Genomic DNA, 54968 nt, shown 5'->3' with positions numbered 1-54968 from the left:
CGACTGCGCGGTTTCACCGCCGAGGCCGTCTTCGTCGGACGGAGCCTGCGTCATTCCGTCCGCGACGGTGAATCGCTGCTGATGGCGATCATGCTGCCCGTGATGCTCATGCTCATGTTCACGTGGGTCTTCGGCGGCGCCATCGACCCGTCGGGCGCCTACGTCGACTACGTTGTGCCGGGCATCATCCTGACCTGCGCCGGCTTCGGAGCATCGTCCACCGCCGTGTATGTCGCGAACGACATGCGCACCGGCATCATCGACCGCATCCGCACCATGCCGCTGAGAGCGGGCGCCGTGCTGACCGGGCACGTCGTCGCCAGTGTGCTGCGGAACCTGATCGCCACCGCGATCGTGATCGGCGTCGGCGTACTGGTCGGGTTCCGGCCGACCGCGAACCTCGGGGAGTGGATCGCGCTGGCGGGCCTCATCACCCTGTACATCCTCGCGATCACGTACCTGTTCGCAGCCATCGGTCTCGCCGCAGGAAGCCCGGAGGGCGCGAACGGATACGGTTTCGTGCTGCTGTTCCTGCCCTATCTCTCCAGCGCGTTCGTGCCCGTCGCGAGCATGCCGGAGTGGCTCCAGCCGATCGCGGCGAACCAGCCGATCACTCCCATCGTCGAGACGATCCGATCCCTGCTGATGGATACGCCGCTGCAGAGCGAGGCATGGTGGGCGATCGGATGGTGCCTGGTCATCCTGCTGATCGCGGTGACGTGGGGCGCGTGGCTCTTCCGCCGCAAGGCGGGCCGCCGGTGATTGCCTTCCGCCACGGCTCGGATCCCAGCTGAGCCATAGGCGCTCCGTGCCGTTCGCTCAGACGAGACTGCAATGGTCGGTACAGGACTCGCACCGACCCCGCCGAGTCCACGCGGGTCTGGGGACCTGCGGATCGCCCCTGACGACTTGCCCCCCGGTCGTCAGGGGCGAGGCGTTCCCCCGGGACTCATTCCGGTCAGGGCGAGGGGTCAGGCTCCGAGGCGCTTGAGTGCGTTGGCGACGACATGCTTCGCGGAAGCCGCGGCGCGACCGACGACCTCGGCGGCGTGCGCGGCACTGTCCGGCACGGGGTAGTCGATGTCGGGAGCTTCGTCGCCGTATGCGTCGACGAGGAACGGCACCAGCCAGTCGTCGACGACCTCGAGCGGCTCGACCGCGAGACTGTAGAAACGACGCTGGCCGTCTTCGCGCACGGAGACCAGCTCGGCGTCGCGCAGCACCTTCAGATGCTTCGACACGGTGGGCTGGCTGATGCCGAGATCGGCGACGATCTGGCTGACGCTGGTGCCCGTCTCCCCTTCGGTCGTACGTCGCAGCAGGAGCTGGAGGATGTCTCGCCTCGTACCGTCTGCGATCACGTCGAAGATGTCCGTCATGTGATCAGGGTAGTCGGCTCCGGCACGGAGTACCATGACGAAGGCTCGGCGACTGGCGCCGTGTGTCCGCGGTGTGCGGACGAGAGAGAATCACGAGGGGGCAGCGATGTCGGGCATCGTTTCGGCGTCGTCCCCACGACAGGCCCTCAGAGGTGCCGCCGGACGGGTGAAGCACCTCGTCACGTCGTCGCCGTCCCGCTTCGCGATCGTCGTGTTCGCGCTGCTGATCCTGGTCTTCACGGTGCTGCTGTCACTGCCGATCGCGTCCGCGAGCGGCACCGTCACACCGCTGAGTGATGCGCTCTTCACGGCCGTCTCGACCATCTGCGTCACCGGCCTCGCCACAGTCGACATGGCCAACCACTGGTCACCGTTCGGCCACGTCCTGATCTTCCTCGGGGTGAACATCGGCGCGCTCGGCGTCCTCACGCTCGCGTCTCTCATGGGCATGCTGATCTCGAAGCGGCTCGGACTGCGGGCCAAGCTGTTGGCGGCGGGCGACACCAACCCCCTCCGCGCACACGGCGGCGTGGTCAACGAGAGCCAGACCGTGCGGCTCGGCGAGGTCGGCCAGCTGCTGACCACGGTCGCGGTGTCAGCTCTCATCATCGAAGCATCGTTGGCGGCGCTGCTCTACCCGGCGCTCGTGATGGCGAAGGTCGACCCCATCGCCGCGCTGTGGGAGGCCCCCTACTTCGCGGCGATGGCGTTCACGAACACCGGATTCGCCCCGAACGACGGCGGCGTGGCGGTCTTCGCGGACGACTATCTGGTGCTGTTCCTCCTCATGGTGGGTGTCTTCCTCGGCAGCATCGGCTTCCCCGTGATCTACACCCTCGCCAAGCACGTCTGGCACGTGAAGCGGTGGTCGCTGCACAGCAAGTTGACGCTCGTCACCACCGTGCTGCTGTTCGTGCTCGGGGCCGCGGCGTTCCTCATCCTCGAGTACGACAACCCGAAGACCTTCGGGTCGATGGATGCGGCCGATACGACGTTCCAGGCGTTCTTCCTCTCCGCCATGACCAGGTCCGGTGGCTTCAACGTCATCGAGATGGACGACCTGAACGGCTCGTCCCTGCTCGCCGCCAGCATGCTCATGTTCGTCGGCGGCGGCTCCGCATCGACCGCCGGCGGCATCAAGGTCACCACTCTCGCCGTGCTCGCGATCGCCGTCTGGTCCGAGGCCAAGGGCCGCCAGTCGGTCGAGGCCTTCGGCCGGCGCATCCCCAGCGACGTGCAGCGCGTGGCGCTCAGCGTCGTCGCCTGGGGAGCGACGATCGTCGCCCTGTCCACCATCGTGATCGCACAGATCACGAAGGCCGACATCAGTCACGTGCTCTTCGACGTGATCTCGGCGTTCGCGACCGTCGGCCTGTCGACGGGTCTCACCGCCGAACTGCCGGACTCCGGCTCCTACGTGCTGGCCGCGACCATCTTCATGGGCCGCGTTGGTACAGTGACACTCGCCGCGGCGGTCGCCGCGACATCGCGAACGCAGTACTACTCACTGCCCGTGGAAAGGCCGATCGTTGGTTGAAGTCCTCCGGGGCGACGCTCCCGTCCTCGTCATCGGTCTCGGTCGGTTCGGCGCCGCGTGCGCCGGAGAGCTCGACCGCCTCGACCGCGAGGTGCTCGCGATCGACGACAACCTCGAGCTCGTGCAGAAGTGGTCCGACCGGGTCACCCACACGGTGCAGGCCGACGCGAAGAACATCGACGCCCTCCGCCAGATCGGCGCCCAGGACTTCCAGGTCGCCGTCGTCGCCGTCGGCTCGTCGATCGAGGCGTCCGTGCTGATCACCGCGAACCTCGTCGACCTGAAGGTGCCGCAGATCTGGGCCAAGGCCGTCTCGCAGTCGCACGGCAAGATCCTCGCTCGCGTCGGCGCGAACCACGTCATCTACCCGGAGCGCGAGGCCGGTGAGCGCGTGGCGCACCTCGTGAGCGGGCGGATGCTCGACTTCATCCGCTTCGACGACGACTTCGTCCTGGCCAAGATGTACCCGCCGAAGTTCATCCGCGGCGTCGGCCTGAACGAGTCCGGCGTGCGCTCGAAGTACAAGGTCACGGTCGTGGGTGTGAAGAGCCCCGGCAAGCCGTTCCGCTACGCCGAGGCGAACACCATCGTCACGAACCACGACCTCATCATCGTCTCGGGCACCAACAGCGACATCGAGCGCTTCGCCGGCCTCGACCGCTGACGCCCGGATACATCCGATAGCTCGACTCCCCCTCGCGGCGGATGCCCCGTCATGCGTCCCCGTGATGGGATGGGACGCATGACCGACAACGCAGCGGCCCCTCCCGTCCTCGCCCTCCGTGGGCTCCGCAAGCAGTTCGGGCAGAAGATCGCGGTCGACGACCTCTCCCTCGACGTGCCTGCCGGGTCCATGCTCGGACTCCTCGGCCCGAACGGTGCGGGCAAGACCACGACCCTCGCCATGACCACGGGCCTGCTGCGACCGGATGCCGGTGCCGCGTGGGTGCTCGGTGCGGACGTGTGGCAGAACCCCGCCGACGCGAAGGCGCGGATGGGTGTGCTGCCCGACGGCATCCGCATGCTCGACCGCCTCACCGGCGCCGAGCTGCTGCGCTACACCGGGCTGCTCCGCGGCATGCCCGAAGCCGAGGTCGTCTCGCGCAGTGACGAACTCCTGGCCGCGCTCGGCCTCACGGACGCCCGGGACCGGCTCGTCGTCGACTACTCGGCGGGCATGCGCAAGAAGATCGGCCTGGCCTGCGCACTGATCCATGCGCCCCGCCTGCTGATCCTCGACGAACCGCTGGAAGCCGTCGACCCGGTGTCCGGCGAGACGATCCGGCAGATCCTGCGGGCGTTCGTGGACGGCGGTGGCACCGTGGTGCTGTCGAGCCACGTGATGGAGCTCGTCGAGTCGATGTGCGACCGGGTCGCGATCGTCGCGGAGGGCCGCCTTCTCGCGCACGGAACTCTGGATGAGGTGCGCGCCGGACTGTCGCTGCAGCAGCGGTTCCTCGCCCTTGTGGGTGCACACGACCTGGGGACGGAGACGCTCGCATGGTTGCGCTCCTCGTAAGCCTGCGCTGGCGGCAGCTGCGCCATCAGCTGTCGCGGAATCCGTGGATGATCGTCACCCTGGTCATCACGGGGTTGATCGCCCTCGGCTTCCTCGCCGGCCTCGCCGCAGGATTGGTGGCGCTGCGGATCGCCGCTCCCGACGCCGCCGTCACGGTGATCGTCCTGGCGGGGGCGGTCATCGTCCTCGGCTGGTGGATCGGGTCGATCCTGGTCAGCGCCGACGACTCGCTCGCACCCGAACGATTCGCGCTGCTCCCCCTGACGGCACGCTCCCTGCTGCCGGGCTTCGTGGTGGCGGGGGCGACGACGGTGGGCGGCATCGGCACCACTGTCGCTCTGCTCCTCATGCTTCTCGGCTGGTCGGTGAGCCTGCCCGCGCTGCTGACCGCGCTCATCATGATCCCCGTCGCCGTCGCCACGTGCGTGCTGGGCGCCCGCGTGGTGAGCGGTGTGCTGGCCGGCTGGCTCGCCCGACGCAGCGCCCGCGACCTGGTCGTGATCGTCGGCGTGGTGCTCCTCTCCTCGTCCGGCGTCCTGCTCAATGTGGGGATCGGCGCGCTGGTCCGGGTGAACGACGTCGGCGGAGCGTTCACCACCATCGCCGACATCGCTGCCTGGACGCCGGTCGGTGCTGTCTTCGGGGTGTCCGGAGCCGTGGCTCAGGGCGACTTCCCGGCTGCGGCACTCCGCCTGGTCATCGCCCTCGCGACGGTCGCCCTGCTGTGGTTCGCGGCACAGGGACTGCTCGCTGCACGGCTGGTCGCCCCCATCCAGGACACCGGCGGCGGACGGGTGCGCTCGGTCGGGCTGCTGGATCGGGTGCTGCCGGCCAGTCCGGCCGGGGCGATCGCCGCCCGCACGCTGCGGTACTTCCGGCGCGATCCCCGGCAGATCGTCAACATCGTGATGCTCCTGCTGCTGCCCGCGATCTTCATCGGCCTGTCCCTGATGAACGGGCTGCAGGACGAGTCCATCGGATTCGGCCCCGCGATCACCCTCATCCCGACGATCAACGCCCTTCTCACCGGCACGGTCGTGCAGATGGCGATCGCCTACGACAACGACGCGGTCGCCGCGCACATCCTGAGCGGCGTCAGCGGCGCGGCCGACCGGGCAGGACGACTGCTCGGATTCGGGCTGATCTCGATTCCCGTGACGCTACTTCTGTGCGTGGCCACCTGCCTGATCGCGGGTCGGATGGACCTGCTCCCGGGCAGCATCGGATCCGCCCTCGGCCTGACGGCGATCTCGGCAGGCGCCGGGGCGTGGGTCGGCAGCTTCCTTCCCGGTCGTGCGCCCGCCCCCGAGGCGAACCCCCTCGGCCGCGGCTCGTCCGGTGGCGTGCAGTCGCTGCTGGCGATGATCATCATCGGACCGATCACGCTCGTGCTCGGGGCACCGGCGTTCGGTTTCGCGATCGCGGGCATCTGGACTCCCGCGTTCGGCTGGGTGAGTCTCGTCTGCGGCGTCGTGCTCGGCGCTGTGGCCCTCTGGGGCGGGACGATGCTGGGCGGCAGCATCCTGAACCGGCGCTGGCCGGAGGTGCTCGCCGAGGTGTCGAGCGAGAGTTGACCGGACGCGAGGGCGCGGGGGGTCAGGCGTCGATGTCGAGGACGAGCTCGACCACGTCATCGACGCCCAGGCCCTCGCGGTCTTGGAGCGCCTTCTTGATCGGCACGATGTAGCCGCCGTCCTTCGGCCAGAGAGCCGTCGTCACGGTCGTGGAGCCGATGGTGACGGACGCGGGGATCATCCCCCACCCGTACGTGACGATCGACGCGATGTCGTGGATCATCTCGCTCTCCGCAGCCGGGACGGAGACGAAGTGGAACGGCGCAGGTCCCCGCCAGTACCAGATGGGTCCCCCGATCCGCAGCTGCATGGCTCAGGCCCCGGCGGCGAGTTCCTTCGCCCGCGCGAGGGCCGCGTCGGCGGCATCCGCGAAGGTCCGGTCGAGATGCGCGTCCTGCAGCACGGCGACCGCGCGCTCGGTGGTTCCCTTGGGGCTCGTGACACGACGGCGCAGCTCGGCGGGGTCCTCCCCCGAGGCGTCGAGCAGGGCGGTCGCGCCGATGAAGGTCTGCTCCACCATCAGCCGGGCATCCGACTCGGCGAAGCCCATGCCGACGGCTGCCTTCGTGAATTCCTCGATCAGCAGGTACACGTACGCGGGCCCGGAGCCCGAGATCGTGGACAGTGCATCGATCTGCGACTCCGGAACCTCGACGACGGCACCGACGGTCTCGAACAGTCGACGGACGAGGGCGAGATCCTCGGGCGTGGCGGCGGAACCCGCGGCGAGCCCGGTGACGCCCTTGCGCACGGTCGACGGCGTGTTCGGCATCGAGCGGATGACGCGGGCGTCGGCACCGAGCACGTCGGCGAAGGTGTCGAGCGTGACGCCGGCGGCGACGCTCACCACGATCGCGTCGGGCGCGAGGTGCGGAGCGATCTCGCGGAGCAGGTCGGGAACCATCGCGGGCTTGACGCCGACGAGAACGATCCGTGCCTGGGCGGCGGCCTCGGCATTGCCGTCCGGCCGCTCGGCGAGCGCGACACTGGTCACCCCGTCGAGGCCGGTGAACGCCTCGGCCTTCTCCGCCGTGCGGTTCGTCGCGGTGATCCCGCCGTCGATCCGGATGCCGGAGGCGACCACTCCGCGAAGGATCGCACCGCCCATCGAGCCGGCACCCAGGAAAGCGAGAGAAGGAAGCGAATCAGCCATGTCGTCATCCTACGGCGGGCACTCCCGCAACCTCGCGCGGGCGGTTCTAGACTCGTCCCATGAGTGCATCCGGAGGCAACAAGGCCATCGTCGCGGCGTTCCTGGCGAACCTGGGCATCGCCCTCGCGAAGTTCCTCGCCTGGGCCCTCTCCGGCTCCGCCTCGATGCTCGCGGAGGCGATCCACTCCGTCGCCGACTCGGGCAACCAGCTGCTGCTCATGCTCGGCGGACGCAAAGCGCGACGCGAGGCCGACCGCGCCCACCCGTTCGGCTACGGCCGCGAGCGCTACGTGTACGCGTTCGTCGTCTCGATCATCCTCTTCTCGGTGGGCGGTCTCTTCGCGATCTACGAGGGTGTCGAGAAGCTGACCAACCCGCACGAGCTCGACAAGACGTGGTGGTGGCTGCCCCTGGTCGTGCTCGTCGTCGCGATCGGGCTGGAGTCGTTCTCGCTGCGCACGGCCGTCCGCGAGAGCAACCTCGTGCGGGAGAAGGGACAGTCGTGGGTGTCGTTCGTGCGCCGCTCGAAGGCGCCCGAACTGCCGGTCGTACTGCTCGAGGACGTGGGCGCGCTGACCGGTCTCACGTTCGCCCTGCTCGGCGTCGGCCTCACGCTGCTCACCGGGAACCCCGTGTTCGACGCACTCGGCACCGTGATGATCGGCGTGCTGCTGGTGCTGATCGCGATCGTGCTGGGCATCGAGACCAAGAGCCTCCTCGTCGGCGAGGGCGCGACCCAGGCCGACCACGATCGGATCGTGGACGCCATCAACGCGGGCGACGAGATCGAGAAGATCATCCACATGAAGACCCTCTACCTCGGCCCGGACGAGCTGATGGTCGCCGCGAAGATCGCCCTCAACGCCGACAAGCCGCTGCGTGAAGCCGCCGATGACATCAACGCGATCGAGGCCCGCATCCGCGAGGCCGTGCCGGTCGCTCGCATCGTGTACATCGAGCCGGACGTGTACCGCCCGGCGATCGACCCCGAGCCGTCGACCGACGTCTTCGTGCTGAAGTCGTCGGACTGAGGCCCGGGCTCCATGAATCGCGCGAAGCTGGTCCTGGCCGTCGGCGCCGCGGCCGCACTCACCGTCGGCCTCTCGGCCTGCTCGATGGACACCGTGATCTGGGGAGCCGACGGCGCCGCGGTGATCCAGTCCACCGAAGACCTGATCGATGCGGCGGCCTCCGGCGACGCCGACGTGTACGTCTGTGAGGGTCACGATCCGGAGCTGCGGGAACCGGCTGACTGGGAAGGCCTGTCGGCAGAGGAGCCGGAGCGCTTCGTCGCCGAGTACTGGCCGGACCAGGCCGTGCTGGATCCGGAGTGGAGCATCAACCTCTCGCTCCCCGAAGAGCGCGTGGCCGGAGGCGAAGAGTTCCCCGGCGACATCTTCTACCGCGAGGCGGATGACGGGCTCTGCCTCGTCGACGTCGCCTGGTCGACGGTCGAGGTCGAGGGCTGACGCTCTGCGGACCACCGAGTTCCGGGGCTCAGCGCCGCTGCTCGAAGAACGTCCGCAGCAGTGCCGTCGCCGCGTCCGCTTCGATGCCGCCGATCACCTCGGCCCGGTAGGGCAGCCGCCGGTCGCGCAGCACGTCGTACATCGAGCCCGCCGCCCCCGCCTTGTCATCCCAGGCGCCGAAGACCACCCGACCGACGCGGGCCTGAAGAATCGCACCGGCGCACATGATGCACGGCTCGAGGGTCACGACCAGCGTGTGCCCCTCGAGGTTCCAGGAGCCGACGGATGTCGCCGCCCGACGGAGCGCCTCGACCTCGGCGTGCCCGGTCGGATCGTTCGTGGCCTCGCGGGTGTTGCGGCCCTCGGCGATGATCCGTCCGGCGGGGTCCAGCACCACGGCGCCGACGGGGATCTCCGACGCCGCAGCAGCCTCGGCCGCGAGCTCGAGCGCCCGCCGCATCGCGAGGTCGTCGGCAGCGGTCATGCGTCGAGCCTACGACAGCCGCCGATCGTGGCCGGAGACAGCAGCCGACGGCCTCGATGTCGTCGTGGGAGGCGCGGCGCATTACCCTGTATCCATGCGCGTTCACGTGGCCGACCACCCTCTCATCACTCACAAGCTCTCGGTGCTGCGCGACGCGCGTACCCCCTCGCCGGTGTTCCGGCAGTTGACGGAAGAGCTCGTCACGCTGCTCGCGTACGAGGCGACCCGCAACGTGAAGGTGAGCCCGATCGAGATCACCACGCCGGTCACGACGACCACGGGGGTCAAGATCTCGGAGCCGCGCCCGATCGTTGTGCCGATCCTGCGCGCCGGCCTCGGCATGCTCGAGGGCCTCGTCAAGCTGCTTCCGACCGCCGAAGTCGGATTCCTCGGCATGGTCCGCGATGAGACGACATTCGAGCCCACGACGTACGCCGAGCGCCTCCCCGACGACCTGAGCGACCGGCAGTGCTTCGCGATCGACCCGATGCTCGCCACCGGCGGCTCGCTCGCCGCGGCGATCCAGTTCCTGTTCGACCGCGGCGCGAAGGACGTCACCGCGATCTGCCTGCTGGGCACGCCCGAGGGCGTCGCCGCGATCGAGGCCATGGCCGGCGACCGCGATGTGACCCTTGTGCTCGGCGCACTCGACGAGCGTCTCGACGAGAAGGGCTACATCGTTCCCGGGCTCGGCGACGCGGGCGATCGCCTCTACGGCACGGTCTGACCCGACGCTGTCCCTCGCGCGGTCATGGGCTGCGCGGCCATCGGCTGCGCGGTCATCGGCTGCGCGGTCATCGGCTGCGCGGTCATCGGCTGCGCGGTCATCGGCTGCGCGGTCATCGGCTGCGCGGTCATGGCCGCAGAGGCCGCCGGACCGCGCAGTGCTCAGTCCGCTGCTCCGACCAGACGTGCGAAGGCGCTGAGGCGAGCGACCCCCTCCGGCGTATACGGAAGATCGTCGAGCAGCGCCGGCGAATGGATCAGGTAGGCGACCGCCTGAGCCCGCGAGATCGCCACGTTCAGTCGATTCTGCAGCAGGAGGAACTCCGGGCCGCGAGGTGCGTCCCGCCCGCTGGAGGCCGCGAGCGACGTGATCGAGACGACCGCCTCCTTGCCTTGGAAGTTGTCTACCGTGCCGACCGGGACATCGTGGTAGCCCGCCTCCGCGAGGGCATCGAGCACCAGCTGACGCTGCGCGTTGTACGGCGTGACCACGATGATGTCGGCGGGCACCAGCGGTCTGGCCGACCGGGACGCGTCGTTGTCGGTGAAGGTGCGCCCGACCAGGTCGCGGACCAGCCGGACGACCTCGGCCGCCTCCTCGGGAGACTGCGTCGAGTTGCCACGGTGCCGCAGCGGGATCACGTGCAGGCCGGCGTCGATCCCCCCGACGGATCGCAGCTCGGTGCCGGGGGCTGATGCCAGCTGCCCGGCGTAGGCGAGCTTCGATACCGGGGCCGCGACGAACGGATGCATCCGCCAGGAGCGCGCCAGGAAATAGCCGTACTCCGGCCGCACGACCGGGTCGCCGTCCATCACCCACCCGAGCGCGGAGGCGTCGACCGGTTCGGGGTGGGCGCCCTGGCTCACCTGTGGAAGCTGCTGCGGATCTCCGAGCAGCAGGAGCCTCTTCGCGCCGGCAGCGACCGCGATGGTCGAGGCGAGCGAGAACTGACCGGCCTCGTCGATCACGAGCAGGTCGAGTCCGCCGCGGTCGACGCGCTGGGTGTTGCTGAAGTCCCAGGCCGTCCCGCCCACGACGGCACCCTCGTCCGCGTGCTCGGAGAGGAAGGTCGCCATCCCGGTCTTCGGGATCGTCGTGTAGGAGTGCTCCCCGTTCGGGTCTTTCGGGGCCTTGGCGACCTGAGCCGGTGCGACCCCGTCGGCCACGACCCGCTCGAGAAGCGTCTCGATGATCGCGTGGGATTGCGCGACGACGCCGACCTTGAAGCCGTGCTCGTTCACGAGTCGCGCGATGACCCGGGATCCCGTGTAGGTCTTCCCGGTTCCCGGAGGGCCCTGCACCGCGAGATAGCTGTCGTCGAGGTCGAGCACCCCGGACACGATCGCGTCGACCGTGTCGTCGCCCGCAGCGGGCAGCGGATTCCCCGACACGGTGCGCGGCGGAATCCGACGGAGGATGTCGGTCGCGGCATCGTGCGGGAACCCCGGAGCTGCGGCGTGCACCGCATCGGCCCACTCGTCGATCGCGCCCTGAAGAGACACGACACGCGGCGGCGCGGCTGGAGTGAGGGCGAGCGGCAGTTCGTCCCACGTCTGCCCCTGGACCGCCGATTCGGTGATGAGGTAACCGTCGTCGAGCACCTCCGCCACGGTGACGGTGTGCGGCACATGCACCGCGCGCGAGGGGACCTCGGTGTCGAACGGCGCCGGGACACCGTACAGCGCGAACGGCTGCGACCCGGCACCGAGAGTGGTGCCCGGTGAAACCTCGCCGCGGATCTCGACGTCGCGGGACATCACCCGGCGCCCCTCTCCGATGCTCCAGTCGCGACGGACCGTCGAGGAGGGACGGTCGACCCGCACCACGTCGCGCGTGCCGTCCCACATGGTCACCGGCTCGCGCAGTCGCTGGAAATGCGACACCCAGAAGCTCTTCGCCTCGCGCGGGAAGTAGTCGATCGCGGCGGCGGCGAGCCGATGCACGAGCCCATCGTCGCCCGCTTCGACGGCACGCTCCGCATCGGCGAGGAGCGCGACCGAGCGCGGCGACGGCTCGTAGATGACCTCGTCGGCCTCGTCCGGCGGCGCCGGGGTGACGCCCTCTTTGCGTGCGATGTCGATCAGCCAGTTGCGCAGGCGCCTGGTCGACACGCAGTCGTAGCGGTTGTAGTCGGCGAGGTCTGCCAGCACCGCCTCGGCGCCGGCCCGCTCCCCCGCCGCCGCGAGCTCTCGAGCCGCGACGTACTGCACGATCGAGTCGTCGCCCTTCTGCACGTCGCTGGTCCGCACGTCTTCGCCCATGTACAGCGGCTCGAGCTTCTTGATCGAGTACGAACGCGAACCGACGCGCACCGTCCGCAGTACGAGCGGATACAGGTCGACGAACACACCCTCGCGCAGCAGCCGATCCACCTCGCCCTCGCGCACACCATGCCGTGCCGCCATCGCCACGAGGTGGGAGGTCTCATAGGGCGCGTAGTGGTAGATGTGCATGCCGGGGTGGGCGACCCGGCGCGCATTCACGAAGTCGAGGAACGTCTCGAGCGCCCGCTTCTCGTCGGCGAAGGTGTGCGCCCAGAGGGCCGAGTACTGGTCGGCGTTGTCGACCCAGCCGAAGAGGTAGTCGATGCCCCAGTGCCCTTCCCCGTCGGCGGCGGGCTCGGTGTAGAGCGGGTCACCTTCGAAGTCGAAGAAGATGTCGCCGTGACTGGGAAGCGGGAGGGTGTGGATCGCCGGGGCGTAGTGCACGTCGTAGGTGGGCCGCCCCTCGGCATCGGCGAGCAGCTGCAGCCGCGCCTGGGCACGAAGCGTCTCGAACGTGTCGATGTTCATGCCGACCGGCGCCGCGGAAGCCTCGGCCAGGGCATCGATCGTCTCGATGCCGGATGCCCGCAGCCGGGCGCGCTGCACGGGGCGCATCCGCGCGACCATCAGGAGATCCCGATGCGCGAGCACCTGCTCCTCGCAGGTCGCGCAGCGCCCGCAGGCCACGACTTGCAGATCGCCCCGATCGTCGCCCCAGGCGAGCGGCTCGCCGGTAGCACCGTCGGCGATACGACGGTCGGCGATGAGTGCCCGCAGCCGGGCCCGCCGCACCTGGAACAACGGAAGGAGGTCATCCACCTGATGGGTGCTGAGCGTGCCGTCGCCGAGGATGAGGTCGACCTCGTCGGACCGCGGGATGCCGAGCCGGTCGAGCTGGTCGACGTATGCCGCGAGCTGCATGAGGGCGGTGACGCGAGCTTTGCGCGCCAGCTTGGAGTCCTGGACGCGCCACCGGCCGTCGTCGTCCTTGCGGAGGAAGTCGGCGAAACCGACGAACTCGTCGGTGGCGAAGGCCGCCTGGAACACCACGAGCGCGTCGGAGCGCAGCGCCCTGACCGTCTCGTCGATCGCGGCCGCCAGCGCCTCGGCATCGACCGACGACACCTTCTCGATGCGGTGCACGCGCGCATCACCGAGGTCGTGGATGTACCGGGCCAGCACATTCTGCTCGTGCACGTCGCCGAGTTCTGCGGCACGCTTCAGGGTCGCGTCTTCCGGCTCCTCGACGGCGGGCACCCGCCCCAGCTTCGCGTCGATGGCCCGACACCACGCGAACTCGCATTCGGCGGCCGCCTTGAGGTCGCTCGCGCTCCAGATGACGCGCTGCGCCTGAGTGTCGATCCGCACGATGCTCCCGTTCTGTCGGATGCTTCGACACTATCCGCGACATCAGACACGACGCGAAGCGGAGCACTCCCGCAGAGGCGAGCGGGCGGTCAGCGCCACCAGCTGTCGTCCGGGGTCACCGGGAGGTGTCGCTTGTGCTGCGTGGCGAGGTATCGCGCCTCGATGCGACCGGCGACCTCGGGGTCGACCGAACGCCCCTCGAGGAAGTCGTCGATCTGCTCGTAGGTGAGACCGAGTTCGTCCTCGTCGGCTCGACCGGGCTGGCCGTCGAGCAGGTCGGCGGTCGGCACCTTGAACGCGAGCCGATCCGGGGCGTCGAGGAACTGCAGAAGCGAGCGTCCCTGGCGCTTGGTGAGGCCGGACAGCGGGAGGATGTCGGCCGCGCCGTCGCCGAACTTCGTGTAGAAGCCCGTCACCGCCTCGGCGGCGTGGTCCGTGCCGATCACGAGAAGCCCGTCGTGGCCTGCGAGCGCGTACTGCGTGACCATGCGGACCCGCGCCTTGATGTTGCCGCGGTTGAAGTCGCTGATGTCGCTCGTGACCGCGAACTCGATGTCCTCCTCGACACCGTCGACGCCGTTCTGGATGTTGACCTCGACGGAGGCGTCCGGGGCGATGAAGGCGAGCGCGGCCTGAGCATCGTCGGCATCGTGCTGCACGCGGTACGGCAGACGCACGGCGAGGAACTTCGCCTCGCCGCCCTCGGCCCGCACCCGCTCGACGGCGAGCTGGGCCAGGCGACCGGCCAGCGTCGAGTCCTGCCCGCCGGAGATGCCGAGCACGTAGCCCTTCGCTCCGGTCGTGCGCAGGTAGTCGGCGAGGAAACCGATGCGACGCTCGGTCTCGGCTTCGGGGTCGATCTCGGCCCTGACGCCGAGGTCCTCAGAGATCTGCTGCTGCAACGACATGTGATCCTCCGCTCGTTTCCTGGACCCAGTATCTCCCTTCCGTGTTACGTCAGGGTGACGCCGCGGCGCTCGCATGCTCCTGTCAGTCTCGACCTGAGAGAATGTGGCAGTGAAACTTCTCGTCGCCGCGCTCGCATCCGAACTGTCCGCTTTCCCGGAGGAGCTCGACGGCTTCGACCGACTCGTGACCGGCCCCGGCAAGCTTCAGGCGACGTACGCCCTCACGCGTGCTCTCGACGCCAAGGTCTATGACGAGGTCGTGGTCGTCGGCACCGCGGGCGCGATCGATCCCGATCTCGAGGCGACCGTCCACGAGGTCGGCACCGCGTTCCAGCACGACGTCACCGACCTCGACGGCGTCGCCGGTCAGCATGTCTCGCTGCCGGCGCGCGTCACCACCGGGCGCGACGGCGTCCTGATCGCCACCGGTGACCACTTCGTCGAGGACGCCGAAGTCACCGCCGTGATCCGCCCATCGGGAGCGGCGCTGGTCGACATGGAGACCTACGCCTACATCTGGGTCGCAGGCCAGTTCGGCGTGCCCATCCGCGTGTTCCGCGCCGTGTCCGACCAGGCCGAAGACGGCGCGTTGACCGACTGGCGCGAGGCCGTCGCCCGTTGCAGCGTGCAGCTGCGCGATTTCATCCGCGCCGAGTACGGCGTCTGAGACCGCGGACGCCTTCGGCTCCGCCTCGGCTCAGGGCGCCTCGACTCAGCGCGCCTCGATGATGCTCGGACCGTTCGGCAGCGCCCGGACCGTGAGCTGCGCCGGGATCTGCTCCTGCATGGCCTCGACGTGACTGATGACTCCGACCGTCCTGCCGCCCTGGCGCAGTTCGTCGAGCGTGCGCATGGCCACATCGAGCGTGTCACCGTCGAGCGATCCGAATCCCTCGTCGATGAAGAGCGTGTCGAGACGGATGCCGCCCGCCCGGGCCGTGACCACCTCGGCGAGGCCGAGTGCGAGCGCGAGCGACGTGAGGAACGTCTCGCCGCCGGACAGTGACTGCGGCGGCCGCGTCTGACCCGTGAAGGCGTCGGAGACCACGATGCCGAGCCCGGATGCGGCCCCTCGAGCGGCGAGCGCATCGGAGTGCTGCAGCTGGTAGCGGCCGGTCGACATGTCGTGCAGCCGCCGGTTCGCCGCTTCGACGATCTCTTCCAGCTCGGCTGCGAGGACGAATGTCTCGAGGGTCATCTTGCGGGTGTTGGCGCCCCGTCCGGCGATCGTGTCGGCGAGGTTCTGCAGGACCTCGAACGCGGCCGCATCCTCGGCGGTGCGTGCGTGCTCGGCGGCAGCCGACTCGATCAGGCTCCCGAGGCGTTCGGCGGTACCCGCAGCTCGGGCCGCCGCGTCGACCGCGTCGGTCCAGGTCGTGCGGGCTGCCACCGAAGTCTCCTCGACGGGAGTGACGTCGATCGGCTCTTCGGGGAGCGTCCGCAACTCCAGGTCGAAGAGGATCGCTCGCTCCTTCTCCCGCTGCACGGCATGCTCGCCGATCCGCTGGTCGAGAGCCTCCTGCGCCGTTACCGGCCGAAGAGCGTGCTCGGCGGCAGTCGCATCGTCGAACGGCGAGTCGGCGAGCGCGGCGTCCCGCTCGGCCTCCGCTTCGGCGAGCGCCTGCGCCCTCCGCAGCCGTTCGGCGGTCGCCTGGGCGACCGCCCGGGCAGCAGAGATCCGTGCGCCCATGTCGGCAAGGCGCTCGGCGACCGTGTCGAACGTGCCTCGTGCCTCGGTGATCAGCTCGCGGGCCTCCGCGCTCCGCTGCCGCAGCAGAGCGTGCTGCTCCCGCGCATGAGCGAGGGCCGCCACGCTCTCGGTCTTCTCGGCGTCGAGCTGTGCGACCCGGTCGACGAGCTCACTCAGTCGCGTGTCGAGCGCCTTCTGTTCGTCGGCGGCGGCGAGGCTCCGCGCGTGCGCCGCCGCAGCCGCTTCATACTCCGTGTCGGCCTGCTCGATGTTCCGCTCATCGGCGCGCGCGGTGGCGGCCGCCAGCTCGGCGCGCAGGGTCGACGACACCGAGGAGAGTTCACGCTCCCGCTGCGCCGCGACGTCTCGGGCATTCTCCGCTTCGGCGATGTCTTCGGGTGAGATGGGATCGGCGTGCGTGGCTGGAGCCGGATGCTCGAGTGAGCCGCAGACAGGACACGGCTGGTCGGCACGCAGGCTCGACGCGAGTTCACCGGACATCCCGTCGATCCGACGCTGGCGCAGCTGTGCGAGGTTCGTCTGCGCGGTGGCGTGCACGGCGGTGGCGTCGGCGAGCTCGACCTCGGTCGAGGCCAGCGACGTCTGCAGCCGCTGCGCCTCGCGGGCAGCCGTCCGTCGCGCGTCCGCTTCCTCCTGGGCCGCTCGGGCATCGCCCGCCCGGTCGGCCAGGCGGCGCTTCTCATCGCGTTCCGCCGTCAGCGCGGTGATCGCGGGGGGGAGGTCTGTGCGCTCCGCCTCTCCGGCCTCGAGACGCGCGGTCGCCGCGGCTACGGCCTCCTCGGCGGACAGCAGCTCGGCCTCGAGCGCCGGCACCTGCCCCTCGAGCTCGCGCGCCCGCTCCCAGGATCCGCTCTCCCTGGTACGGTCGGCCACCCAGGTCTCGAGGTCGCCGTCGACAGAGACCTCGTACGCCTCCCACACCTCTCGTGCCCGCTGCTCGTCTTCGGACGCGCGGGCGAGCGCCGTCTGCGCGCGGGCCGCGGCAGTGATCGTCGACCGCACCGCCTCAGCGGCGCGCGCGGCCGCGAGCTCGGCACGGGCAGCATCGATCGACGGCGCCTCGGCATCCAGCCGCTCGAGCGCTGCCCGGGCGCGATCGCGTTCCCGCTGGGCGTGCTGCTCTTCTCGCACCGTGGCGAGCGCCGCGTCGGCATCAGCCGCACGCTTCTCCGCCTCCGCCCGTTCCGAGGCTCGACGCTCCGCCCGATAGTCGGCACGCGCCCTCGCGCGCCGGAGGGCTTCGAGGCGATCGTCGACCGGCAGGGGTCCGGACGCCGCCCTGTCGTCGGCCGGCGCTGTCCCGTCGTCGGAGTCGCCGAAGAGCCCGCTCGCCACCACGAGCTGCTCAGCCTCGTCGATACGCGCATTCACCGTCGCGAGCCGGGCACCGAGTGTCTGTTCCGCCTCCCGGCGACGCTCGTCGAACCGCGCCTGCACGTCTTCGAACCGCTGTGTGCCGAACAGTCGCCGCAACAGTGCCTGGCGGTCTCTGCTGCCCGCGAGCAGGAACTCGGAGAATCGGTTCTGCGCGAGCAGGATCACCTGGAGGAACTGCTCGCGACTGAGCTGCAGGATCTCGTCGAGCTCGTTCCCCACATCGACCGCCCGGGCGGCACGACCGATCCAACCGGCGTCGGTCCACTCGTCGAGGGCGACGGCCGATGCCTGCTTGGTCATGCCGCCACCGCGTTTGGCAGGACGCAGGTACTCCGGCGAGCGTGTCACGCGGAAGCGGCCCGCCGGAGTGCTGAACTCGACCACCACCTCCGACGGATCATCGGGCTCGCAGTGATCGCTGCGCAGCCGCTTCTCGCCGCCGTCGTAGCGAGGCACGCCGCCGTAGAGCCCGAAGCACACGGCGTCGAGGATGCTCGATTTGCCCGCCCCCGTGCGGCCGGCGATCAGGAAGATGCCGTCGTCGGCGAAGGCATCGAAGTCGACGACCTGCCGCGAACGGAAGGGACCGAAGCCCTCGACCTCCAGGCGATGGAGACGCATCTAGACGAGTGCCTCCGCGCGCACGCGCTCATCGAGCACCGCGCGGATCAGTTCGTGCTCGACTGCGGTGGGCCCACGACCTGCCCGCACGTGCTCGAGGAACGCCTCGATACGGTCGGCGTCGGTGACGGCGGTGCGCAGCCGCTGCACGTACGACTTCTCTTCCACCTCGGCGACAGCCGCCGGCTGATGCTGCACCATCGCGCAGTGGGGATAGCTCTCCCGCAGACGCCGCATCGGCTCCGACTGCGGCACCGCATCCGTGTAGACGGCGCAGACCCAGTCGTCGGCGTGCTCGGCGACCATGTCGGCTGCGAGGATCTCTTCGAGCGAGCCCGTGAGCGTGACGAGTCGACGCGGGACGGGCAGCTCGAGCCACTCGACTGCGGCGAGTCCCTCGGCATCGAGCTCGACCAGCCAGGATCCGCGGGGCTTGTGCTGCTCGCCGAAACTGTAGTGCAGCGGAGCGCCGGCGTACCGGACGCGCTCGCTGATCTGCTGCCGCCCGTGGATGTGTCCGAGCGCGACGTAGTCGGGGCCGTCGAAGACGCTCAGCGGCACGACGTCGAGTCCGCCCTGGCGCACCTCGCGCTCGAGGCCGGCGGTCGCGTCGACACCCGCCGCGAAGCAGTGCGCGATCGCCACCGAACGCCCCTCGTGCTCGCGCATACCGGCGCGGACCAGATCCATCGCGTGAGCCATGGTCTGCGCCTGCGTACGCAGCTGCCGCCCCGAGCTGTCGCCCTCGGGCCAGTGCTGACGGACGATCGCCGGTTCGAGATAGGGGATGCCGAAGAAGTGCACCGGCCCCTCGGCGTCGGTGATGGTGACCGGCAGACCGACCGCGAGCGGATCGGTGAGCACGTGGATGCCCTCGCGGAGCAGACGGGCCTGGAAGCCGAGCCGCGCAGCGGAGTCGTGGTTGCCGCTCGTGACGATGACGCGGGCACCCGTCTCGTGCAGTGACACCAGAGCATCGCCGAGCAGCGTGTAGGCGGCGCCCGAGGGCGTCGCGGAGTCGAAGACATCGCCCGCGACGACGACCACGTCGACCTCGTTCTCGCGAACCTGCTCCGTGAGCGCCCCGAGCACCTCGGCGAGCGCGTCCATGGTCGAGTTGCCATGGAACGTCCGGCCGATGTGCCAGTCGGAGGTGTGCAGGATTCGCATACTCACACGGTACGAACACCCTCGGACATTACGTCCGAGGCGTGCCGCGGCATCCGTTCCCCGGGGCGGGAATCAGGCGATCTGCGCCCGGACGGATGCCGCGGCCACGGCTCAGTGCGCGGCGAGGGACCGCTCGCCCTGCATCGGCATCAGCTCCTCCTTGGTGCCTCGCACCAGGAACACCGCGATCACGGAGGCTGCGACCATGAAGACCGCCGCGGCGATGAACGTCCACCCGTACGCATCGGTGAGCTGCGACGGCGCCAGCTCACCCTGGGCGTGTCCGCCCACGGAGGCGGCGTACACGGCGGTGAACACCGAGAGTCCGATCGACCCTCCGATCTGCATCGCCGAGTTCGCCATGGCGGACGCGACGCCGGCATCGTGCGGAGCCACCCCCGACAGCGCCAGGTTCTGCAGCGGGATGAAGATGAACGCCATCCCGACGCCGAGCGCCACCAGCGCAGGGGCGACCTGCACGAGGTACGCGCCGTCCGGGGTGATGCCGGAGAGGTACACCATCCCCGCGGCGGCGAGCAGCGGGCCGACGATCAGCATCGGTCGCGGCCCGATCACCGGAAGCAGCCGGGTCGCGATCGGCGCGATGATCATGGTCGCGATCGGCAGGGGCAGCGTGGCGAGCCCCGCCGGGAACGCGCCCATGCCGAGCACGAACTGCAGGTGGAACGTGAGGTACATCGTGGCGCCGATCATGATCGCCCCGGCGACGCCCTGGATGAGGAACGCCCCACCGCGGACGCGGTCGGCGACGATCCGCAACGGCAGCAGCGGCTGTGCGACCCGGCTCTCGATCCAGACGAAGAGCGCGAGCAGGACGACCCCGAGCACCAGGAACGAGATCGTCAGCGGATCACCCCATCCGTGCTCGGCGAGACTGAACCCGTAGACGAGCGCCCCGAGCCCGAGGGTCACCGTGATGGTGCCCCAGACGTCGTACCGGTTCTCACCCTCGGCCTTGCTCTCGGTGAGGAAGAGGGCACCGCCGATGAGACCGACCACCACGAAGAAGACGTTCACGAAGAGACACCAGCGCCAGTCGGCGAACTCGGTGAGCAGTCCTCCGAGCAGGAGGCCGACCGCGGCTCCCGTTCCGGCGACGGTCCCGAACACGGCGAAGGCGGTGTTCCGGTCGCGGCCGGAGGGGAACGTCACCGTCAGCAGAGCCAGCGCCGCCGGGGCGAGCAGCGCGGCGAAGACCCCCTGGAGCCCGCGCGCGAGGATGAGCTCCCACCCCTGCTGTGCGAATCCGCCGTACAGCGACGCCGCCCCGAATCCGATCATGCCGATCATGAAGATGCGCTTGCGCCCGATGTAGTCGGCGAGGCGTCCGCCGAAGAGCAGGAGCGCGCCGAACGCCAGCGCGTAGGCGGTGACGACCCACTGCCGCTGCCCGTCGGTGAGGCCGAGAGCGGCCTGGGCCCGCGGAAGCGCGATGCTCACGATGGTGCCGTCGAGCACCACGACGAGCTGAGTGAGGGAGATGACGATGAGTGCCCACCACCGGGAATGTGGATGGGCGCGCAGGGACGAAGACATGGAAAAACCTCCGGTGTCTGATGAGGATGCCGGAGGTTTCGAGCCTCGGATCAGCGCGTACCTGGACGCCTGACCACCTCAGCCAACGGGGCTGAGCAGAACTCCATTCTATCGCATGATGTTCGAGGAGGAAGCGGAAGGTCCCCTGACCCACCCTCGTCGCGACGATCGACACGCGGTGATGCGAGATGCGCTGTGCACCATCACCTGTGCGGCGTGCGGGGCTGCGCGATGCGATATCAGGGCTGCCCTCCGCCCAACAGGTGCCGGCTTGCCCCGCCGGCTGAGGGTTGTGCCCGCTTCGTCGCGACTACCGACTTCCGCTCTCCTCCTCGAGGTCGTTCGCCCAGTTCGCCTGCTGGATCCGGTTGTCGAGCTCGCGCAGCTCCTGTGCGACGGCGTCGGCCCTCGATCGCAGCTGCGCGACCGGCAGCGCCGAGACCTGCCGCAGCTCAGACCTCATCTGGCGCAGGTACTGGTCGTTCGAGCCGGATGCCGCGGCCGCCGCGTCCGTCAGCACGGAGTGGCGCAGACGCAGCACATCGCGGGCGGCGAGCGCATCCGTCATCGTGCCGTCGGCACCGAGGTCGAGCCGCGCGTTGGTCGCGTTGATGCGACGGATCAGGTCGCGCAGCTGGGTCAGCGCGGCGTCCGCTTCGACGATGAGCGCCGCGGCTTCCTCGGCCGGCTCCTCACCCTCCTGGTAGCGGGCGTTCGCGACGATGCGGGCGCGCAGCTGCTCGATGCGGCGCTGCAGATCGGCGCGTGCGGTGAGGGCCTCAGCGAGTTTCATGGGCCCATCCTCGCAGCAGCGGGCCGTAACACGGCGTCACAATGCACGCGAGTCAGCGCGAGCGCAGCAGCGGGGCGTGCTCGGGGTGCGCTGCGAACCAGTCGGCGACGTACCAGCAGACGGCGTCGATCTTGCGGTCGCCGCGCTCCTCGATGTCGGCGACGGCCCCCTCGACGACCTTCCCGGCATAGCCGTGGCCGCGGAAAGTCGGGACGGTGAAGGCCCTGGTGAGGGCGATCGTGTGTCCGTCGTCGCGGTAGTCGAGAACGCTCACGAGCTTTCCGTCGCGCATGAGCGTGTAGCGCGACGCGTCCTTCTCGTCGGTCAGGATGAAGCCGCCGACGGTGTGCGAGATCGTCATCCGAGCAACGTTACGCCCGCTCGCGGTCGCCCGGGCGTTTTGACACAGGCGGTCACGATCGGACATAATCCACCCATGACCACCAACGCAAGCCCTTTGTCCGCCCAGGAGGCGAACAGGACTGCCGGGATGATGATGCCCGGTCGCGTTGGCATGTGTTGCCGAATGTGTCGCTGAACGAACAGCCACCCCGCCTGACCTGACGCCTCGCCATCTGCGAGGGCAGAGTCACCGAGCATCCACCCTTTGCTCGCTTCCCGGCTCCGCCGGTCATTCATGCAACGCATCAGAGCCCCGCTCGATCCGGGCTCACGTCCTGAGGACTCATCATCATGTCGAACACCGCACTTCTCGAGCGTCCCGCCACCACCGCCGCGATCCGCACGCAGCCCGAGACCGCTGCCCCCCTGGCCGCCGCCGGCGCCGATCTGCCCGCCGTCCGCTCGCCCCGCGGCTTCGCCCTCTATGTCGGACTCGACGAGATCAAGGCAGCCGAAGCCGGAGTGAGCCTCCCCCTCCTCGTCGACGCACTGCGCCGCACTCTCGCCGAGCTCGCACCGGGCGCCGAGACGCACGCCACGGTCGCCCTCGCCCCGCACGGCTCCGGAGGCCGCGACCTCGACGTCGTCCGCCTCGCCCTCCAGGAGCCGGGTGCGATCGCCCGCACCAAGGCCGCCGCCGAAGAGGACGTCGTGGAAGAGGAGACCGGCGTGACCGTCGACATCTCCCGCAAGCGCGTGCTCATCGACGGAGAGTCCGCGGCCTTCACCTACAAGGAGTTCGAGCTGCTGCAGTACCTGGTGCTCCGCGAGGGACGCACCATCGAGCGCAGCGAGCTGGTCTCGGCGCTCTGGCAGGCGCAGGACGACGAGACGCCCGGCGAGCGCACGATCGACGTGCACGTCCGCCGCCTTCGCGCCAAGCTCGGCCGCTACGAGGACATCGTCCGTACCGTGCGCGGCATCGGGTACCGGTTCGACCGCCACGCCGACGTCGTCATCCGCTACGGCCACGGCACCCCCTCGCCCGACCGCTTCTGAGAACCCTCGGGTCCGTGTCAGGGCCGGCGCGTAGGGTGGGCGCATGACCCTGATCGAGCATCCTGCGACGACCGACGCCGCGTCCGCGGATGGTCGCAGTGAGACCGTTTACCGGCCTCCGCACCCGCTCGATCTCCGACGCACGGTCGGCATGCTCCGACGTGGTGGCACCGACCCGACGATGGTCATCGACGGCCCCGTCATCTGGCGCGCCATGCGCACGCCGCTCGGCCCCGCGACACTCGCCCTGCGCATGTCGGGCGACGAGGTCAGGGCCGCAGCCTGGGGCCCCGGAGCCGAACATGCGCTCTCACTCGTGCCCGCGCTGTGCGGTGCCCACGACGATGCCGGGGACTTCGATGCGTCGCGGCATCCGCTCGTCGCCGATTCCGCCCGACGCCATCCCGGCCTGCGCCTGACACGCACCGACGAGGTGTTCGACGCTCTCGCGTGCGCGATCATCGAGCAGAAGGTCACCGGCATGCAGGCCTTCGGCGCCTGGCGCTGGCTGGTGTCGCGCTTCGGCGAGCGCGCACCCGGTCCGACGCCGCGACCGATGTTCGCTGCTCCCGCACCCGAGCAGTGGTACCGCATCCCGTCCTGGGCCTGGCACCACGCCGGGGTCGAACCGCCGCAGTCCCGCACCATCGTGCGCGCGGCCGAGCGCGGCGACCGCATCGCCCGCGCTGTGCACGCGGCTGCTCCCACGGGCGCTGACCGCGACCGTGTGCTCACCAGCCTGCCGGGTGTCGGCGTCTGGACGGCAGCGGAGACCCGTATCCGCGCCCTCGGCGATCCCGATGCGGTCAGCGTCGGCGACTATCACCTCGCCCACGAGGTCGGCTATGCGCTGACGGGCAAACGCACCGACGACGAGGGGATGCTCGAGCTCCTCGCACCTTGGGCGGGTCAACGGCAGCGCGTCGTGCGCCTCATCGTCGCCAGCGGTGTTCAGGAGCCGCGCCGGGGGCCCCGTCTCGCGCCCGAAGACCATCGCCACCGCTGACGCCGCCACCTATGCTGGTGCCATGTCCCGTTCTGCGCTGCGCATCTCCATCACCGTCGGCCTGCTCATCGTCGGCGTCGTGGTCGGGCTGATCTTCCAGAACGTCTGGCTCGGCGTGCTGCTGGCTGCCATCGTCTGGCTGGGATGGTTCCTCGGATACGAGTCGCGCCGAGGCAACAACGCCGGCGTCAACGACGAGGACCACGGCATCGAGCTCTGAGAGCAGCCTCGCGCACCGCATCCGTCCCTCAGTAGTAGACGGCGAGTGGTCCCGAGGGCCCGTCGACGACGCGGACCGGGGTGTCGAACACGCGCGTGAGCACGTCGTCGGTCATGATCTCGGCCGGTGAGCCGAACTCCACCACCGCCCCGTCCTTCATGGCACAGATGTGGTCGGAGTAGTGCCCGGCGAAGTTGATGTCATGCAGCACGATGACGATCGTGCGTCCGAGCTCTTCCGCGGCCCGGCGCAGGTGCTTCATCATCTGCACCGCATGCCGCATGTCGAGGTTGTTCAGCGGTTCGTCCAGCAGCACGAACTCGGTGTCCTGCGCCAGGACCATCGCGACATAGGCGCGCTGGCGCTGCCCACCGGAGAGCTCGTCGAGATAGCGGCCCTCGAGCGGTCCGAGGTCGAGGAAGTCGATCGCCTGGCTGATGATCTCCTCGTCCGCCCTGGTCAATCGCCCCTTCGAGTGCGGGAAGCGACCGAAGCCGACCAGCTGACGCACGGTGAGCCGGGTGACGAAGTGATTCTCCTGCCGCAGGATCGACACGACCTTCGCCAGGTCCTTCGACTTCGTCGAGGCGACATCGAGTCCGGCGATCTCGATCGCGCCGGCGTCCATACCGTTCAGTCGGCCGATCATCGTCAGCAGGGTCGACTTGCCGGCGCCGTTCGGTCCGATGAGCGCGGTGATGCCCCCGGAGGGGATCTCGAGGTCGACGGGGCCGATCGCGACCTCGCTGCTGTAGTCACGGCGGACGCCGTCGAGTGAGATCACAGTCGGCCCTTTCTGAGGATGACGATGAGGAACACGGTGCCGCCGACGAGCTCGATCAGGATCGACACCATCCCCTGCGCGTAGAAGACGTTCTTCATCACGAAGTACGCGCCCGCGAGGATGGTGAACGCCGTGAGCACCGCGACGGGGAAGATGAGCCGATGGTCGTGCGTGTCGGCGAACTGATACGCGAGGGTCGCCACCAGGAAGCCGAGGAACGTCATCGGTCCGACGAGCGCGGTCGAGGTCGCCATCAGCACGGCGACAAGGAAGAGCACGATGAAGAGCTCGCGTCGATGGTCGACCCCGAGGGAGCGGGCGGCATCCGGGCCCAGAGCCATCAGGTTCAGCCGCCGGGATCGCAGCCACAGCAGTGCGGAGGCCGCGACGACGAGGGGAACCGCCAACGGGAGGTAGGAGGGATCGGCGTTGGACACGTTGCCGAACAGCCGGGCGGCCAGCACGTCGAACTCGCTGGGAGTGAGCAGGCGCTGCATGAACGTGGCGATCGCGCCCAGTCCCCCGCCGATCACGATGCCCACCAGGAGCATGATCTGCAGGTTGCCGTATCGCCCGGACAGCAGCCAGCCGTAGAGCGCGACGGCGAGCCCGACCATGATCGCGACCTGGATCGCGAACTGGCCGACGCCCTGGATCGCCACGAGCCCTGCCACCCCGAACAGGTACACCGTCGAGGTCTGCACCACACGGTAGAGCGACTCGAACCCCATGATCGACGGGGTGATGATGCGGTTGTTCGTGACCGTCTGGAAACTCACCGTGGCGATGGCCTGCGCGATCGCGACGAGCGCCATGACCGTCACATCGATCCCCCGGTGCTGGGCGATGCGCCAGAACCCCGTCGAGCCGACCGGCATGGGGTTCCCCCAGGCGAGCAGGCCGAAGCCGGAGCCCGCGGCCAGGACGACGAGGAGGCCGAGCACGATGAGGTACCGACGGCGCGCACGAGGGGTCGTGAACGAGCCCGACGATCGCGGCACCGGAACCGGAACCGCCGCCACCTGCTCTCCCACCCCGCTAGCCACGTCGACGCTGCCTGAGCAGGAGGAGCACGAACACCACGGCGCCGACGACACCGAGGATCAGCGACACCGGGACCTCGAACGGCATGATGATCGTGCGTCCGATGATGTCGCACACCGTGACGATCGCGATGCCGAGCAGACACACCCACGGCAGGTTGCTGCGGAGGTCGTCGCCGCGCACCATCGAGACGATGTTCGGCACGATCAGTCCGAGGAAGGGCAGGTTGCCGACGACGACCGTGACCACACCCGTGGTGATCGCGATGAGGACCGTGCCGAGCAGGATGACCCGGTTGTAGTTCACCCCGACGTTCGTGGCCACTTCCTCGCCGAGACCGGCGATGGTCAGCCGATCGGCCACGAAGAACACGATCACCCCGATGATCGCCACGATCCACAGCATCTCGTACTGGCCGCGCATCACCGAGGTGAAGCTGCCGGCGAACCACACGCCCAGGATCTGCAGGGAGTTCGTGGCGAGCGCGAGATAGGTCGATAGGGCGCCGACGACCGCGCCGAGCATGATGCCGACGATCGGGACGATGAGCGACGACTTGAGCGCGACGCGGCGCAGGAAGGCGAAGAAGACCATCGTGCCGATGAACGCCGCGAGCACAGCGCCCGCCATCCGCAGCGGGAGCGACGGCTGCGGGACGAGGATCATGACCGTCAGGAGCCCGAGTCCCGCCCACTCGGTGGTTCCGGTCGTCGTCGGCTCGACGAAGCGGTTCTGAGTGAGCAGCTGCATCACGAGGCCCGCCATCGCCATCGCCGCGCCCGAGAGGACGAGGGCGATCGTCCGGGGCACGCGCGTGATCTGGAACATCTCCGCGCCGTCGTCGGCGCCGGCGATGTCGTACACACCGGTGAGGAGCGAGACGACGAGGAGCACGACGACGACGAGCACGCCGATGAGCAGCTTGCCGTCGAAGAGCCGCCCGGCGTACCGGGGCGACGGGGTGGTTTCTGTGGGGGTCATGATGACGGTGCGGCGGCACCCGAGTCATCCGGACGCCGCCGCCGTACCTTAGTTCTTCGCTGCCTCGAGGGCGTCGGCGAAGTCCTCGAGGAACGTCGTGTACGTCTGGATGCCCTCGTTCAGGTAGGTGTCGGTGGGCATGTAGACGATCTGCTCGTCCTTCACCGCCGTGACGCCGGCGAGCGCCTCGGAGCTCTCCAGGATCTCGGCCGCCTGCACGTAGTCCGGGGTCTCCGCGGCGAACACGGCGTCGCGGTCGAGTACGAGGATCCAGTCAGGGTTCGACGCCGCGATCGCCTCGACCGAGATCTCGTCGCCCTGGTGGTCGTCGGTCGCATCGTCGACCTCGAGCGCGGGAGTCAGGCCGAGGATGTCGTAGATCGGCCCGAGCGAGCGGCCGACGGTCGGGGCGAGGTATCCGATCTCGCCACCCGAGGTGTTCACGGCCATGACGGTGTCGGCGTCCTCGTAGGCGTCTTTGGCACGCTCGACCGCGGCATCGAAGTCGTCCACCAGCTTCTTCGCCTCGTCCTGCTTGCCGAAGATCTCGCCGAGCACGGTGACCTGGCGCTTGAGCTCCTCGTCGAAGGGCTCGCCCTCGCGCGGCTCGAGATCGATGATCGTGGCCTCGGGCACGAGATCGGCGATGGCCGCGTTGTGCTGCGTGAAGCGCTGGCCGCTGATGATCAGGTCGGGCTCGACCGCGACGACGGCCTCGAGGTCGGGCTCGCTGTGCAGTCCGATGTCGACGATGCCGTCGTCCTTCACGTACGACACGGTCTCGGGCATGAGCGCCACGGCACCCGCCGAGAGCTCGACTCCCCAGTCGGACAGCGTCTGGAAGGTGCGGTTGTCGAGGGCGACGACGGAGGCCGGAGGAGTCGCGATCTCGTGCGTGCCGGTGTTGTCCTCGATCGTGACGGATGCTGCCGCCGGTTCGGTCTTCGCCGGTTCGGCCGTCTCGCCGGTAGCGCAGCCGGCGAGGACGAGCAGGCCGACGAGGGCGGTGCTCGTGGCGGTGAGGGTTCTGGGCACGGACATGGAGAGACTCCTGTTCTGCGGGATCTGTGCGCACACGAAGGCGCCGGGACGACGAGGTTAGGGTGACCTTCCCTCGACGTATTTAGGTTAGCCTTACTTCATGAGCGATACGAAATCCGGCTTCTCGATCGAGCGTCGCGGCCTCGAGCTGCGCTTCCGCACCGTGACTCTGAGTGCCCGTGAATGGTTGGCTCCGGACTTCGTGCGGGTGCGGCTGACCGGTTCCGACCTCGCCGGCTTCGAGTCGCGGGGTTCCGACGACCACATGCGGCTGTTCTTCCCGGCCGGGCCGGTCGGCTCCGTGGAGGAGCTGCGCGCTTCGCCCAGCCGCGAATACACACCGCTCGCCTGGGGCGAGGACTGGCTCGACGTCGAGTTCGCCGTGCACGGCGACCAAGGCGTCGCGGCGCCGTGGGCGGCGACGGCACCGCTCGGTTCCTCGATCGGCGTCGGCGGACCTCGCGGCTCGGCCGTGATCGAGGGCACCCCCGGCTCCTGGCTGCTCGTGGGCGACGAGACCGCGATCCCCGCCATCCGGCGGTTCGCCGCGCTGATCCCCGCGGGAGCCCCGGCACGCATCGTCGTGGAGACGGTGAACCAAGGGCGCGAGTTCGAGATCGAGGCGCCGGTCGAGATCGAGTGGCTGCACCGCGGGGATGCTCCGTCGGGTTCAGCCCTCATCGCCTTCCTCGAGGCGCTCACCGCAGAAGACGCCGTCGGGTCCGACCCGTTCGTCTTCATCGCAGCCGAGCAGTCGATCGTCAAGCCGGGCCGGGCACTGCTCGAGCGCTGGGGAGTCGACACCGCGAACGCCGTCGTGAAGGGCTACTGGAAGCGTGGCGAAGCCGAGTACCACGCTCCGCACTGACCCTGTCCCTCCGGCTCCGCCGTTGTCGGTGGAGGTGAGTACCGTGGTGCACACCGCGGTTCTCGCTGTCTCGAGGTTGGAGTGCTCATGAAAAGTGACCGCCTGCAGCAGTGCGCGCGAGACCGCGCGGAGGAGCTCCCCGGATCTCGTCTCGAGCATCCCTTCGGTCCGGAATGGGACGTGTTCAAGGTGCGTGACAAGGTGTTCATGCTGCTCACCGCGGTCATCGGAGCGGAGATCGTGACCCTCAAGGCGGCGCCCGAAGACGGGGACGCGCTTCGCCGGCAGTTCGATGACATCATCCCCGGCTATCACATGAACAAGAAGCACTGGATCACACTCCGCCCGGGTGGGAAGCTGCCGGAAGACCTCGTCCGGGAGCTGGTGACCGAGTCGTATCTTCTCGTCGTGGAGAACCTCCCCCGGCGTCAGCGGCCCGTCGACCCCGCCACATTCGGGAGGATCGCTCCCTGACCCTGTCGGACCCTTCTGCAACACTGGGGGCATGGCTCTTCTGGATCATCTGGGCATCACCGTCGACGACCTCGAGCGCGGCCGCGCGCAGTTCCATCCGGTCCTCACCGCTCTGGGCTACCGGAGCGGCGGCGAAGACGACCACTCGGTCTCCTGGAACAACGGCGACGAGACCGAGATCATCCTGTACACCTGGGATGAAGACTCCGCCCCGCACCGGCACGGCAAGATCGGCTGGCAGCACATCGCCTTCGCGGTACCGACGCGCGAGGAGGTCGAGCGCCTGCATGCGATCGCCGTCGAAGCCGGGTGGACGGCGGTCCGCGAGCCCAAGGAGTACCCGCGCTATTCGGAGCGCTACTACGCCTCGTTCGTGGAGGACGCCGACGGCATTCGCATCGAGTTCATGTACAACCCGCCGCGCGAGACGGCTTGACGCCCGGGCGTGTCGCCCCCTATTCTCGGAAAGCTGTGCCGATCGGCGCAGCACGCCAGCCGAGGAGTCGACGGATGACCGCCCAGCGGAACCTTCCCATCGGAGCGGTGTTGCAGCTTCAGCCGAAGTTCAATGACCGCTACGAGTCGTACCCTCCGGCGCGCGCCGTGTGACAGCATCCGCTCTCGCAACGCCCCGCACCGTCAGGTCCGGGGCGTTTTCCGTGTGGAGAGCAGCACCCTGACCTGTGGCTGGACACCACCACAAGGAAAGGAATCATGGAGAGGCTCTCCACACGGCTGTTGTCGTGGGCATCGCTGATCGACGAGACGACACTCGCGCAGGCGCACACCACGGCCCGCATGCCGTTCATCCACCCGCACCTGGCGCTGATGCCGGATGCGCACCTCGGCAAGGGGGCGACGGTCGGCTCGGTCATCCCGACGCTCGGCGCGATCATCCCCGCGGCCGTCGGCGTCGACATCGGCTGCGGCATGATCGCCGTCCGCACCCAGTTCACGAGAAGCGACCTGGGAGGCCGCGACCTCGCAGAACTTCGGGAGCAGATCGAGCGCGCCATTCCGCTGTCGGCCGGCCGGTACAACCGCAAGGTCGTCGCGACGGCCGAGCCGCGCATCGCCGAGCTCGAGGAGCTCGCCGAGAAGAACGGCTTCGACCCCGCACAGTATGCCGGGAACTGGCGGCTGCAGCTGGGCACGCTCGGCTCCGGCAACCACTTCATCGAGGTGTCGGTCGACGAGCTCGACCGGGTGTGGCTGTTCCTGCACTCGGGCTCCCGGGGTGTCGGCAACAAGATCGCCGGGCACCACATCGGTGTCGCGCAGCGGCTATGCAAGCAGTGGTGGATCGACCTCCCCGACCCCGACCTGGCCTACCTCGTCGAGGGCACGCCGGAGTTCACGCAGTACATCCGGGAGCTGCGGTGGGCTCAGCACTTCGCCCTGTTGAACCGGGAGGAGATGATGGACCGGGTCATCCGCCAGGTGTCGGGGTTCCTCGACACCGCGGTGGACGAGCACGAGCGCATCAACTGCCACCACAACTTCACCGAATCGGAGAAGCACTACGGCAAGCAGGTGTGGGTGTCGCGGAAGGGTGCGATCCAGGCCGACGCCGGTCGTCCGGGGCTCATCCCCGGGTCGATGGGCACCGCGTCGTACGTGGTCGAAGGGCTCGGCGACCCGCAGTCACTGAACTCCTCACCTCACGGCGCGGGGCGGGAGTACTCCCGGTCGGCCGCGAGGCGGGCGTTCACGCACGACCAGCTGCGGGAGGCGATGACGGGCATCGAGTTCCGTGACACCGACGCCTTCATCGACGAGATCCCGCAGGCGTACAAGCCGATCGACCAGGTGATGGCGGATGCCGCGAGCCTGGTGTCGATCCGGCACACGCTGCGGCAGCTCGTCAACATGAAGGGCGACTGAGCAGGACCGGGCGGTGGGACTCCCACCGCCCGGTTCGCGTGCCGTCCACGTGGAGGCGGATCGACTGCTCCTCCCCCGGACCGCTCGAGAACGACTTGTCCCCCATTCCCGGGGCACCGATATCTTCGCTGCTCCCGCCCTGGCAGGCTTGCAGAATCGATGCGACGATGACGGAGTGGAATTCATGAATGACGCGCAGATCTGGACCATGATCGGAGCGTTCAGCGCGCTGATGTTCAGCACGTTGACCGTGGTCTCCACGCTGTTCATCCACGTCGTCCGCAGTGAGATCGGCGGACTCCGCAACGAGATGAACGCGCGGTTCGACGCCGTGGACACGCGGTTCGATGCGGTGAACACACGCATCGACGGGCTCGACGGCGACGTGCAGGCCATCGTGAAGCGCACCTTCGGCTTCGATCGCGACTGATCCGGCCGGCGTCAGACGACCGGGGCGACCTCCGCATCGACCGAGCGATCGGTGAACGCGGTCTTCGGCACGAACACGAGGATGACCGCCGCGGCGAGCGCGGTGACACCGCAGACGATCCAGACGGTGAAGTACCCCGCGAGCGAACCTGCGGTCCCCTCGGTCGCACCGGCAGTGGTGGCGACACCGTGCAGCAGCGCGATGCCGAACACGCACGAGGCGATCGCCCCACCCACGGTCTTCACCGAGTTCGTGAGCCCCGTCGCGACACCGGTCTGCGTGGCAGGAGCAGCCGAGGCGGCGGCAGCGGGCAGAGCGGCGACCAGCGCGCCGGAGCCGAGACCCACGACGACCATGTTCGTGATGACCTGACCGTACGTGTCATGGAACGGCAGGAAGAGCAGGAAGCCGAGGCCCACCAGGACAGACGCGCCCATCAGGGTGACCCGCGGAGTGGCCCAGCGCGCGATCGTCGGGAACAGCAGCGCACCCGCGATCATCGCCACGAGGTACACGCCGATGATCAGCGAGGTCGCGAAACCGCTCGTGCCGAGACCGTAGCCGTAGACAGACGGATCGGTGCGCGCGAACGTCGACAGCGGCGCCTGTGCACCGAGCACGCTGACCCCGAAGAGGCCCGCGGTGAGGAACACCGGACCGAGTAGGGGCGAACGGAACATGCGCACGTCGATCAGCGGGTCGTCGCAACGCAGCTCCCAGAGCACGAACGGGATCACCAGCAGCACGCCGAAGACGACCACGGCCCAGGACCACGGATTCACCAGACCGCCCTCGAGGCGGAGCAGGCTGAGACCACCCGTGAAGCAGACGAGGGCGAGGGAGATCAGCACGAGGCCGACCGTGTCGAAGATGCCGCCGGTGGGCTCCGGCGACTCCTTCACCCCGAGCAGGATCACGAAGAAGCACACCACGATGAGCACGGCCGGGACGAGGAGGACGACGGTGAGCGGCAGCACGTCGATCAGCGCACCGCCGACGAGCGCGCCGATGATCGCCCCGCCTTCGAGCGCGGCGACCAGGAGACCCGCGGCCTTGGCCGTGATCGACGAGCGCCCTTCCATTCGCCGTGACCGGGACCAGATCAGCGCGATCTCGAGCGGGAGCCAGACCACGTAGAAGCCCATGAGCGCCCAGGCCGCGAGGAACACGCCGAAGGAGTCCGTGAACGGCAACACCAGCGCCGCCGCCGCGGTGACCGCGGTGGAGATCAGCAGCATCCGCTTGTGCCCGACCATGTCGCCGAGCTTCGCGAAGGCCGGGACGACGAGCGCCGACAGCATCAGCTGGGCGCCCTCGAGCCAGTTCACGTCGGCGTCGTGGATGCCGAGGTGGCGGGCGATGTCGCTGAGCATCGGCGTGTAATAGCCCTGCAGCACACCACTCGTGAACTCCACGAACGCGAGGAAGCCGACGACGACGGCGAGGGTGCCCAGAGTGCGGGTGCGCGTCATCGCGTCTCCTGCTTCTTGTTCGGGTGCTCCCGCGCGAGGCGGGAGGAGGGTGAGATCACCCTAGCCGTTCGAGGAGTGCGCGATGGAATCGCTCTCCGCGCTCCAGCGCCGCGATCTCCACGCTCTCATCGACCCCGTGGATCGAAGCCCGCTGCGCGTTCGACATGTCCAGCGGAGCGAAGCGGTAGACCGCCGGCGAGAAGCGGTGGAAGTGCCGGGAGTCGGTGGCGGCCATCATCACGTAGGGCACCGCCGGAACCCCGGGATGAGAGACCTCGAGTGCCGACGCGAGCAGGGCGAACTGCGCGTTGTCGGTGGGCGACTCGGGCGACGGCTCGCTGGCCTCGACCACCTCGACGGACACGAGCGGATCGCGGATGCGGCGGCGCACGCGGTACACGGTCTGCTGCGTCGTCTCCCCCAGCGCGATGCGGAGATTCACGGTCGCGGACGCCTGGGAGGGCAGCACATTCGCCGCCGTCCCGCCCGACTGCATCGTCGGGGCGACCGTCGTGCGCACGAGCGCCGCCGGTTCGCCGCCGAGCGCCGCGAACACCTGACCGGTCACGAGCGGCGCCGCTCCGAGGAACCGCAGCAGGTGGCGCGCCGGCCCCGGCGTCTGCGCGGCCAGCTGCGACAGCATCCGCAGGACCGCCTTCGAGGCGCGAGGACGGAAGGTCGCGGGTCCGAGACGGTCGACGGCTCGGGCGATCCGCCGCACAGCGGTGAGCGACGGCGGGGCGGATGCATGCCCGCCGTCGCCGCGCGCCGACAGCCGCAGCGTCATCACGCCCTTCTCGCCGACGCCGATCATCGCCGCCCGACCGGGGACGAACGGCAGCGGCGCATCGACGACCGCTCCGCCCTCGTCGACCACCAGCCAGGGCACGATGCCCCGTGCACGCAGTACACGGGCGATCTCCTCGGCCGCCTTCCCGTAGGTCTCCTCGTTGCCGCCGAACGAGAGGTAGACGTCGCGGGGCGGGACGAACCCGTCTGCGAGCAGATTCTCGACCGCTTCGAGCACGACGATGAGCGGACCCTTGTCGTCCAGCGCGCCGCGCCCGAACACCGAGCCGTCGGCGATCACGCCGTCGAAGGGCGGATGGGTCCACGCGTCGCTCTCGTCGACCGGGACGACGTCGTAGTGCGCCATCAGCACGGCGGGGCCACCCGGCGCCGAGCCGCTGCCCTCCCAGTGGAACAGCAGCCCGAAGTCGGTGTGCCGTTCGAGTCGCAGCTTCTCGTGCGTCAGCGGATAGAGCTCGGCGATCAACGCGACGAAGTCCTCGAACGGGGCGGCCCCGCGCTCGTCGAGCTCGGCGGAGACCGTCGGGATCCGGGTCATCTGCGAAAGCCGCTCGGCGATGCCGGGGCGCACGGTCGATGTGGTCACAATCGCCATCGTACCGAGCGCCCCGGCACCGGCTGCCTCCGTCCGGACGCAGCGTCTCTGGGCGGCGCTTACGCGTAGTGCCAGAGCACCGTCATGCGTGCCGGACGCGTGTCGTCCCAGGGAAGCACGTGCCAGATCTCCCGGGGCGGTCCCACCCTGGTCGCCTTCTGCTCGTCGATCCACTCGCAGCCGCGATCGTAGGCGGCGAGGATCGCGGGGAACGCCGTGTCGTCACCCTCGACCGTGACGGCGACGGCCGCACCGCCGCTGAGTCGATGGCTCCGGATCCCCTCCGGGGTGTCGCGGATGACGCGATCGACCGGCAGGCACACCTCGATGGGGCCGTCGCTGTCGGCGGTGATCGGGGCGTGGAATATGCCGAAAGCGTCGGAGGGGACGGTGAGACCGCGCTCGGCCGCCAGCGCGCTCAACCGCTCGAGCGCCTCGCGGATGCGTTCGTCGAGCTCTCCGACGTAGGTCGTGACGAGCAGGCTGAGCACCGCCTGCTCGGGGCGGATGTCGGTCGTGAGGGACTTCGTGTTCATCGGTGATCCTCTGAAATGGCCGCGCGCCTGGTCGAGAAGCGTGGCGGTCGAGGCCGCGGCCGTCCGAACCTGATCCCGGAACGTATCCAGAGCCGCGATCGCGTCGCCGTCGGGCAGCGCGAGCACCTCCTGGATCGCATCGAGGCTCATGCCCGCCGTCCGCAGCAGGGAGATGAGCCGCCCCGTCCTCGCCTGCTCGATCCGATAGAAGCGATACCCGTTGTCTGGGTCCACCGCATGCGGCACCAGGAGGCCGCGCTTCTCATACAGGCGCAGGGCCTTCGGAGAGAGGAGGGCGGCCTCGGAGAAGGGACCGATGTTGAGGAGGTCGTCGGAGTGGCTCACAGGTTTCACGATGCTCTCTGCCCTCAGGACAAGGTCAAGCCGATCACGACCATTGCGTGAGCTTGTCGGGGTTGCGCACCGCGAGCACCTCAGAGATCCTGCCCCCCTTGACCACGAAGGAGAAAACGGTGTCGGCATGGCCGTGGAGCGTCGCGAGCACCGCCAGGCCGCCCGCGGCGCGGACGAGAGAGACCTCGGCGTCGGGATTGCGGTGGGCGATGCCCTGCAGGAAACGCGCCACGTGGTCCGACCCGGTGACGGGTCGCAGCGCAGCCGACTTCTTGCCTCCCGCGTCGGAGACCAGCACGACGTCCGGATCGAGCAGGCTGATCAGCGCGCCGAGCTCGCCGCTCGCCGCAGCGTCGAGGAATGCCTTCGCCACCGCGTCGTGCTGCTCCCTCGTCGCCAGCCCGGCACGCCGCTCCTGCACGCGTCGTCGCCCGTGTGAGGCCAGTTGCCGCACCGCCTGCGGGCTGCGGCCGACGGTCTCCGCGATCTCCGCGAAGGGGACCCCGAACACGTCGTGCAAGACGAAAGCCACCCGTTCGGCCGGGGTGAGCGACTCCAAGACGACGAGCAACGCCATCCCGACCGACTCGTCGAGCGTGACGCGATCGAGCGGATCGGGATGGGGAGAGGCGGCGAACAGCGAGCCGTGGGGCACCGGTTCCGGAAGCCACTGCCCCACATAGGTCTCGCGGCGCACACGAGCGGACCCCAGGATGTCCAAGCAGACTCGACCGGCGACGCGTGTCAACCACGCGGCGGGGTTGACGATCCGGGCACGTTCCGCGTCGGTCAAGCGGTACCAGCGCACGTACGTCTCTTGCACCGCATCCTCGGCGTCCGCCACAGTGCCGAGCATGCGGTAGGCGAGCGCGAGCAGCGGGCGGCGTTCGGCGTCGAGAACATCGAGATCATCCATCGAGTCCATCCTGACCTGCATGACCGCCGGATTGAGACTGTTTCCGCCGAACGCCTCACGTTTCGTGGGTCTACGTCGTCGAACCAGGAGAAGGATGTACTGAGAAGAAGAAGAAGGAGCGCACATGAGGATCGTCGCCGCCGGAGGAACCGGGACCGTGGGCCGGCACACCGTGGAGGCGGTGCGGGCAGCGGGGCATGAGGCCGTGGCGCTCAGTCGATCGCAGGGTGTCGATCTGGTGACCGGGAAGGGCCTGGATGCCGCCCTCGCCGGTGCGGACGCGGTGATCGACGTGGCGAGCATCCAGACCCTCAAAGCGAGCGCGGCGATCGAGTTCTTCACCGCCGCGACCGGGAACCTGCTGTCGGCGGCAGCGGGTGCGGGAGTCCGTCACGTCGTGCTGCTGTCGATCGTCGGAATCGATCGCATCCCCTACGACTACTACGCCGGCAAGGTCGCGCAGGAGAAGATCGTCGAGGCATCACGCGTTCCGTGGACGATCCTCCGAGCCACCCAGTTCCACGAGTTCGCCGGTCAGATGTTCCAGCGGGCGAAGGTGGGGCCGCTGCACCTCGCACCGAACGCGCGCACGCAGCCCGTGGCTGCCGCCGAAGTCGGCGCGCGCCTCGCCGCACTCGCTGCCGGGTCGCCGCAGGGTCGCGTGCGCGACCTCGCCGGCCCACGCGAGGAGAGCCTGGCCGACATGATCCGCGCCTTCGCCCGCCGGGAGGGACATCGCGGATGGATTCCGGCCCTGAACGTGCCGGGGCCCCAGATGGCGGGGATGCGCGCGGGACATGCTCTGCCCGGCCCCGATGCGGACCTGGGTGTCCAGACGTTCGACGAGTGGCTCGCCGAAGACCTGCGGGCCTGAGCACCGCGGGAACAGTGCCGCGACCGCTGCTGTTGCACCACAGAGATCCGACGCCGATCCGAGGAGGTGCGCATGGAACTGACCCTGGTCTCATCGTCCTTCTGCGGCGCGTGTGCACGGACCAGGTCTGCGCTGGCCGACGCTGCTCGCTTCCTTCCGGATGCCACGATCACGGAGATCGATGTGGCCCGCGATCCCGATGCCGCTGAGGCGCTCGACATCGGCTTCACCCCGACCGTGATCATCCGCGATGCATCAGGAGTCGAGGTGTTCCGCGCGGAGGGCGTGCCGACCGTCCCCCAGGTGCTGACCGCCGCGGTCAAGGCGCTTCCGGCGTGAGGGGACTCCGTCCTCGTCGGCCCCTTGCGGGCGACCATCCACCGGGCGCAGACTGAGCGTCAGCGATGCCGTCACTTCACCTCACACCTCCTGGAGTCCGCATGCCTGCTCTCAACCCGTATCTCTCGTTCCGCACCGAAGCCCGCGAGGCGATGGAGTTCTACCGGAGCGTGCTCGGCGGTGAGCTCGTGATCAACACCTTCGGAGAGTTCCCCGACATGGTGCAGGATCCGAGCCAGAAGGACCTCGTCATGCACGCCCAGCTCGACGCGCCCGGCGGACTCGTGCTCATGGCGTCCGACTCGCCCGACGGCATGCCCTGGGAGAAGCCGCAGGGGTTCTCGGTCTCGCTCAGCGGCAACTCGCAGGACGCGACGCGAGCGGTCTGGGAGAAGCTGGCCGAGGGGGCGACGATCACGATGCCGCTCGACGTGCCACCGTGGGGCGGACTCTTCGGCATGCTCGTCGACCGTTTCGGCATCCCGTGGATGTTGCACGGCGACCCGGAGGACTGAGCGGGAAGACGGAGTACGCTGCTCAGCGCGGCTGCACGGCGCGACACGCGAGGTGCAGGGCGAGTCGCGCTTCGGGGTCGGTCATATCGATGCCGAGGAGTTCCTGCACACGCCGGATCCGGACCATGACGGTGTTGCGGTGCAGGCCGAGCGCCTGCGCCGTCGCCGCGATACCCGACTCGTGGTCGAGGTAGGCGGAGAGCGTGGTGAGCAGCTCCCCTCCCCCCGCCCGCAACGGGGCCAACAGGGATTCCGCCGCCGGGACGAACGTGTCGTTCCCGGTCCAGGCGAGCAGCAGCTGCTCCAGACCGAGACTGTCGACGCGGACGAACCATCCCGTCGCGGAGCGCGATGCCGCGATACGCGCCGCGTCGCCGGCCTCGTCCAGGGTCGTGGCGAGGCCTTCCGCCCCGGCCTGCAACGAGCCCACACCGGTCGCCACGGCGAAGTCGCGCAGGACTCCCAGGTGCAGCGCGCGCAGAGCTGCCACGGCGCGCTCCACCCGATCCGGGTCCGGGGTCTCCGCGAACGACAGCCATCCACTGAGCCCGCGGCCCGCCGTCGTCGTATGCGCTTCTCCGTCGATCGCCGAGAGAGCAGCGCTGACCGAACGCAGCAGCGAGAACGAATCGAGCCGTCCCCTCGCCACCACCCGGAAGCCGATGTGATACCCGCCCGTGCGCCAACCGCGCTCCGCCATGCGACGCTCGACATCGGCATCGGCCGCCCCGTGCAGGTCGACGAAGTCGCGAAGGAGACCCGAAGACACGGCGACGTCGTTCACGGCCGCGACCTCGTCGATCAGGATGCGCGCCGCAACGGCCGGCATCGCGATCTCGGCGGCGACCGAGAGGGACTGCACCTGCGCCTCGCCGAGCCCGCGCCCGAAGAGCACGAGCCGCAGACCGCTGCGCCCCGGACTGTCGACGCGAACGGACGCCGCCGCTGAGCCGTCCGCGCTGGCCTGATCGAGCCAGGAGTCGAAGCCGATCGCGGCATGCAGACGTTCGTCGAGATGGGCGCCCGCCTCCTGCAGCACACCGGACGAGTCGATCAGCGCGGCCCCGACACCGAGGTTCGCCGCGATGTGCCCCAGCAGGTCGGCGAGGTCGTCGGCGGCGTATTCGAAGGACTGGGCGACCTTGCGCACCTGGCTGAGCGTCAGCGCATCGCGGGCCTCGATCAGCATCCAGCAGGCTTTCGCGAGCTGCACCGGGCGTTCGACGTCGAGCAGGGACAGACCGATGCGGTCCGCGAGCCGGAATGCGCCCGCGTCGAAGCCGATCGCACCGGGGATCGCGAGTCCCGTGAATCCGCGGTCGCGCAGTCGTCGCAGCAGCGCGTCCTGCTGCCAGGTCGCGGTCGGAGCCGCCGATGTGACGATAGCCAGCCGGTCTGCACCGCTCTCGGTTAGCTCCGCCTCTCCCGCCCCCACGGCGACGGCGTCCCACGCGGCATCCGAGGGGCCGGCCACTTGCCGCAACCCGCCGTTCTCCGCGTGAGCGAGAAGGGCACTCAACCGCAGCCGCTCGATCACGCCGCATCCAGGTCGTCGAGGCCGTAGGCCGACGGCAGCACCTTGGCTCGCCGATCCGACCGAGCGTTCCACCATGCCGGCGCCGGGACGGCGAAGACCGCCACATTCCGGGCGAGACCCAACTCGGTAGCCTCGAGGATCTCCCGGGAGACCGCGTCGACGATCACGATGATCGTCGGGGCGGAGGCGACGAGGAGTCCGTCGGTGAGCACGGCAAGGGCCTCGGATCGGGTGACAACCCGGTGCACCGCGCCACCGAGTCCGCTGATCTCGACCGCGTTCACGTGCGGGTCCTGGAGTGAGGGCACGACCGAGACGATGCGTCCTTCGGCGAGCAGTTCGGCCCCCAGGGCGTCGGCGAGGAGCGGGAGCGGCGCGGAGGCGGAGGCGAGATACGCCCTGCCGAGTTCGAGCGCGTGCGCGAGGTGGCCGCCGATCGCGTGCTCCCGCAGGTCGCCGACGGTGAAGCCGCCGAGCACCGCGCAACCGACACCGCCGGCCTGGATGATCGCCGAGCGCACGACCCGTTCGGCATCGATGGCCCGATGCGCCTCCACGAGCGCGACTCCGTCGGCACCGGTGTCGCACGCGAACACGAGCCCCGGCACGCTGTCGACGAAGAGCGACATCTGATCCAGACCGGGCACCGCGCGACCGGTGCAGTCCGCATCGACGACGACGTGCGACCCGGCGAGCGTCAGCGGCGCGAGCCCGTTCATGCCCCCGCCCTCGAGCGAGCAGACCGCGGGGATCGGATGCCGGACCCACCGCTCGACCGCGGCTAGGAGACGGGCGAACGGCTCTTCACTCGGAAGCCGCTCCCCGAGCAGCATCGTCGAGCCGACGAACGCGACCCCGAGGCAGGGCGTGTCCGGGTCGAGCGATGAGATCGGCGACACCTCGATCGGCCAGTCTCCGGCGCGCGCGAGCATGAGTTCGAGCATGGTCGTGGAGCCGCCGCCGCCCGAGCCGAGCAGCGCATACCCGCGGGCGAGTGCCGTGAGGCCGTCGCGCTGCAGCATCATGCGCTCCAGCCTAGGGAGAAACGCCCTCGCCTGCGGACAGGGTCTCGACCGGGACGAACTCCGCCGAGAGCCCGAATGCCGACGGGCCGAAGGCGGCGAGCGCATCGGGGGTGCGCATCATCTCGGGAGTGGAGATGCCCAGTACTCGCACGCGCTGTCCGTACCGGAGCCCCTCGGTCGTGATCGGCTCGGCGGTCTCGTGGTCGACCACGCAGATGAGGTCGGGCACGATCGCCACGAGGGTCTCTCCGCGGTGGGCGATGAGGTTCTCGTTCTGGAAGGAGATCTCGAACGTGTCGCCCTCCTCCGCCCCGAGCGGTGCGATGACCGCCCGGCCCTTGGCGAAGCCCTCGGTCGTGCGCCGCTCGACGTCGATGACCTTGCCCACGCAGAGCTCGCGCAGGTGCGGGTAGAGCGTCGTCGCGAGCGTGTCGGCGATCGCCTCGAACGGGGAGCGGTGGTCCTCGCGGGCGATCCGGATGGCGCGGCCCAGCGCGAGGGCCATCGAGATCGTGCGCGGCACGGCCGTCCGCCGCACGTCGGCTCCGGTCATCGCATACTCCGCGATGTGACCGACGCCGCCGAGGCGGATCGTGATGCCGCGGGCGAGCCACTCCATCTGCCGGTCGTCGTCGCCGGTGTCGATGACGACCTTCTCCCCGCGTTCCCCGGCGAGCGCCAACGGCGACCCGTGCACGCCGTAGACGGCGAAGGTCTCCATCGAGAGCTCGGGGAATGCGCGGCCCATGCCGTCGGCATCCACCACCGGGAGCCCGGTCTCGGCCGCGACGATGAGCGGGATCATGGAGTTGATGCCGCCGCACTCGATCGGCATGGTGGCATCCGCCTTCCGGCCGAGGTGCTCCTCGAGGGTCCGCAACGCGAGGGTGGGCTCGGTGCCGGCCGGGATCTTCTCGATCATCACGGTCGGCGCGCCCATCTGCGCGGTCGGGATCACGAACAGGTCGTCGGCGAGCTCGTCCGGGTCGAGGATCGTGATGCTCCCCTCCCCCAGCACCCGCTCGACGAGCATCTTGCCGATGTAGGGGTCACCGCCACCGCCGGTACCGAGCAGCGTCGCGCCGCGGGCGAGGTCGGGGAGGTCTGCGGCGGTGAGCTGCCAGCTCATGCCGCGACTCCCGCCGATGCCGTTCCGGCGGAGATGCTGCCGTCGTAGCGGTGCGCCGCCATGTCGTAGCCGAAGTAGCCGGGCCCGACCATGGCGAGGGCGGCCTCCGAGTGCCAGCGCTCGTCGGCCGGGGCCGCGATCACCCGCACGCGCTGGCCGTACCGCAGGCCCTCGGTCGTGATCGGCTCGCCGGACTCGCCGTCGAGCACCATGATCAGATCGGGGGTGGTCGCGAGCACCACCCCGTCGGCCTCGGCGACGAGATGCTCGTTCTGGAACTGCAGGGTCAGCGTGGTGCCGGCGTCCCCGTCGATGCGCGCGCGACCCCGGGCGAATCCGGTGGTGGTGGCGCGGTGCACGTCGACGACCTTGCCGTCGAAGAGCTCGCGCCCGCCGAGCAGGTCGACGACGGCGTCCACCGGGTCGGTCTTCTCGTCACGCGCGATGGCGATGCGCTGTCCGATCTCGATGCAGCGCGACAGCGAGCCCGAGACGAGCGACTCCCGCGCGGCCGCACCCGACATGGAGAATCCGGAGATCATGACCGAGCAGCCCATCTCGACGCAGGCCACGCGGGCGATGCGCTCGGTCCAGGAGTTGTCGGCCGTCTGCAGCACGCCGGTGTTGCCCTTCTCGTCGCTGAACGCGAGGGGCGATGCGGTCACGCCGTACAGCGTCGGGAGCACCATCTGCAGCTCGGGGAACGCGCGCCCCATGCCGTCGGCGTCGACCAGGGGCAGTCCGAGCGCGGCTGCGGCGGCGATCGGGATGGTCGAGTTCACGCCACCCACCTCGGCACAGGCGATGTGTGTGATCGGACGGCCGAGATGGACGCTGAGTGCCTTGACCGGTTCGATGACCTCGGCCAGGCTCGGGAGCTTCTCGACCATGACGGTCGGGGCACCCATCATGGCGACGAAGAGCACGAGGGCATCGTCGGGCACCTCGTCGAGAGCGACGACCGTGACATCACCGGAGGCGAGTGCCTGGCGGGCGAGGAGGGCACCGATGTACGGGTCTCCTCCACCGCCGGTACCGAGCACGGCGGCGCCGCGGGCCAGTCCGTCGATGTGGGCGGGGGTGATGGTCCAGCTCATGTCACGCCCCCATGTCGAGGTCGCCGACGGCCTTGACGCGGATGCGCGTGGCGTTGCCGGGGAGATAGGGAATGGGCACCTCGTCGAAGTCGATGATCGAGACGGTCGAGGGCCTCGCACCGGCGGCGATGGCCTTGTCGACGGCCTCGGCCCGCACCTCGGCGAGCGTCTCCTCACGACGGCCGGGTTCGATCGCGTAGACCTTGTCGATCTCGCCGCCGACCTGCGCGATGGAGGCGCCGATGGCGTTCGCGACCGCGTAGTTCTCGGGGCGGTGCACGGTGCCGAACAGCGGCAGCTCATCGGGGAGCAGGATGGATCCACCGCCGACCGCGACCACCGCGATGGGCTCGGGCGAGGTACGCATGCGGTCCACGGCCTCGGACACGCGTTCGGCGATGCGCCCCAGCACCCGTTCGACGAACGCGGGGTCGAGGTGGGCGACCTTGCTCGCATCGCCCACTTCGGCTCGACCGGCCGCCACGGCGATGTCGGTGGCGGTCAGGGTCGAGCCGCCGAAGACCAGCGCCTCCGTCGTCAGCCGGTAACCGACGGATGCCGGACCGACCTCGGCGGTCTCCTCGTCGACGATGCTGCCGCCGCCGATGCCGAGCGAGAGCACGTCGGGCATCCGGAAGTTGGTGCGGATGCCCGCGACCTTGACCTCGTTCGCCGTCTCGCGCGGGAAGCCGTTGATCAGCAGACCGATGTCGGCGGTGGTGCCGCCCACATCGATCACCGCGCAGTCGTCGAGCCCGCTGGTCGCCGCAGCACCTCGCATCGAGTTGGTCGGGCCCGAGGCGAAGGTCGCGACCGGGTAGCGGCGCACGTACTCCTCATCCATGAGCGTGCCGTCGTTCTGGCTGAGGAAGATCGGCGCCTCGATGCCCTGGGCGCGAACGGCCGAGGTGAGACCGTCGACGATCTCGGAGGCGAGCTCGCGCAGCGCGGCGTTGATGATCGTGGCGTTCTCGCGCTCGAGCAGACCGATCCGCCCGATCTCGTGCGACAGCGAGATGGCGGCATCCGCACCGAGCACGTCGGCGACGATCTCGGCCGCCCGCACCTCGAGATCATGGTTCACGGGGCTGAACACCGAGGAGATGGCCACCGAGCGGATGCCGTGCGCCTTCATGTCCTCGGCGTGCGCCCGGATCTCGTCGGGGTCGAGCGGTGAGATCGGTCGGCCGTCGAACTCGTAGCCGCCGTGCGCGAGGTAGCTGCGGGCCTGAGTCGCCTCGACCAGCACCTCGGGCCAGTCGATCAGCGGCGGCAGCGCCCGCGTGGCCGGAAGCCCGAGCCGGAGCGCTGCGACCGGGGCCAGACGGCTGGCCTGAACGAGCGCGTTGATGAAGTGCGTCGTGCCGATCATGACGGCGTCGATGTCGGTGCCCTCGAAGGCATGTCCGGCGCGCAGGTCCTCGATCGCCTGGATGATGCCGCTGGTGACATCGGGGGTGGTCGAGTGCTTCACCCCCGCCAGTGTGCGGGTGCCGTCCATGAGGACTGCGTCGGTGTTGGTGCCGCCGACGTCGATGCCGATGTGCATGATTCTCGCTTTCCTGTGAGGGGTGTCTGTCTCTGGTGGCTCAGGCCGCTGCGGTCTCTTCGACCGGTGCGGCCTGGCGGGTGGTCGCGACGCCGACGCCGCGGACCCAGCCGAGCTTGCCCGCCACGATGTACAGCGCCATCGAGAGGAAGAGGCTGAGCAGCGACGGGATGCCCCACGTGACGAAGTAGCCGACGAGAGCGGAGACCAGCCACACGACGATCGTCGCGGGAACGATGCGCGGCGCGGTCGCCGGGAGGGTGCCGGCCTCGCGCGTCGCGTCGAGGTCGGGACGCCAGCGGCGCACCACGTAGTATTCGGCGACCATGATGCCGGCGATCGGCGGGAAGGCGACGCTCAGCACGATCAGGAACTCGGTGAACTGGCCGAGGATGCCGACCGCGGCGAGGACGGACCCCACGACACCCAGCACGATCGTCGTCGTCACGCGGTGCAGGTTCTTGCCGAACGCGGTGGAGATGAAGTTCACCAGACCCAGCGTGGAGGAGTACAGGTTCCAGTCGTTGATCTTCAGGGTGCCCGTGAGCACGATGAACAGGCCGATGAAGCCGACCGACGAGGTCACGATCGCGACGATGTCACCCGTGGCCGCGGCATGTGCCAGCAGCACTCCGGCGAGGCCGATCACGAACTCTCCGAGTGAGACGCCGAGGACGGTCTGCTTGATGACGTCGGCGCGCGAGCGGTTGAACCGGGTCATGTCGCCGGTGATGATCGCGCCGACGATGAGGCCACCGGCGACGATGCCGGTTCCGGCCCAGACGCTCATGGTCGGTCCCGGGGCGGGGCCCGTGAGCAGCTCGCCGATGTCGTGGCGGCTCAGCTCGGTGATGACCGACCAGCCGACGAGGATCAGGAACAGCGGCACGGTGATGTTCGCGAGCCACTGCATCCCGACGAATCCGAAAGCCACGATCGCGGTGACGGCGAGTCCGAAGATGAGGCTCCATGCCCACACCGGCAGTGCGCCGGGCATGAGGGCGTCGAGCGACTGCGCGGAGATCGCCGACTGGATGCCGAACCAGCCGATGAGGCTGATGCCGATGGCGAGCCCGACCAGGGATGCGCCGATCTCACCGAAGCCGGTCCAGCGGGCCAGGAGTGCCGTGTTGAGGCCCTCGCGCTGGCCGATGAAGCCGACCACGCACATGATCACCTCGAGGATGAGCGAGCCGAAGAGGAAGGCGAGGACGGCCTCGCCGAAGGTCATGCTGTATCCGAGGGTCGCGCCGAGGAGGAACTGCGAGAGGGCCGAGACCTGTCCGAATCGCTGCACTGCGATGCCGAACCAGGGTTTGCGGGCCTCGGGAGTCACTCGGGAGAGCGCGAAGTCGTCTGCGTGCGCCGTGCGTGCCATGAGGGTCCTTCGGGGGGAGGGAACGGGTTGTGGGCCACAGTAGCCACGCCCTCCGGCCCGAGGATATGTGCACATCGCACGAGAATCACGTCGGTATGTGCGCATTGCACGCGACTCTCGCGCGGCGCTCGCGCCCGGAGACCTCCCGCCGAGACCCCGACGAAACGCCGAGACCCCCACCTGCCGACAGCGACAGGAGGGGGTCTCGGCGGGAAAGCGGGGCTTCGACGACCGCCCTGACGATCAGTGCAGCGCGTTCGCCTCGATGAAGGCGCGGAGAGCCTGCTCGTCGTCGGCCATCTCGGTCACGTGCTGGGGTGCGTCGAGCATCTCCTGCAGCTCCGGCGCGTAGCCGAGCTCGACGCCGATGGCCTCGTGGATCGTCTCGGCGAACTTCTCCGGCTTGGCCGTCTCGAGCACGAGCATCGGAACGCCCGGCTCCACATACTCGCGTGCGACCTTGACGCCGTCGGCCGTGTGCGGGTCGATGACCTCGCCCGTGGTCTCGTACACCGAGCGGATCGTGGCCAGCCGGTCGGCGTGCGTCGAGGTTCCGCTGACGATGCCGAACTCCTCGAGGAAGCGCTCCTGCTCGGCCGAGAAGTCGAAGTACCCCTGCGCCTCGAGGTCGTCCCACGCCCCCACGACGCGGGCGGGGTCGCGGCCGACGAGCTCGAAGATGAAGCGCTCGAGGTTCGAGGCCTTGGAGATGTCCATCGACGGGCTGGAGGTCGCGAGCGTCTGGGCGGCGCTGCGCGGGCGGTAGACGCCGGATCGGAAGAACTCGTCGAGCACGTTGTTCTCGTTCGCGGCGAGCACCAGGCGACGGATCGGCAGTCCCATCTGCTTCGCGAAGAAGCCGGAGAGGATGTTGCCGAAGTTGCCCGAGGGCACCGTGAAGGACAGCTCGGTCCAGCCGCCGGCATCCGTCGCTCGCAGCCACGCCCAGAAGTAGTAGACGGTCTGCGCCGTGATGCGCGCGAGGTTGATCGAGTTCACCGCTCCGAGGTGCTGCGCGCGCTTGAAGTCGAGGTCGCCGGCGAGCTTCTTCACGAGGTTCTGGCAGTCGTCGAAGACACCCTCGACCGCGATGTTGTGCACGTTCGCGTCGTCGAGTGAGAACATCTGCGCTCGCTGGAAAGCGCTCATACGCCCCTGCGGCGACAGCATGAACACCGCGACGCGCTCCTTGCCGCGGAGGGCGTGCTCGGCCGCGGAGCCGGTGTCGCCCGAGGTCGCGCCGAGGATGTTGAGCACCGCGTCGTTGCGCTCGAGCGTGTACTCGAGCACCTGTCCGAGGAACTGCATCGCCATGTCCTTGAACGCGAGCGTGGGGCCCTCGGAGAGACCGACCAGGGTCAGTTCGTCGTCGATGGCGCGCAGCGGCACGACACCGTCGGGGAAGTCGGCGTAGGCCGCGTCGGTCATCCGCGCCAGGTCGGCGCGCGGGATGTCGGTCGCGAACAGGCTCAGCACCTCAGTTGCGAGCTGCGGGTACGTCAGCGCACGCCAACGCTCGAGCGTCTCGCCGTCGACGGTGGGCATGACCTCCGGCACCGCCAGTCCCCCGTCGGGCGCGAGGCCCTCCAACAGCGTCTCGCTGAACGACTGCGGCTGCATGCCGCCGCGGGTGGAGATGAACTGCACGTTGGCTCCTCGGCTCGGGACTCGGCACGTCCATTCTCGCAGGGTGTTCGCCGGCGAGATGACGGGATGACGGATGCCGCCGCTCCTGCTCAGAACAGGGAGGTCGGCAGCGCCCCCTCGTGCTCCAGCAGCCAGCGCTTGGTCTCGAGCCCGCGACCTTCGTCGCCGCCCGAGTATCCGCCGAGGCCGTCGCCGGCCACGACCCGATGGCAGGGCACGATCAGTGGGACGGGGTTCGCCCCCATGATCGACCCGATGCCCCTGGCCGGGACGTCGGTGCCGCTGCGCGCGGCGAGGCCGCCGTACGTGATCGTCTCGCCATGCCCGACCGTCTCGTGCAGAGCCGTGAGCACTGCTCTGGTCGCCGCGGTCTGCACGCCGAGGTCGACGGGAACGTCGAATCGGCGCAGCGTGCCCGCGAAGTAGGCGGCGAGTTGCGCGAGGGCCTCGGCGAGCAGCGCATCGGGCTGTGCGGTGGCACCTTCGGGCGGAGTGGACCGCCACGTGACCCGGGTGATCGCCACGCCGTCGCTGACGACGCCGACGACACCGACCGGGGTCGCGAGCGTTCCGAAGGCGGACATGCGTCGAGGCTACCCGGATGCTCCGACGTCGAGCTCACCAGGGGCAGGCCGGACCGTCGCGCACGGGGTGTGCGCGACGGCCCGGTCATCTCACCCGCGGGAGACGTGGCGCCAGAGCGCCGCCCAGTGCTCGGGGCGGAGATCGCGGGGAAGACGCCGGTCCTCGGCGCCGGCCGCCGCGACCGCCTGTCGACCCCGGGGCAGGGGTGTGCGCGCCGCCGTGGCCACCACCGCAGCGAGGTTCGAGCCTCGGCCCGTGAACATCGCCCCCACGAACGCCTCGTACGCCCGGCGATCGGATACCGGGACGAGCGGTGAGCCGCGGCGGCTGATGGCGAGCACCCCGCCGTCGACGCTCGGCTGCGGCGAGAACCCCCATGCCGGGACGCGGCCCTCCAGCGAGAACTCGAACCAGGGCGCGGACTGCGCGGTCATCATCGTTCCGCCGCCGACGCCGGCTCGCTTGCGCGCCACCTCCCACTGCGTCAGCAGGACCGCGTGGTCCCACCCACGACCCGACAGCAGCCGTCGCAGGATGGGCGTGGTCACATGAAACGGGATGTTGCCGACGACGACGTCCGCGTCGAGCGGATGGCGGGTCGCATCCGCGACCTCGATGCGCACGCCGGGCAGTGCCCTTCGGAGTCGATGCACCCGGTGCTCGTCGATGTCGATCGCCGCGAGGGGTCTGCCGAGGGTCGTGAGCGAGCGGGTGAGTGCGCCATCACCGCACCCGAGCTCGAGGATCGAGCCGGAGGTGCGCCCGACGAGGTCGGTGATGCGGGCGAGGGTCGGACGATGGGTGAGGAAGTTCTGGCCGAGTTCGTGACGGCCACCATGGATTGAACGAGGCATGAGTGCGCTCCAGAAGAAGAATCGGAGCACCTCGAAGGAGGGGAGGACGCGAAGAGGCGTCAGTGAGGACTGCCCGTCCCGAGGTGCGATGACATCTCGGTGGACGGCGCGCAGATGCGTGCGAAGAGCGAGCGCGCCGTCAGGCGCGGCGGTCGCGGAACACGAGGTTGCGCCCCATCACGGGCGCGGCGCATATTGTTCCCATGCCCGACAGCATATCGGCCGTCAGATCCAGCCGCGATCCTCGGCGATGAGCACGGCCTGCTGACGCGTGCCGACGGAGAGCTTCCCGAGGATGACCGAGATGTGGTTGCGCACAGTGCCCGGGGCAAGAGAGAGCGCCCGGGCGATCTGCCCAGTGGTCTCACCACGACGACCGGCGCGCAGCACGTCGAGTTCACGGTCTGTGAGCGGCGAGCGCTCGTCGCTCAGAGCGTCGGCGGCGATCTCGGGATCCACGTAGCGGGCGCCGGCGGCGACCCGGCGGATGACGGCGGCGACCTCGTCGGCACCGCGGGACTTCGGCAGGAAGCCCGAGACCCCCGAGGCCAGAGCGCGACGGAGCACGCCCGGGCGCGCATGACGGGTGACGACCACGCACCGCGTCGCGATCGCCCTGTTCAGCTTCTCGGCGACCTGCACGCCGTCGAGGCCCGGCATCTCGAGGTCCAGCAGGCACACGTCCGGCTGCAGGCGCAGGGCTTCCGCGACGGCCTGCTCGCCGTCGGCACATTCGGCGATGACCTCGATGTCCTCCTCCAGCCGCAGCAGGGCGGCAAGGGCAGAGCGGATCATGCCTTCGTCATCGGCGAGCAGCACGCGGATCATCGAGCATCCTCCCCCTGGGTCGGCACGGTCACGACGACCACGAACTCGTCGGCGTCGCGCCGTACCTCGAGGGCGCCGTGCGCCTCCTCGATCCTGCGGCGCACACCCTCCAACCCGGAGCCGTCATGCTCGACCTCGGCCCCCGCGATCACATCGTTCGCGATCTCGTACCGCCAGGCATCCGCGGTCCTGCGGAGCGCCAACCGCGCCCGCGCTCCCCCGCCGTGCCGGAGAACGTTCGTCGTCGTCTCCCTGATCACGGGGCCCAGAGCGGATGCCGGAGCCGAATCGGCATCCGCATCGATGACGGACTCCACGTCGAGCCCGGCGGCGGTGAGGAGGTCGCGAGCATTCGCGAGTTCATCCCCCAGCGGTACCGAGCGGAAGCGGGTCGCGAGGTCCCTGGTGCCCTGGCGCGCCTCGTCGACGCTCACCCGCGCTGCGCGGAGTTGCTCCATCCCCGCGTCGGCGTCGGTCGGCAGCAGACGCTCCGCGAGTTCCAATTGCAGGGCGATGACCTGGAGGTGATGACCCTGCAGATCATGCACATCGGTGGCGACCCGCAGCCGTTCCTGCGTGGCGGCGAGCCTCGCCTCGGAGGCGCGGGCCCGATCCAGCGTGATCAGCACGTCCCACCACCACAACGAGGTCACGGTCATCACGGGCAGGAACACCGTGTAGACGACGGGAACCAGGAGCGGGATCTCGTCCGAGACGTCGAGCGTGGAATCGACGACGGCGACGGCGGCGAGGACGATCGTGGCGGCGATGACCACCTTGTACCGCACTCCGCGCTGCCAATTGAGCAGCACGAGCGACTGCACGATCGGCATCAGGGCGAGCTGCCAGCTGCCGACCACCGCTCCGGCGGCGACTCCGTAGACCACGGCGACGAGGAACGGCACGGCCAGACGCAGCCATCGCACGCCCGGCTCGGCGTCGAGTCGGTGCCGATAATCGGCCAGCAGCGGGAGCGTCGAAGCACTCCAGAGCAGTCCGCCCCCGCCGACGACCAGAGCGGAGAAGCCCTGACGGTCGATCGCGAGCGTCACGAGCGTCCACGCGGCCACCAGGGCGAGCTCGAACATGACCACGGCGCTCGCCGTGTACCACCAGGTGGCCGTCACACCACGGGACAGCTGTCGCGCCCCCGGACTCGGTTCAACGGGGGCGAGGGGCTCGGCGCGGCTGCTCACGCTCCCACGATAGGGCCGTGACAGTTGTCACGGATGCGTCATGCGATCCACCCGGGAAGCGGTGACGGCCCGACACTGCCGCGGAGACCGCCCGTCGAGTGGACTGGAGTCATCGCAGCGGAGACACCGTTCGCACCGACATCCAGGAGCACCCCATGAACCTCATCGAGACCTTCCAGAACCTGGTCGCCCAGGTTCCCGAGCTCGTGCAGCCGCTCATCGTCGCCCTCGCCGGCGCGATCCCCTTTATCGAGGGCGAGGGCGCGGTGAGCATCGGCATCATCGGCGGCATCCCGCCCGTGGTCGCCGCGATCGCCGCGATCGTGGGCAACTTCCTCTGCGTCCTGGTCGTGGTGCTGGTGAGTTCCGGAGCACGACAGGCCGTCGTGAATCGCTCGCGGGCGAGGGCGGTCGCACTCGCCGGCGGCGGCACGGCGGACGAGGTGCCTGCGGACACGGCCGACACCGGGCACGGTACCGCACGTCGGGAGAAGTTCCAGCGCGCGTTCGAGCGCTACGGCGTTCCCGGAGTCAGTCTGCTCGGCCCCCTGCTGCTGCCGACCCAGTTCACCGCGACGATGCTCGCGGCGTCCGGCATCGGCAAGGCCCGGATCCTCTTCTGGCAGGCGCTGGCGATCATCGGCTGGACGACCATCGTGGCTGTCATCGTCGGCAGCGCGGTGTACGCGATCCGCTGAGCTTCCCGAGGCGGGGGTGCGACGGGCTCGTCGCACCCCCGCCGCATATCCATCATTTCCTGAATTCATGCTTTTCTGTACAGTGGGTCCGTGACCACCGCGCTCGCCTCCTCCCCCACGCACACGGCCGCCGTCGCCCGTCTCGGACACGCACTCTCCGATCCCACCCGCGCCGGCGTGCTGCTCGCACTGCGAGAGTCCCCGCGCTATCCCGCCGACCTCGCCGAAGCGCTCGGCGTCTCGCGCCAGGCCATGTCGAACCATCTCGCGTGTCTGCGCGGATGCGGCCTGGTCGAGAGCGTGCCCGACGGCCGCCGCAGCAGCTACCGTCTGGCGGACCGGCACCTCGCCCCCGCCCTCGACATGCTCATGCGGGTGACGCTCATCGTGGAGCCGGACTGCTGCTCCGGCGAAGGCTGCACCTGCTGATGACCGCCACGCTCACCCTCACCCGCCGTGAGACCCTGCATCGCCGCATCCGCCTCATCGTCGGCATCACGATCGCTTACAACCTGATCGAGGCGGTCGTCGCGATCGCTGCCGGATCCGTCGCCTCCTCCGCCGCGCTCATCGGGTTCGGCCTGGACTCCACGATCGAGGTCCTGTCTGCGGGCGCGGTCGCCTGGCAGTTCACCCGCCGTGATCCGGAGCGCTGGGAGAAGCCCACCCTGCGCGTCATCGCGGTCGCCTTCTTCGCCCTCGCGGCCTACGTCACCGCGACCTCGGTGGCGGCGCTGGTCATGGCCGAGCGTCCTGAGCACAGCACCGTCGGCATCGTCCTGACCGCGGTCAGCGTCGCCGTCATGCCCTTCCTGTCGTTCGCCGAGCGCCGTGCGGGTCGCGAGCTCGGCTCCGCCACGGCCGTCGCCGACTCGAAGCAGACGCTCATCTGCACGTACCTCTCTGCCGCAGTGGTGATCGGACTGGTCGCGAACTCGCTGCTCGGGTGGTGGTGGGCGGATGCCGTCGCCGGACTGGTCATCGCGGCCTTCGCCGTACGTGAGGGCGTCGAGGCGTGGAAGGGCGATGCCTGCGCGACGTCGGTCGGCATGCTCCTCGACGACGAGCACGACGGCTGACCCTTCTCCTCTCCTCCCTCCCCTCTCCTCCCTCCCCTCCCCTCCCCCCCCCCTCTTTCCGTCCTTGCCGAGCCACCCCTTTCTGCTCGAGCCACCCCCTTGCGGCCGTACGCAGAGGGGTGGTTCGCGCGAAGAGGGCCGGGTCGGCGGGGACCCCGAGGAGCCCAGGTAGGTTGAAGGCGCGATGATGGATGCCACCCGCGACCTGCTCGGACGCACGATGCTCGTCACCGGTGCGAACGCCGGCATCGGGTACTGGTGCGCGGAGCAGCTCGCCGCGCGGGGTGCGCGGGTGCTGCTCGGATGCCGCTCCCCCGAACGCGCGGCGACGGCGGTGACGGCGATCCGCACGCAGGTGCCGGACGCCGACCTCCGGATACTGCCGCTCGACCTCGGCTCCCTCGACAGCGTGCGCGGCGCTGCGACGGGAATCGGCGAACGGATCGACGCGGTGATCTGCAACGCCGGAGTCAAGGCTGCCGGCCACTCGGCCCGCACCAGCGACGGGTTCGACCTCATGGTCGGCACGAACTTCCTCGGACACTTCGCCCTCGTGGCGCAGCTCGAGCCCGCCCTCGCCCCGGACGCCCGCGTCGTCGCCGTCGGCTCGATCGCCCACCGTTTCGCGACGCTCGATCCGGCAGCCCTCGACGCCCCCTGGACCGGTTCCTCGCTCCGGCAGCATGGGCGGTCGAAGGCCGCGCTGATGTCCTTCACCTTCGAACTGTCCCGACGTTGGTCGGGCTCCTCCCGAATTGCTGTCTGCGCACACCCGGGCTATGCAGTCGACCCGCTCACCCCTCCGCGTCCGGGTCTCGCCGAAGTCTCGGGCGTCGTCCGCGCCCTGTCCGCGCCGACCCGTCTGCTCGTGCAGGGAAAGGACGGCGGCGCGCTGCCCGTCGTCCATGCGGCCACGGCCGCAGACGTGAGGAACGGCGACTACTGGGGACCCGGCGGTCTGCTCGAGTTCCGTGGAGCACCGGCACGGGTGGCCGCGTCGGACGAGGTGCGCTCCGCGGAGATCGGGACGGCGCTGTGGGCAGCGGCGGAGAGCATCACCGGGGTGCGCTTCCCGGCCTGATCCCCGCGCGAATGTCCGACCCCCGGGGCAGGATGCAGGCATGATCACGCTGCTGTCGGCTCCCTCGAACCTCGGCCTCCGTCCCCCCGAGCCGGGCAGCGTCCCCGGCGCCGCGAAGGCTCCGGAGGCACTGCGCGAAGCCGGGCTTTTCGCACGGTTCGCCGAGCTCGGCGCCACCGACTCCGGCGTCGTCCTGGCCGGCCGCTACGTCGACGACGACGCCACGAGAGCGCCCGGGCGCGTGCGCAACGAGAGCGCGACCATCGACCATTCGCGGCGCCTGGCCGCACGCATCGGCGCCGCCTTCGACAGGGGCGAGGCGCCGCTTGTGATCGGAGGCGACTGCGCGATCCTGCTCGGTGCGGGTCTCGCGACCGTGCGCCGCCGCGGCATCGGACTGGTGCACGTCGACGGCCACACCGACTTCCGCCATCCCGGCAACAGCGACGAATGCGCGAGCGTGGCCGGAGAGGCTCTCGCCGCGGCGATCGGCAGACACTGGTCGGCCGTCGCCGACATCGACGGGCTCGGCCCCTCCTTCGCGGCCGAGCGCACCGCGCACATCGGCCACCGCGACGATGACGAAGACCTGCCGGAGGTGCGCGGCGCCCTGGGCGGTGTATTCTCCTCCGCCGACGTCCTCTCCCGCGGCGCCGCCCATGTCGGGGCCGCGGCCGCCGCCGTGGCGGGCTCTGCATACTGGCTCCAGGTCGACGTCGACGTGCTCGATGCGGCGATCATGCCCGCCGTCGACAGCCCCGACCCCGGCGGGATCGGGCCGGCCGAGCTCACCGCACTGCTGCTCGAACTCGCCCCGCACGCGGTCGGCGCCTCGATCACGGTCTTCGATCCCGACCTCGACCCCGACGGGCGGTACGCCCGCCTGCTGGTCGAGATCCTGACTGAGGGCCTCCGCGACCTGGGTAGCCGCGTACCTCACCCCTGACCGCCCGCCGACCGCACGATCAGGCCTGGGGCTCCACGACCTGCGCGGGGGTGACTCGAACACGCGAGATCCGACGTCGGTCGAGCTCGGCGACCTGGATCGTCGCGCCCGGCACCTCGACGGTGTCGCCGACGACAGCCAGGCGGCCGAGCTGCTCGGTCACGAACCCGGCGATGGTGTCGGA

57 protein-coding genes (2 of these 57 running past the window's edge) are annotated in these 54968 nt (G+C 69.6%); 25 read left to right on the top strand and 32 right to left on the bottom strand.

Features of this window, described 5'->3' with window-relative positions; genetic code table 11:
• Positions 1–762, top strand: the 3' portion of a protein-coding gene (locus AC6CHX_RS11555; RefSeq protein WP_498272936.1) for an ABC transporter permease. It extends 66 nt beyond the left edge of the window; the window shows 762 of its 828 coding nt (coding positions 67–828); its start codon lies beyond the left edge, outside the window; it ends in the stop codon at positions 760–762.
• A gap of 209 nt (positions 763–971) precedes the next feature.
• Here the strand turns inward: AC6CHX_RS11555 and AC6CHX_RS11550 are convergent, their stop codons facing one another.
• A complete protein-coding gene (locus AC6CHX_RS11550; protein ID WP_136042971.1) occupies positions 972–1379 on the bottom strand; it encodes an ArsR/SmtB family transcription factor in 408 nt (135 codons plus the stop codon).
• A gap of 106 nt (positions 1380–1485) precedes the next feature.
• Here AC6CHX_RS11550 and AC6CHX_RS11545 point away from each other — a divergent pair, with 106 nt between their 5' ends.
• The 4 genes from AC6CHX_RS11545 to AC6CHX_RS11530 all read left to right on the top strand — a co-directional run bounded on the left by AC6CHX_RS11545 (position 1486) and on the right by AC6CHX_RS11530 (position 6009).
• Complete coding sequence (locus AC6CHX_RS11545; RefSeq protein ID WP_136042972.1) at positions 1486–2916, top strand: TrkH family potassium uptake protein; 1431 nt, start codon at positions 1486–1488, stop codon at positions 2914–2916.
• Positions 2909–3580, top strand: coding sequence for a potassium channel family protein (locus tag AC6CHX_RS11540; RefSeq protein WP_021198064.1), 672 nt, complete (start codon positions 2909–2911; stop codon positions 3578–3580). Before AC6CHX_RS11545 ends, AC6CHX_RS11540 begins: the two co-directional genes overlap by 8 nt.
• Before the next feature lie 78 nt (positions 3581–3658).
• Entirely contained in the window at positions 3659–4435 is a 777-nt protein-coding gene (locus tag AC6CHX_RS11535; RefSeq protein WP_136042973.1) for an ABC transporter ATP-binding protein, read from the top strand.
• Entirely contained in the window at positions 4417–6009 is a 1593-nt protein-coding gene (locus tag AC6CHX_RS11530; RefSeq protein ID WP_498272935.1) for a hypothetical protein, read from the top strand. The genes AC6CHX_RS11535 and AC6CHX_RS11530 overlap by 19 nt, the downstream gene beginning before the upstream one ends.
• A gap of 22 nt (positions 6010–6031) precedes the next feature.
• Here the strand turns inward: AC6CHX_RS11530 and AC6CHX_RS11525 are convergent, their stop codons facing one another.
• Positions 6032–6319 carry a DUF1905 domain-containing protein gene (locus AC6CHX_RS11525; RefSeq protein WP_498272934.1) on the bottom strand — a complete coding sequence of 96 codons (288 nt, stop codon included), beginning with the start codon at positions 6317–6319 and terminating at the stop codon, positions 6032–6034.
• 3 nt (positions 6320–6322) lie between these two features.
• Complete coding sequence (gene proC, locus AC6CHX_RS11520) at positions 6323–7162, bottom strand: pyrroline-5-carboxylate reductase (RefSeq protein WP_498272933.1); 840 nt, start codon at positions 7160–7162, stop codon at positions 6323–6325.
• A 59-nt stretch (positions 7163–7221) separates the two neighbouring features.
• Between proC and AC6CHX_RS11515 the strand changes: the two genes are divergently transcribed.
• Positions 7222–8193, top strand: coding sequence for a cation diffusion facilitator family transporter (locus AC6CHX_RS11515; protein ID WP_498272932.1), 972 nt, complete (start codon positions 7222–7224; stop codon positions 8191–8193).
• A gap of 12 nt (positions 8194–8205) precedes the next feature.
• Positions 8206–8631, top strand: coding sequence for a hypothetical protein (locus tag AC6CHX_RS11510; protein ID WP_498272931.1), 426 nt, complete (start codon positions 8206–8208; stop codon positions 8629–8631).
• A gap of 28 nt (positions 8632–8659) precedes the next feature.
• Here AC6CHX_RS11510 and tadA read toward each other — a convergent pair whose 3' ends face one another.
• Positions 8660–9115, bottom strand: a complete 456-nt coding sequence (tadA, locus tag AC6CHX_RS11505; protein ID WP_498272930.1) for a tRNA adenosine(34) deaminase TadA — start codon at positions 9113–9115, stop codon at positions 8660–8662.
• Positions 9116–9209: 94 nt separating this feature from the next.
• On the opposite strand from tadA, the gene upp reads away from it, so the two are divergent.
• Positions 9210–9842, top strand: a complete 633-nt coding sequence (upp, locus tag AC6CHX_RS11500) for a uracil phosphoribosyltransferase (RefSeq protein WP_021198071.1) — start codon at positions 9210–9212, stop codon at positions 9840–9842.
• On the opposite strand, the gene AC6CHX_RS11495 is transcribed toward upp, so the two are convergent.
• The 3 genes from AC6CHX_RS11495 to nadE form a co-directional block, all read right to left on the bottom strand.
• Entirely contained in the window at positions 9827–9973 is a 147-nt protein-coding gene (locus tag AC6CHX_RS11495) for a hypothetical protein (RefSeq protein ID WP_498272929.1), read from the bottom strand. The two genes, upp and AC6CHX_RS11495, sit on opposite strands and share 16 nt — an antisense overlap.
• A gap of 30 nt (positions 9974–10003) precedes the next feature.
• Entirely contained in the window at positions 10004–13474 is a 3471-nt protein-coding gene (locus AC6CHX_RS11490) for a TM0106 family RecB-like putative nuclease (RefSeq protein ID WP_498272928.1), read from the bottom strand.
• An 89-nt stretch (positions 13475–13563) separates the two neighbouring features.
• Positions 13564–14382: an NAD(+) synthase gene (gene nadE / locus AC6CHX_RS11485; protein WP_136042985.1), complete on the bottom strand. Its 819-nt coding sequence runs from the start codon at positions 14380–14382 to the stop codon at positions 13564–13566.
• A gap of 109 nt (positions 14383–14491) precedes the next feature.
• Between nadE and AC6CHX_RS11480 the strand changes: the two genes are divergently transcribed.
• Positions 14492–15049 (top strand): phosphorylase family protein, encoded by a 558-nt coding sequence (locus AC6CHX_RS11480; protein ID WP_498272927.1) that lies wholly within the window; start codon positions 14492–14494, stop codon positions 15047–15049.
• A 45-nt stretch (positions 15050–15094) separates the two neighbouring features.
• Here AC6CHX_RS11480 and AC6CHX_RS11475 read toward each other — a convergent pair whose 3' ends face one another.
• From AC6CHX_RS11475 to AC6CHX_RS11455, 5 genes are all read right to left on the bottom strand, one after another.
• A complete protein-coding gene (locus AC6CHX_RS11475; protein WP_498272926.1) occupies positions 15095–18091 on the bottom strand; it encodes an AAA family ATPase in 2997 nt (998 codons plus the stop codon).
• Complete coding sequence (locus AC6CHX_RS11470) at positions 18092–19261, bottom strand: exonuclease SbcCD subunit D (RefSeq protein WP_498272925.1); 1170 nt, start codon at positions 19259–19261, stop codon at positions 18092–18094.
• A 111-nt stretch (positions 19262–19372) separates the two neighbouring features.
• The gene (locus tag AC6CHX_RS11465; protein ID WP_498272924.1) at positions 19373–20818 is read right to left on the bottom strand and encodes an MFS transporter; all 1446 of its coding nucleotides are present in this window, start codon (positions 20816–20818) and stop codon (positions 19373–19375) included.
• Between the two features lie 310 nt (positions 20819–21128).
• Entirely contained in the window at positions 21129–21611 is a 483-nt protein-coding gene (locus tag AC6CHX_RS11460; RefSeq protein ID WP_498272923.1) for a DIP1984 family protein, read from the bottom strand.
• A 52-nt stretch (positions 21612–21663) separates the two neighbouring features.
• Complete coding sequence (locus AC6CHX_RS11455; protein ID WP_498272922.1) at positions 21664–21972, bottom strand: GNAT family N-acetyltransferase; 309 nt, start codon at positions 21970–21972, stop codon at positions 21664–21666.
• A 332-nt stretch (positions 21973–22304) separates the two neighbouring features.
• Between AC6CHX_RS11455 and AC6CHX_RS11450 the strand changes: the two genes are divergently transcribed.
• From AC6CHX_RS11450 to AC6CHX_RS11440, 3 genes are read left to right on the top strand one after another with little or no spacing between them, the layout of a single operon-like run.
• Positions 22305–23012 (top strand): winged helix-turn-helix domain-containing protein, encoded by a 708-nt coding sequence (locus AC6CHX_RS11450; RefSeq protein ID WP_136042997.1) that lies wholly within the window; start codon positions 22305–22307, stop codon positions 23010–23012.
• Between the two features lie 43 nt (positions 23013–23055).
• The gene (locus AC6CHX_RS11445) at positions 23056–24018 is read left to right on the top strand and encodes a DNA-3-methyladenine glycosylase family protein (RefSeq protein WP_498272921.1); all 963 of its coding nucleotides are present in this window, start codon (positions 23056–23058) and stop codon (positions 24016–24018) included.
• Positions 24019–24040: 22 nt separating this feature from the next.
• The gene (locus AC6CHX_RS11440; protein WP_136043000.1) at positions 24041–24238 is read left to right on the top strand and encodes a hypothetical protein; all 198 of its coding nucleotides are present in this window, start codon (positions 24041–24043) and stop codon (positions 24236–24238) included.
• A gap of 28 nt (positions 24239–24266) precedes the next feature.
• Here the strand turns inward: AC6CHX_RS11440 and AC6CHX_RS11435 are convergent, their stop codons facing one another.
• From AC6CHX_RS11435 to AC6CHX_RS11420, 4 genes are read right to left on the bottom strand one after another with little or no spacing between them, the layout of a single operon-like run.
• Positions 24267–25022, bottom strand: a complete 756-nt coding sequence (locus AC6CHX_RS11435; protein ID WP_498272920.1) for an iron ABC transporter ATP-binding protein — start codon at positions 25020–25022, stop codon at positions 24267–24269.
• Positions 25019–26056 (bottom strand): iron chelate uptake ABC transporter family permease subunit, encoded by a 1038-nt coding sequence (locus AC6CHX_RS11430; RefSeq protein WP_498272919.1) that lies wholly within the window; start codon positions 26054–26056, stop codon positions 25019–25021. Before AC6CHX_RS11430 ends, AC6CHX_RS11435 begins: the two co-directional genes overlap by 4 nt.
• Positions 26057–26060: 4 nt before the next feature.
• Positions 26061–27047, bottom strand: coding sequence for an ABC transporter permease (locus AC6CHX_RS11425; protein WP_498272918.1), 987 nt, complete (start codon positions 27045–27047; stop codon positions 26061–26063).
• Positions 27048–27095: 48 nt separating this feature from the next.
• Positions 27096–28088 (bottom strand): siderophore ABC transporter substrate-binding protein, encoded by a 993-nt coding sequence (locus AC6CHX_RS11420; protein WP_498272917.1) that lies wholly within the window; start codon positions 28086–28088, stop codon positions 27096–27098.
• A 100-nt stretch (positions 28089–28188) separates the two neighbouring features.
• Between AC6CHX_RS11420 and AC6CHX_RS11415 the strand changes: the two genes are divergently transcribed.
• From AC6CHX_RS11415 to AC6CHX_RS11395, 5 genes are all read left to right on the top strand, one after another.
• Positions 28189–28956 carry a siderophore-interacting protein gene (locus tag AC6CHX_RS11415; protein WP_498272916.1) on the top strand — a complete coding sequence of 256 codons (768 nt, stop codon included), beginning with the start codon at positions 28189–28191 and terminating at the stop codon, positions 28954–28956.
• A gap of 87 nt (positions 28957–29043) precedes the next feature.
• Entirely contained in the window at positions 29044–29430 is a 387-nt protein-coding gene (locus AC6CHX_RS11410) for an MmcQ/YjbR family DNA-binding protein (protein WP_498272915.1), read from the top strand.
• Positions 29431–29461: 31 nt separating this feature from the next.
• On the top strand, positions 29462–29866 hold the full coding sequence (locus AC6CHX_RS11405; RefSeq protein WP_136043011.1) for a VOC family protein: 405 nt from the start codon (positions 29462–29464) through the stop codon (positions 29864–29866).
• A gap of 278 nt (positions 29867–30144) precedes the next feature.
• Entirely contained in the window at positions 30145–31314 is a 1170-nt protein-coding gene (locus AC6CHX_RS11400) for an RtcB family protein (protein ID WP_498272914.1), read from the top strand.
• A gap of 184 nt (positions 31315–31498) precedes the next feature.
• Complete coding sequence (locus AC6CHX_RS11395) at positions 31499–31744, top strand: hypothetical protein (RefSeq protein ID WP_452327086.1); 246 nt, start codon at positions 31499–31501, stop codon at positions 31742–31744.
• 11 nt (positions 31745–31755) lie between these two features.
• On the opposite strand, the gene AC6CHX_RS11390 is transcribed toward AC6CHX_RS11395, so the two are convergent.
• The 4 genes from AC6CHX_RS11390 to sigJ are packed head-to-tail and all read right to left on the bottom strand — an operon-like array spanning position 31756 to position 36427.
• The gene (locus tag AC6CHX_RS11390) at positions 31756–33216 is read right to left on the bottom strand and encodes an MFS transporter (protein ID WP_498272913.1); all 1461 of its coding nucleotides are present in this window, start codon (positions 33214–33216) and stop codon (positions 31756–31758) included.
• A 55-nt stretch (positions 33217–33271) separates the two neighbouring features.
• A complete protein-coding gene (locus AC6CHX_RS11385) occupies positions 33272–34621 on the bottom strand; it encodes a M20/M25/M40 family metallo-hydrolase (RefSeq protein ID WP_498272912.1) in 1350 nt (449 codons plus the stop codon).
• Between the two features lie 59 nt (positions 34622–34680).
• Positions 34681–35502: a MerR family transcriptional regulator gene (locus AC6CHX_RS11380; RefSeq protein ID WP_498272911.1), complete on the bottom strand. Its 822-nt coding sequence runs from the start codon at positions 35500–35502 to the stop codon at positions 34681–34683.
• 43 nt (positions 35503–35545) lie between these two features.
• On the bottom strand, positions 35546–36427 hold the full coding sequence (gene sigJ, locus AC6CHX_RS11375) for an RNA polymerase sigma factor SigJ (RefSeq protein ID WP_498272910.1): 882 nt from the start codon (positions 36425–36427) through the stop codon (positions 35546–35548).
• A 124-nt stretch (positions 36428–36551) separates the two neighbouring features.
• Here sigJ and AC6CHX_RS11370 point away from each other — a divergent pair, with 124 nt between their 5' ends.
• The 3 genes from AC6CHX_RS11370 to AC6CHX_RS11360 all read left to right on the top strand — a co-directional run bounded on the left by AC6CHX_RS11370 (position 36552) and on the right by AC6CHX_RS11360 (position 38155).
• Positions 36552–37301, top strand: coding sequence for an SDR family oxidoreductase (locus AC6CHX_RS11370; protein ID WP_498272909.1), 750 nt, complete (start codon positions 36552–36554; stop codon positions 37299–37301).
• 72 nt (positions 37302–37373) lie between these two features.
• Positions 37374–37640, top strand: coding sequence for a glutaredoxin family protein (locus AC6CHX_RS11365; protein ID WP_498272908.1), 267 nt, complete (start codon positions 37374–37376; stop codon positions 37638–37640).
• Between the two features lie 101 nt (positions 37641–37741).
• Entirely contained in the window at positions 37742–38155 is a 414-nt protein-coding gene (locus AC6CHX_RS11360; RefSeq protein ID WP_498272907.1) for a VOC family protein, read from the top strand.
• Between the two features lie 22 nt (positions 38156–38177).
• Here AC6CHX_RS11360 and AC6CHX_RS11355 read toward each other — a convergent pair whose 3' ends face one another.
• From AC6CHX_RS11355 to AC6CHX_RS11305, 11 genes are all read right to left on the bottom strand, one after another.
• Positions 38178–39692, bottom strand: a complete 1515-nt coding sequence (locus AC6CHX_RS11355) for a PucR family transcriptional regulator (RefSeq protein ID WP_498272906.1) — start codon at positions 39690–39692, stop codon at positions 38178–38180.
• Positions 39689–40717: an S-methyl thiohydantoin desulfurase domain-containing protein gene (locus tag AC6CHX_RS11350; RefSeq protein ID WP_498272905.1), complete on the bottom strand. Its 1029-nt coding sequence runs from the start codon at positions 40715–40717 to the stop codon at positions 39689–39691. Before AC6CHX_RS11350 ends, AC6CHX_RS11355 begins: the two co-directional genes overlap by 4 nt.
• A gap of 10 nt (positions 40718–40727) precedes the next feature.
• Positions 40728–41846 (bottom strand): S-methyl thiohydantoin desulfurase family protein, encoded by a 1119-nt coding sequence (locus AC6CHX_RS11345; protein ID WP_498272904.1) that lies wholly within the window; start codon positions 41844–41846, stop codon positions 40728–40730.
• Positions 41843–42943 (bottom strand): S-methyl thiohydantoin desulfurase family protein, encoded by a 1101-nt coding sequence (locus tag AC6CHX_RS11340; RefSeq protein ID WP_498272903.1) that lies wholly within the window; start codon positions 42941–42943, stop codon positions 41843–41845. Before AC6CHX_RS11340 ends, AC6CHX_RS11345 begins: the two co-directional genes overlap by 4 nt.
• Position 42944: 1 nt before the next feature.
• Positions 42945–44492: a hydantoinase/oxoprolinase N-terminal domain-containing protein gene (locus AC6CHX_RS11335; protein WP_498272902.1), complete on the bottom strand. Its 1548-nt coding sequence runs from the start codon at positions 44490–44492 to the stop codon at positions 42945–42947.
• A gap of 40 nt (positions 44493–44532) precedes the next feature.
• On the bottom strand, positions 44533–45870 hold the full coding sequence (locus tag AC6CHX_RS11330) for a purine-cytosine permease family protein (RefSeq protein WP_498272901.1): 1338 nt from the start codon (positions 45868–45870) through the stop codon (positions 44533–44535).
• A gap of 243 nt (positions 45871–46113) precedes the next feature.
• Complete coding sequence (gene thrC / locus AC6CHX_RS11325) at positions 46114–47517, bottom strand: threonine synthase (RefSeq protein WP_498272900.1); 1404 nt, start codon at positions 47515–47517, stop codon at positions 46114–46116.
• Positions 47518–47606: 89 nt separating this feature from the next.
• Positions 47607–48101, bottom strand: coding sequence for a methylated-DNA--[protein]-cysteine S-methyltransferase (locus AC6CHX_RS11320; protein WP_498272899.1), 495 nt, complete (start codon positions 48099–48101; stop codon positions 47607–47609).
• 90 nt (positions 48102–48191) lie between these two features.
• Positions 48192–48956, bottom strand: coding sequence for a ribosomal RNA small subunit methyltransferase A (locus tag AC6CHX_RS11315; RefSeq protein ID WP_498272898.1), 765 nt, complete (start codon positions 48954–48956; stop codon positions 48192–48194).
• 225 nt (positions 48957–49181) lie between these two features.
• Entirely contained in the window at positions 49182–49784 is a 603-nt protein-coding gene (locus tag AC6CHX_RS11310; protein ID WP_136043030.1) for a response regulator transcription factor, read from the bottom strand.
• Positions 49781–50980 (bottom strand): sensor histidine kinase, encoded by a 1200-nt coding sequence (locus AC6CHX_RS11305; RefSeq protein WP_498272897.1) that lies wholly within the window; start codon positions 50978–50980, stop codon positions 49781–49783. The genes AC6CHX_RS11310 and AC6CHX_RS11305 overlap by 4 nt, the downstream gene beginning before the upstream one ends.
• Positions 50981–51135: 155 nt before the next feature.
• Between AC6CHX_RS11305 and AC6CHX_RS11300 the strand changes: the two genes are divergently transcribed.
• From AC6CHX_RS11300 to AC6CHX_RS11280, 5 genes are all read left to right on the top strand, one after another.
• Positions 51136–51678, top strand: a complete 543-nt coding sequence (locus tag AC6CHX_RS11300; protein ID WP_498272896.1) for a small multidrug efflux protein — start codon at positions 51136–51138, stop codon at positions 51676–51678.
• A 90-nt stretch (positions 51679–51768) separates the two neighbouring features.
• A complete protein-coding gene (locus tag AC6CHX_RS11295) occupies positions 51769–52107 on the top strand; it encodes an ArsR/SmtB family transcription factor (RefSeq protein WP_136043032.1) in 339 nt (112 codons plus the stop codon).
• The gene (locus tag AC6CHX_RS11290) at positions 52107–52757 is read left to right on the top strand and encodes a cation efflux transmembrane domain-containing protein (RefSeq protein WP_498272895.1); all 651 of its coding nucleotides are present in this window, start codon (positions 52107–52109) and stop codon (positions 52755–52757) included. The genes AC6CHX_RS11295 and AC6CHX_RS11290 overlap by 1 nt, the downstream gene beginning before the upstream one ends.
• Before the next feature lie 187 nt (positions 52758–52944).
• Positions 52945–53838, top strand: coding sequence for an SDR family NAD(P)-dependent oxidoreductase (locus tag AC6CHX_RS11285; protein WP_498272894.1), 894 nt, complete (start codon positions 52945–52947; stop codon positions 53836–53838).
• A 40-nt stretch (positions 53839–53878) separates the two neighbouring features.
• Positions 53879–54784, top strand: a complete 906-nt coding sequence (locus AC6CHX_RS11280; RefSeq protein ID WP_498272893.1) for an arginase family protein — start codon at positions 53879–53881, stop codon at positions 54782–54784.
• Positions 54785–54803: 19 nt separating this feature from the next.
• On the opposite strand, the gene AC6CHX_RS11275 is transcribed toward AC6CHX_RS11280, so the two are convergent.
• Positions 54804–54968 carry the 3' end of a hemolysin family protein gene (locus AC6CHX_RS11275; protein WP_498272892.1) on the bottom strand. Its footprint extends 1116 nt past the window's final position, so the window shows 165 of its 1281 coding nt (coding positions 1117–1281); its start codon lies beyond the right edge, outside the window; it ends in the stop codon at positions 54804–54806.

The organism is Microbacterium sp. GQ128 (genome assembly GCF_059758615.1).
This window is presented reverse-complemented; position numbering and strand designations above follow the sequence as displayed.

Coding starts and splice junctions, on each gene's coding strand:
- AC6CHX_RS11450 (WP_136042997.1), top strand. CDS start 22,305: ATGTCGAACACCGCACTTCTCGAGCGTCCCGCCACCACCGCCGCGATC.
- upp (WP_021198071.1), top strand. CDS start 9,210: ATGCGCGTTCACGTGGCCGACCACCCTCTCATCACTCACAAGCTCTCG.
- sigJ (WP_498272910.1), bottom strand. CDS start 36,427: ATGGATGATCTCGATGTTCTCGACGCCGAACGCCGCCCGCTGCTCGCG.
- AC6CHX_RS11385 (WP_498272912.1), bottom strand. CDS start 34,621: ATGGCGATTGTGACCACATCGACCGTGCGCCCCGGCATCGCCGAGCGG.
- AC6CHX_RS11425 (WP_498272918.1), bottom strand. CDS start 27,047: ATGACCCCCACAGAAACCACCCCGTCGCCCCGGTACGCCGGGCGGCTC.
- AC6CHX_RS11445 (WP_498272921.1), top strand. CDS start 23,056: ATGACCCTGATCGAGCATCCTGCGACGACCGACGCCGCGTCCGCGGAT.
- AC6CHX_RS11475 (WP_498272926.1), bottom strand. CDS start 18,091: ATGCGTCTCCATCGCCTGGAGGTCGAGGGCTTCGGTCCCTTCCGTTCG.
- AC6CHX_RS11395 (WP_452327086.1), top strand. CDS start 31,499: ATGAATGACGCGCAGATCTGGACCATGATCGGAGCGTTCAGCGCGCTG.
- AC6CHX_RS11280 (WP_498272893.1), top strand. CDS start 53,879: ATGATCACGCTGCTGTCGGCTCCCTCGAACCTCGGCCTCCGTCCCCCC.
- AC6CHX_RS11360 (WP_498272907.1), top strand. CDS start 37,742: ATGCCTGCTCTCAACCCGTATCTCTCGTTCCGCACCGAAGCCCGCGAG.
- nadE (WP_136042985.1), bottom strand. CDS start 14,382: ATGTCGTTGCAGCAGCAGATCTCTGAGGACCTCGGCGTCAGGGCCGAG.
- AC6CHX_RS11530 (WP_498272935.1), top strand. CDS start 4,417: ATGGTTGCGCTCCTCGTAAGCCTGCGCTGGCGGCAGCTGCGCCATCAG.
- AC6CHX_RS11365 (WP_498272908.1), top strand. CDS start 37,374: ATGGAACTGACCCTGGTCTCATCGTCCTTCTGCGGCGCGTGTGCACGG.
- AC6CHX_RS11470 (WP_498272925.1), bottom strand. CDS start 19,261: ATGCGAATCCTGCACACCTCCGACTGGCACATCGGCCGGACGTTCCAT.
- AC6CHX_RS11390 (WP_498272913.1), bottom strand. CDS start 33,216: ATGACGCGCACCCGCACTCTGGGCACCCTCGCCGTCGTCGTCGGCTTC.
- AC6CHX_RS11550 (WP_136042971.1), bottom strand. CDS start 1,379: ATGACGGACATCTTCGACGTGATCGCAGACGGTACGAGGCGAGACATC.
- AC6CHX_RS11315 (WP_498272898.1), bottom strand. CDS start 48,956: ATGCCTCGTTCAATCCATGGTGGCCGTCACGAACTCGGCCAGAACTTC.
- AC6CHX_RS11300 (WP_498272896.1), top strand. CDS start 51,136: ATGAACCTCATCGAGACCTTCCAGAACCTGGTCGCCCAGGTTCCCGAG.
- AC6CHX_RS11525 (WP_498272934.1), bottom strand. CDS start 6,319: ATGCAGCTGCGGATCGGGGGACCCATCTGGTACTGGCGGGGACCTGCG.
- AC6CHX_RS11545 (WP_136042972.1), top strand. CDS start 1,486: ATGTCGGGCATCGTTTCGGCGTCGTCCCCACGACAGGCCCTCAGAGGT.
- AC6CHX_RS11410 (WP_498272915.1), top strand. CDS start 29,044: ATGAAAAGTGACCGCCTGCAGCAGTGCGCGCGAGACCGCGCGGAGGAG.
- AC6CHX_RS11465 (WP_498272924.1), bottom strand. CDS start 20,818: ATGTCTTCGTCCCTGCGCGCCCATCCACATTCCCGGTGGTGGGCACTC.
- AC6CHX_RS11290 (WP_498272895.1), top strand. CDS start 52,107: ATGACCGCCACGCTCACCCTCACCCGCCGTGAGACCCTGCATCGCCGC.
- AC6CHX_RS11535 (WP_136042973.1), top strand. CDS start 3,659: ATGACCGACAACGCAGCGGCCCCTCCCGTCCTCGCCCTCCGTGGGCTC.
- AC6CHX_RS11420 (WP_498272917.1), bottom strand. CDS start 28,088: ATGTCCGTGCCCAGAACCCTCACCGCCACGAGCACCGCCCTCGTCGGC.
- AC6CHX_RS11350 (WP_498272905.1), bottom strand. CDS start 40,717: ATGATGCTGCAGCGCGACGGCCTCACGGCACTCGCCCGCGGGTATGCG.
- AC6CHX_RS11510 (WP_498272931.1), top strand. CDS start 8,206: ATGAATCGCGCGAAGCTGGTCCTGGCCGTCGGCGCCGCGGCCGCACTC.
- AC6CHX_RS11515 (WP_498272932.1), top strand. CDS start 7,222: ATGAGTGCATCCGGAGGCAACAAGGCCATCGTCGCGGCGTTCCTGGCG.
- tadA (WP_498272930.1), bottom strand. CDS start 9,115: ATGACCGCTGCCGACGACCTCGCGATGCGGCGGGCGCTCGAGCTCGCG.
- AC6CHX_RS11370 (WP_498272909.1), top strand. CDS start 36,552: ATGAGGATCGTCGCCGCCGGAGGAACCGGGACCGTGGGCCGGCACACC.
- AC6CHX_RS11330 (WP_498272901.1), bottom strand. CDS start 45,870: ATGGCACGCACGGCGCACGCAGACGACTTCGCGCTCTCCCGAGTGACT.
- AC6CHX_RS11345 (WP_498272904.1), bottom strand. CDS start 41,846: ATGAGCTGGCAGCTCACCGCCGCAGACCTCCCCGACCTCGCCCGCGGC.
- AC6CHX_RS11440 (WP_136043000.1), top strand. CDS start 24,041: ATGTCCCGTTCTGCGCTGCGCATCTCCATCACCGTCGGCCTGCTCATC.
- AC6CHX_RS11495 (WP_498272929.1), bottom strand. CDS start 9,973: ATGACCGCGCAGCCGATGACCGCGCAGCCGATGACCGCGCAGCCGATG.
- AC6CHX_RS11405 (WP_136043011.1), top strand. CDS start 29,462: ATGGCTCTTCTGGATCATCTGGGCATCACCGTCGACGACCTCGAGCGC.
- AC6CHX_RS11310 (WP_136043030.1), bottom strand. CDS start 49,784: ATGATCCGCGTGCTGCTCGCCGATGACGAAGGCATGATCCGCTCTGCC.
- proC (WP_498272933.1), bottom strand. CDS start 7,162: ATGGCTGATTCGCTTCCTTCTCTCGCTTTCCTGGGTGCCGGCTCGATG.
- AC6CHX_RS11415 (WP_498272916.1), top strand. CDS start 28,189: ATGAGCGATACGAAATCCGGCTTCTCGATCGAGCGTCGCGGCCTCGAG.
- AC6CHX_RS11400 (WP_498272914.1), top strand. CDS start 30,145: ATGGAGAGGCTCTCCACACGGCTGTTGTCGTGGGCATCGCTGATCGAC.
- AC6CHX_RS11460 (WP_498272923.1), bottom strand. CDS start 21,611: ATGAAACTCGCTGAGGCCCTCACCGCACGCGCCGATCTGCAGCGCCGC.
- AC6CHX_RS11335 (WP_498272902.1), bottom strand. CDS start 44,492: ATGCACATCGGCATCGACGTCGGCGGCACCAACACCGACGCAGTCCTC.
- AC6CHX_RS11340 (WP_498272903.1), bottom strand. CDS start 42,943: ATGAGCTGGACCATCACCCCCGCCCACATCGACGGACTGGCCCGCGGC.
- AC6CHX_RS11455 (WP_498272922.1), bottom strand. CDS start 21,972: ATGACGATCTCGCACACCGTCGGCGGCTTCATCCTGACCGACGAGAAG.
- AC6CHX_RS11320 (WP_498272899.1), bottom strand. CDS start 48,101: ATGTCCGCCTTCGGAACGCTCGCGACCCCGGTCGGTGTCGTCGGCGTC.
- AC6CHX_RS11285 (WP_498272894.1), top strand. CDS start 52,945: ATGGATGCCACCCGCGACCTGCTCGGACGCACGATGCTCGTCACCGGT.